The 42237-nt window shown below is 70.4% G+C and carries 44 protein-coding genes; 20 read left to right on the top strand and 24 right to left on the bottom strand.

Translation table 11 applies throughout. From position 1 onward, the window contains the following. Window positions 1-425: 425 nt before the first annotated feature. Complete coding sequence (locus ACFU5K_RS22075) at window positions 426-1037, bottom strand: DNA-3-methyladenine glycosylase (protein WP_384064327.1); 612 nt, start codon at window positions 1035-1037, stop codon at window positions 426-428. A 178-nt stretch (window positions 1038-1215) separates the two neighbouring features. Between ACFU5K_RS22075 and ACFU5K_RS22070 the strand changes: the two genes are divergently transcribed. The 3 genes from ACFU5K_RS22070 to ACFU5K_RS22060 all read left to right on the top strand — a co-directional run bounded on the left by ACFU5K_RS22070 (window position 1216) and on the right by ACFU5K_RS22060 (window position 3238). Then, window positions 1216-1998, top strand: a complete 783-nt coding sequence (locus ACFU5K_RS22070) for a sporulation protein (protein WP_384064325.1) — start codon at window positions 1216-1218, stop codon at window positions 1996-1998. 57 nt (window positions 1999-2055) lie between these two features. After that, window positions 2056-2589 carry a YbhB/YbcL family Raf kinase inhibitor-like protein gene (locus tag ACFU5K_RS22065; RefSeq protein WP_384064322.1) on the top strand — a complete coding sequence of 178 codons (534 nt, stop codon included), beginning with the start codon at window positions 2056-2058 and terminating at the stop codon, window positions 2587-2589. 142 nt (window positions 2590-2731) lie between these two features. Continuing rightward, window positions 2732-3238 carry an HNH endonuclease gene (locus ACFU5K_RS22060; RefSeq protein WP_384064319.1) on the top strand — a complete coding sequence of 169 codons (507 nt, stop codon included), beginning with the start codon at window positions 2732-2734 and terminating at the stop codon, window positions 3236-3238. Window positions 3239-3316: 78 nt separating this feature from the next. Here ACFU5K_RS22060 and ACFU5K_RS22055 read toward each other — a convergent pair whose 3' ends face one another. From ACFU5K_RS22055 to ACFU5K_RS22040, 4 genes are all read right to left on the bottom strand, one after another. Beyond that, window positions 3317-4090, bottom strand: coding sequence for a sulfite exporter TauE/SafE family protein (locus tag ACFU5K_RS22055; protein ID WP_384064316.1), 774 nt, complete (start codon window positions 4088-4090; stop codon window positions 3317-3319). A 78-nt stretch (window positions 4091-4168) separates the two neighbouring features. Further along, window positions 4169-5110 (bottom strand): SPFH domain-containing protein, encoded by a 942-nt coding sequence (locus ACFU5K_RS22050; RefSeq protein ID WP_327120010.1) that lies wholly within the window; start codon window positions 5108-5110, stop codon window positions 4169-4171. 128 nt (window positions 5111-5238) lie between these two features. Further along, a complete protein-coding gene (locus ACFU5K_RS22045) occupies window positions 5239-5667 on the bottom strand; it encodes an NfeD family protein (RefSeq protein ID WP_384064313.1) in 429 nt (142 codons plus the stop codon). Between the two features lie 65 nt (window positions 5668-5732). Continuing rightward, a complete protein-coding gene (locus ACFU5K_RS22040) occupies window positions 5733-6533 on the bottom strand; it encodes an ABC transporter ATP-binding protein (RefSeq protein WP_384064310.1) in 801 nt (266 codons plus the stop codon). A gap of 121 nt (window positions 6534-6654) precedes the next feature. Here ACFU5K_RS22040 and ACFU5K_RS22035 point away from each other — a divergent pair, with 121 nt between their 5' ends. Beyond that, entirely contained in the window at window positions 6655-7434 is a 780-nt protein-coding gene (locus ACFU5K_RS22035; protein ID WP_384064307.1) for a hypothetical protein, read from the top strand. A 61-nt stretch (window positions 7435-7495) separates the two neighbouring features. Here ACFU5K_RS22035 and ACFU5K_RS22030 read toward each other — a convergent pair whose 3' ends face one another. The 3 genes from ACFU5K_RS22030 to ACFU5K_RS22020 all read right to left on the bottom strand — a co-directional run bounded on the left by ACFU5K_RS22030 (window position 7496) and on the right by ACFU5K_RS22020 (window position 9958). Beyond that, a complete protein-coding gene (locus ACFU5K_RS22030) occupies window positions 7496-7753 on the bottom strand; it encodes a chaplin family protein (RefSeq protein WP_384064305.1) in 258 nt (85 codons plus the stop codon). A gap of 422 nt (window positions 7754-8175) precedes the next feature. Then, window positions 8176-8820 carry a response regulator gene (locus ACFU5K_RS22025; RefSeq protein ID WP_384064302.1) on the bottom strand — a complete coding sequence of 215 codons (645 nt, stop codon included), beginning with the start codon at window positions 8818-8820 and terminating at the stop codon, window positions 8176-8178. After that, window positions 8813-9958, bottom strand: coding sequence for a GAF domain-containing sensor histidine kinase (locus tag ACFU5K_RS22020; protein ID WP_384064299.1), 1146 nt, complete (start codon window positions 9956-9958; stop codon window positions 8813-8815). The genes ACFU5K_RS22025 and ACFU5K_RS22020 overlap by 8 nt, the downstream gene beginning before the upstream one ends. Before the next feature lie 181 nt (window positions 9959-10139). Here ACFU5K_RS22020 and ACFU5K_RS22015 point away from each other — a divergent pair, with 181 nt between their 5' ends. From ACFU5K_RS22015 to ACFU5K_RS22005, 3 genes are all read left to right on the top strand, one after another. Further along, complete coding sequence (locus ACFU5K_RS22015) at window positions 10140-10853, top strand: SDR family NAD(P)-dependent oxidoreductase (RefSeq protein ID WP_384064330.1); 714 nt, start codon at window positions 10140-10142, stop codon at window positions 10851-10853. Continuing rightward, a complete protein-coding gene (locus ACFU5K_RS22010) occupies window positions 10850-11950 on the top strand; it encodes an S-adenosylmethionine:tRNA ribosyltransferase-isomerase (protein WP_384064296.1) in 1101 nt (366 codons plus the stop codon). Before ACFU5K_RS22015 ends, ACFU5K_RS22010 begins: the two co-directional genes overlap by 4 nt. Window positions 11951-12220: 270 nt before the next feature. Continuing rightward, on the top strand, window positions 12221-13000 hold the full coding sequence (locus tag ACFU5K_RS22005; protein ID WP_384064293.1) for a transglycosylase SLT domain-containing protein: 780 nt from the start codon (window positions 12221-12223) through the stop codon (window positions 12998-13000). A 155-nt stretch (window positions 13001-13155) separates the two neighbouring features. Here ACFU5K_RS22005 and ACFU5K_RS22000 read toward each other — a convergent pair whose 3' ends face one another. After that, window positions 13156-15696, bottom strand: a complete 2541-nt coding sequence (locus ACFU5K_RS22000) for an FHA domain-containing protein (RefSeq protein WP_384064291.1) — start codon at window positions 15694-15696, stop codon at window positions 13156-13158. 274 nt (window positions 15697-15970) lie between these two features. On the opposite strand from ACFU5K_RS22000, the gene serB reads away from it, so the two are divergent. Beyond that, a complete protein-coding gene (gene serB / locus ACFU5K_RS21995; RefSeq protein ID WP_384064288.1) occupies window positions 15971-17230 on the top strand; it encodes a phosphoserine phosphatase SerB in 1260 nt (419 codons plus the stop codon). A 98-nt stretch (window positions 17231-17328) separates the two neighbouring features. Here the strand turns inward: serB and ACFU5K_RS21990 are convergent, their stop codons facing one another. The 4 genes from ACFU5K_RS21990 to ACFU5K_RS21975 all read right to left on the bottom strand — a co-directional run bounded on the left by ACFU5K_RS21990 (window position 17329) and on the right by ACFU5K_RS21975 (window position 19679). Next, window positions 17329-17847: a SixA phosphatase family protein gene (locus ACFU5K_RS21990; RefSeq protein ID WP_384064286.1), complete on the bottom strand. Its 519-nt coding sequence runs from the start codon at window positions 17845-17847 to the stop codon at window positions 17329-17331. Window positions 17848-17946: 99 nt separating this feature from the next. Next, window positions 17947-18153, bottom strand: a complete 207-nt coding sequence (locus ACFU5K_RS21985) for a hypothetical protein (RefSeq protein WP_384064283.1) — start codon at window positions 18151-18153, stop codon at window positions 17947-17949. A 138-nt stretch (window positions 18154-18291) separates the two neighbouring features. Continuing rightward, window positions 18292-18408 carry an SGM_5486 family transporter-associated protein gene (locus ACFU5K_RS21980; protein WP_384064281.1) on the bottom strand — a complete coding sequence of 39 codons (117 nt, stop codon included), beginning with the start codon at window positions 18406-18408 and terminating at the stop codon, window positions 18292-18294. 17 nt (window positions 18409-18425) lie between these two features. Beyond that, window positions 18426-19679 (bottom strand): CynX/NimT family MFS transporter, encoded by a 1254-nt coding sequence (locus tag ACFU5K_RS21975; protein WP_384064278.1) that lies wholly within the window; start codon window positions 19677-19679, stop codon window positions 18426-18428. A 190-nt stretch (window positions 19680-19869) separates the two neighbouring features. Here ACFU5K_RS21975 and ACFU5K_RS21970 point away from each other — a divergent pair, with 190 nt between their 5' ends. Next, the gene (locus ACFU5K_RS21970) at window positions 19870-20547 is read left to right on the top strand and encodes a FadR/GntR family transcriptional regulator (RefSeq protein ID WP_384064275.1); all 678 of its coding nucleotides are present in this window, start codon (window positions 19870-19872) and stop codon (window positions 20545-20547) included. Window positions 20548-20629: 82 nt separating this feature from the next. On the opposite strand, the gene ACFU5K_RS21965 is transcribed toward ACFU5K_RS21970, so the two are convergent. The 3 genes from ACFU5K_RS21965 to fabG all read right to left on the bottom strand — a co-directional run bounded on the left by ACFU5K_RS21965 (window position 20630) and on the right by fabG (window position 22700). Next, window positions 20630-21001 carry a hypothetical protein gene (locus tag ACFU5K_RS21965; RefSeq protein ID WP_384064273.1) on the bottom strand — a complete coding sequence of 124 codons (372 nt, stop codon included), beginning with the start codon at window positions 20999-21001 and terminating at the stop codon, window positions 20630-20632. Between the two features lie 206 nt (window positions 21002-21207). Beyond that, a complete protein-coding gene (gene fabI, locus ACFU5K_RS21960) occupies window positions 21208-21975 on the bottom strand; it encodes an enoyl-ACP reductase FabI (RefSeq protein ID WP_327119977.1) in 768 nt (255 codons plus the stop codon). Between the two features lie 5 nt (window positions 21976-21980). After that, window positions 21981-22700, bottom strand: a complete 720-nt coding sequence (fabG, locus tag ACFU5K_RS21955) for a 3-oxoacyl-[acyl-carrier-protein] reductase (RefSeq protein WP_384064270.1) — start codon at window positions 22698-22700, stop codon at window positions 21981-21983. A gap of 274 nt (window positions 22701-22974) precedes the next feature. On the opposite strand from fabG, the gene ACFU5K_RS21950 reads away from it, so the two are divergent. From ACFU5K_RS21950 to tyrS, 3 genes are all read left to right on the top strand, one after another. Continuing rightward, the gene (locus ACFU5K_RS21950; RefSeq protein WP_384064267.1) at window positions 22975-24498 is read left to right on the top strand and encodes a TldD/PmbA family protein; all 1524 of its coding nucleotides are present in this window, start codon (window positions 22975-22977) and stop codon (window positions 24496-24498) included. Then, window positions 24495-25889 carry a metallopeptidase TldD-related protein gene (locus ACFU5K_RS21945; protein WP_384064264.1) on the top strand — a complete coding sequence of 465 codons (1395 nt, stop codon included), beginning with the start codon at window positions 24495-24497 and terminating at the stop codon, window positions 25887-25889. The genes ACFU5K_RS21950 and ACFU5K_RS21945 overlap by 4 nt, the downstream gene beginning before the upstream one ends. A 77-nt stretch (window positions 25890-25966) precedes the next feature. Then, on the top strand, window positions 25967-27235 hold the full coding sequence (tyrS, locus tag ACFU5K_RS21940; RefSeq protein WP_384064261.1) for a tyrosine--tRNA ligase: 1269 nt from the start codon (window positions 25967-25969) through the stop codon (window positions 27233-27235). Window positions 27236-27242: 7 nt separating this feature from the next. Here tyrS and ACFU5K_RS21935 read toward each other — a convergent pair whose 3' ends face one another. Continuing rightward, on the bottom strand, window positions 27243-27527 hold the full coding sequence (locus tag ACFU5K_RS21935; protein ID WP_384064258.1) for a GlsB/YeaQ/YmgE family stress response membrane protein: 285 nt from the start codon (window positions 27525-27527) through the stop codon (window positions 27243-27245). A 210-nt stretch (window positions 27528-27737) separates the two neighbouring features. Between ACFU5K_RS21935 and ACFU5K_RS21930 the strand changes: the two genes are divergently transcribed. Further along, window positions 27738-28124, top strand: coding sequence for a DUF3099 domain-containing protein (locus tag ACFU5K_RS21930; protein WP_384064256.1), 387 nt, complete (start codon window positions 27738-27740; stop codon window positions 28122-28124). 231 nt (window positions 28125-28355) lie between these two features. Continuing rightward, window positions 28356-28604: a hypothetical protein gene (locus ACFU5K_RS21925; protein ID WP_384064254.1), complete on the top strand. Its 249-nt coding sequence runs from the start codon at window positions 28356-28358 to the stop codon at window positions 28602-28604. Here ACFU5K_RS21925 and moaA read toward each other — a convergent pair. The 3 genes from moaA to ACFU5K_RS21910 form a co-directional block, all read right to left on the bottom strand. After that, window positions 28587-29576, bottom strand: coding sequence for a GTP 3',8-cyclase MoaA (moaA, locus tag ACFU5K_RS21920; RefSeq protein WP_384064251.1), 990 nt, complete (start codon window positions 29574-29576; stop codon window positions 28587-28589). The two genes, ACFU5K_RS21925 and moaA, sit on opposite strands and share 18 nt — an antisense overlap. Window positions 29577-29732: 156 nt before the next feature. Further along, window positions 29733-31370, bottom strand: a complete 1638-nt coding sequence (locus ACFU5K_RS21915; protein WP_384064249.1) for a cation acetate symporter — start codon at window positions 31368-31370, stop codon at window positions 29733-29735. Continuing rightward, a complete protein-coding gene (locus ACFU5K_RS21910) occupies window positions 31367-31732 on the bottom strand; it encodes a DUF485 domain-containing protein (RefSeq protein WP_384064246.1) in 366 nt (121 codons plus the stop codon). Before ACFU5K_RS21910 ends, ACFU5K_RS21915 begins: the two co-directional genes overlap by 4 nt. Before the next feature lie 319 nt (window positions 31733-32051). Between ACFU5K_RS21910 and ACFU5K_RS21905 the strand changes: the two genes are divergently transcribed. After that, on the top strand, window positions 32052-33584 hold the full coding sequence (locus ACFU5K_RS21905) for a S8 family serine peptidase (RefSeq protein WP_384064243.1): 1533 nt from the start codon (window positions 32052-32054) through the stop codon (window positions 33582-33584). A gap of 70 nt (window positions 33585-33654) precedes the next feature. Here the strand turns inward: ACFU5K_RS21905 and ACFU5K_RS21900 are convergent, their stop codons facing one another. From ACFU5K_RS21900 to ACFU5K_RS21885, 4 genes are all read right to left on the bottom strand, one after another. Beyond that, the gene (locus tag ACFU5K_RS21900; RefSeq protein ID WP_384064240.1) at window positions 33655-34698 is read right to left on the bottom strand and encodes a zinc-dependent alcohol dehydrogenase family protein; all 1044 of its coding nucleotides are present in this window, start codon (window positions 34696-34698) and stop codon (window positions 33655-33657) included. A 21-nt stretch (window positions 34699-34719) separates the two neighbouring features. Next, the gene (locus ACFU5K_RS21895; RefSeq protein ID WP_384064237.1) at window positions 34720-35400 is read right to left on the bottom strand and encodes a lysoplasmalogenase; all 681 of its coding nucleotides are present in this window, start codon (window positions 35398-35400) and stop codon (window positions 34720-34722) included. Continuing rightward, on the bottom strand, window positions 35397-36293 hold the full coding sequence (locus ACFU5K_RS21890) for a sterol desaturase family protein (RefSeq protein WP_384064235.1): 897 nt from the start codon (window positions 36291-36293) through the stop codon (window positions 35397-35399). The genes ACFU5K_RS21895 and ACFU5K_RS21890 overlap by 4 nt, the downstream gene beginning before the upstream one ends. A 244-nt stretch (window positions 36294-36537) precedes the next feature. Continuing rightward, window positions 36538-37257 carry a VIT family protein gene (locus ACFU5K_RS21885; protein WP_384064233.1) on the bottom strand — a complete coding sequence of 240 codons (720 nt, stop codon included), beginning with the start codon at window positions 37255-37257 and terminating at the stop codon, window positions 36538-36540. Between the two features lie 141 nt (window positions 37258-37398). Between ACFU5K_RS21885 and ACFU5K_RS21880 the strand changes: the two genes are divergently transcribed. The 5 genes from ACFU5K_RS21880 (at window position 37399) to ACFU5K_RS21860 (ending at window position 42189) form a co-directional block, all read left to right on the top strand. Further along, window positions 37399-38403 (top strand): DEDDh family exonuclease, encoded by a 1005-nt coding sequence (locus ACFU5K_RS21880; protein ID WP_384064230.1) that lies wholly within the window; start codon window positions 37399-37401, stop codon window positions 38401-38403. A gap of 63 nt (window positions 38404-38466) precedes the next feature. Further along, on the top strand, window positions 38467-38700 hold the full coding sequence (locus tag ACFU5K_RS21875) for a hypothetical protein (protein WP_073747930.1): 234 nt from the start codon (window positions 38467-38469) through the stop codon (window positions 38698-38700). Between the two features lie 67 nt (window positions 38701-38767). Next, window positions 38768-39562, top strand: coding sequence for an SURF1 family protein (locus ACFU5K_RS21870; RefSeq protein ID WP_384064226.1), 795 nt, complete (start codon window positions 38768-38770; stop codon window positions 39560-39562). A 73-nt stretch (window positions 39563-39635) separates the two neighbouring features. Continuing rightward, on the top strand, window positions 39636-41429 hold the full coding sequence (locus ACFU5K_RS21865; RefSeq protein WP_384064224.1) for a glycoside hydrolase family 15 protein: 1794 nt from the start codon (window positions 39636-39638) through the stop codon (window positions 41427-41429). Between the two features lie 4 nt (window positions 41430-41433). Next, the gene (locus tag ACFU5K_RS21860) at window positions 41434-42189 is read left to right on the top strand and encodes an SDR family oxidoreductase (RefSeq protein ID WP_384064222.1); all 756 of its coding nucleotides are present in this window, start codon (window positions 41434-41436) and stop codon (window positions 42187-42189) included. The last annotated feature ends 48 nt before the right edge of the window (window positions 42190-42237 follow it).

The raw sequence follows: 42237 nt of genomic DNA, 5'->3' as shown, positions 1-42237 counted from the left end.
GTTTCACCGGGGCCCTCCGGGCGCTTCCCTTCGTTCTTGCGTTTCCGACTCTATCAGACTCTTTCGTGTCCGATTCCCGGTCGAAGCGGGTTACTGCTTGTTCCGCTTTCCAGTTCTTCGCTTTCGCGTTTCCCTTTCGGCGTGTTCACTACGTTAACCGATTTCCGCTGCGACTCATAATCGAGCCGATGGGCACATTTCGGCATGCCGAAATTACACCCGCCAGGGGCGAATCGTAGGTAGTGGTTGGCCCTCTCACGATGCCGCGACCCGGTCCGATGGACCGTGCCGACACCTGCATCCGTTCAAGCGGCTCGGACCACATTAGGGAAACAGCAGGGGCGAGTCAAGTTGCGCCACCCTTGCGGGCATCACACTTCGCGCCGGCTCACCGGCGCGAGCCTCCGGGCAAGACGCACAGGGGCTCAGGCTCCGCCGGACGGCTTGGCTCTCGGGCTCAGCCGGTAGGCCGAGACCGTCGGATCACCGTCCAGGTAGAAGCGGTGCTGCCAGTCGTGGGCCTTGCTCACACCGACCCGAGGACCGGACCGGATGAGCGCCGGGGATACCGGCTCGCCCTCGGACAGCGCGACCGGGGCGCCACTCAGGAGGTCTGCGCCGTCGTGCTCCGCCGTGATGCCCAGCGCCTGGCAGAAGTTCCCCGGACCCCGAGCGAGGCGTGGACTCTCGACCTTGTCCCCTCGGCGCTCGCGGGCAAGGTCCTCCCCTTCGATGACCTTGCCCGCCCGGATGAGGACAGCGGTGGCCGTCCCCTCCGTCCCGGTGACGACGTTGGCGCACCAGTGAAGTCCATGGGACCGGTACACGTACAGGTATCCCGCAGGTCCGAACATAACGGCGTTCCGGGGTGTCCTGCCCCGATAGGCGTGGGAGGCGGGGTCGGCCGAACCGGAGTACGCCTCGGTCTCCGTGATGGCGATACTCACGGTTCCTTCGGGTGTCTCGTGGGTCAGGACGGCACCGAGCAGCCGGGGGGCGACTTCCTCAGCGGGGTGAGCGAGCTTCCCGACGTTCATGCCGACCTGCCTGACGTGCCATGGACGAAGCAGACGTACGAATGCCCCGGGGTGGGGCCGGACATCCTGCTGTTGCGGGCGGTCCTGCCCGTGGCGTCCGAGGGTACTGGGGTAGTCGTCCCGGGAACCGGCTACGGTCGTGGCGCGTATGTAGGGGTCAGGACCAAGGAGGAAAAACATGGGCTTCAAGCGGCTGCTCGCGAGCATGGGCGCCGGCGGTGCTTCGGTGGAGACCGAACTCACCGAGGTCAACGTAGTGCCCGGCGGGGTCGTCCAGGGCGAGGTGCGGATCCAGGGCGGATCCGTGGACCAGCAGATCGAAGGCCTCTCGGTCGGCCTGCAGGCCCGGGTCGAGGTCGAGGGCGGGGACCAGGAGACCAAGCAGGACATCGAGTTCGCCAAGCTGCGCCTGGGCGGGGCCTTCGAGGCGAAGGCGGGCGCGGTGCACGTGGTGCCGTTCGGCCTGGAGATCCCCTGGGAGACCCCGGTCACCATGTTCGCCGGGCAGCAACTGCGCGGAATGAACATCGGTGTGACGACCGAGCTGGAGATCGCCCGGGCCCTGGACTCCGGTGACCTCGACCCGATCAACGTGCACCCGCTGCCCGCGCAGCAGGCCATCCTGGACGCTTTCGGGCAGCTGGGCTTCGGCTTCCGCAGCGCCGACATGGAGCGCGGACACATCCGCGGGACGCGCCAGCGCCTGCCGTTCTACCAGGAGATCGAGTTCTTCCCGCCGCAGCAGTACCGGGGCCTGAACCAGGTCGAGCTCACCTTCGTCGCGGACGACCGTGAGATGGACGTCGTGCTGGAGATGGACAAGAAGCCGGGGCTCTTCAGCGAGGGCAGTGACTCCTACCGCGCGTTCAAGGTCGGGCTCAACGACTACCAGGGCACCGACTGGGCGGCGTACCTCAACCAGTGGCTCGCGCAGGTCGGCGGACAGCGCAACTGGCTCTGACACCCCCTAGGGTCGAAGTGGGAAGACACCACACAGCAGATCAGGAGAGGTGCTGACGTGACCGAGCCGAAGAGGGCCCCGCTGCCGCACGACTTCCATCCCGAGGTGCCCTCGTTCACCGTGGTGAGCGAGGATCTGGCGTCCGGCGCGGTACTGGCGGACGCCCAGGTGTACGCGGCGGGGAACACATCGCCGCAGCTGCGGTGGGAGGGGTTCCCCGCCGGGACGAAGAGCTTCGCCGTGACGTGCTTCGACCCGGACGCCCCCACGGGCAGCGGGTTCTGGCACTGGGTGCTCTTCGACATCCCGGCGTCAGTCACGGAACTCCCGGCGGGCGCCGGAAGCGGTGCTTTCGAGGGGCTGCCGGACGGTGCCGTCCAGGCCCGTAACGACTACGGGTCGAAGGACTTCGGCGGTGCGGCCCCGCCGGCCGGCGAGAACCACCGCTATGTGTTCACCGTCTACGCGGTGGACACGGAAAAGCTCGGGCCGGACAGCGATACGCCGCCCGCGGCCGTCGGATTCAACCTGCGCTTCCACACGTTGGGACGCGCCCAGCTGATCGGGGAGTACGCCGCTCCCGCGAGCTGATGTTTCACCCGCTGTTTGCCCTGCCCTGGTCTTGGAGAGACCAGGGCAGGGCATTTTTTTATTGCGTTGTCCATCACGGCTCGCCCGGCCAGAGTTGATCCGGGCCCGCGGACAGGCGGGCGGCATACGGGAGGTGGGCAGGATGCGGGACACACTGGTGCTCAACGCGAGCTTCGAGCCGCTGTCGACGGTGACGCTCAACCGCGCGGTGGTCCTGATCCTGCAGGACAAGGCCGTCGTCGAGCAGTCTCACCCCGGACTCCGTATGCGAGGCGCCGCAGTCGACATCCCGGTCCCCCAGGTGATCAGGCTCTGCCGTTACGTGCGGGTGCCGTTCCGAAGACACGCCCCGTGGTCCAGACGGGGCGTGCTCATACGCGACCAGCACCGCTGCGCGTACTGCGGGCGGCGGGCGAGCACCGTGGACCACGTCGTGCCGCGGGCCCAGGGCGGTCAGGACACCTGGCTGAACACCGTGGCGTCGTGCGCGGAGGACAACCATCGCAAAGCGGCACGGACACCGGAGCAGGCGGGTATGCCGCTGCTGCGGGAGCCGTTCGTCCCGTCGCCCGCCGACGCCATGCTGCTGGCGCTGGGGTCCGGCGACCGGTCCGCGCTGCCGGACTGGCTGGCGCGGTCCGCGGCGTGACGCCCCGGCGGATCACGGGACACCTGAAGAACTGACCGCAGCCCGTCTCCTCGTACCGGAGGGACGGGCTGTCGTTGTTCAGCGGAGCAGCAGCTGGACGATGGCCGCGCAGCCCACGACGACGATGAGGGCCCGGAGGAATCCGGGGCTGAGGCGGCGTCCGACTTTGGCCCCTGTCTGGCCCCCGATCGCGGATCCGGCCGCGATGAGTACGACGGCCGTCCAGTCGAAGTCCGCGACGAAGAGGAAGAACAGTGCGGCGACGCTGTTGACGACCGCGGCGAGGACGTTCTTGACGGCGTTGAGGCGCTGCATCGTGTCGTCGAGCAGCATGCCCATCAGGGAGAGGTAGATGATGCCCTGCGCTGCGGTGAAGTAGCCCCCGTAGACGCTGGCGAGCATCAGCCCGACGAACAGCAGCGGCCCACCGTCGGGCCGGGCCGGGGTCCCGGACCTCTCGCGCCTGCGCTGGACGGCCTTGCTGATGCGGGGCTGCAGGATGACCAGGACGAGTGCGAGGCCCACCAGGACGGGGACGATGGTCTCGAACGCCGTGGAGGGCAGGGAGAGCAGGAGCGTGGCTCCGGTGAGTCCGCCGATCAGCGCGCCGACGCTCAGTCTGAGGATGCGGCGGCGCTGGCCGGTGAGTTCCCTGCGGTAACCGATGGCGCCGCTGATGGAACCGGGGATCAGGCCGAGCGCGTTGGAGACGGTCGCGGTGACCGGGGGCAGGCCCGTCGCGAGGAGTACGGGGAAGGTGATCAAGGTGCCGGATCCCACGATGGTGTTGATCGTGCCGGCGCTCACCCCGGCCGCGAAGACCGCGAGAATTTCCCAGATGGACAAGGCCATCTCCTTCGATGGTCAGTGACGCCTCCCCGCCATGAAGGTCGAGGGGCCTCACTGATCATGCATGAAGGTGTCGTCCGGTCAGTCGACCGGGGGCTGCTCCCGTCGCTGCTCCCGTCGCTGCTCGCCGATGTTGAAGCCGGGGGCGCCGCCCCCGAGGTTGCCGAACGCACCGCTGAGGCCCTTGAGTGCGTCGCCGATCTCGCTGGGGACGATCCACAGCTTGTTGGCGTCTCCCTCGGCGATCTTGGGAAGCATCTGGAGGTACTGGTACGAGAGGAGTTTCTGGTCCGGGTCCCCGGCGTGGATCGACTCGAAGACCGTTCGGATGGCCTGCGCCTCGCCCTCGGCGCGCAGTGCGGATGCCTTGGCCTCACCCTCGGCGCGCAGGATCGCGGACTGCTTCTCGCCCTCCGCGGTGAGGATCGCGGACTGGCGGATGCCCTCGGCCGTGAGGATCGCGGCGCGCTTGTCACGGTCGGCACGCATCTGCTTCTCCATCGAGTCCTGGATGGAGGTTGGCGGTTCGATCGCCTTGAGCTCGACGCGGTTGACGCGGATGCCCCACTTGCCGGTGGCCTCGTCGAGGACCCCGCGCAGCGCGGCGTTGATCTCCTCGCGGGAGGTCAGGGTCCGTTCGAGGTCCATGCCGCCGATGATGTTGCGGAGTGTGGTGACGGTGAGCTGCTCGATCGCCTGGATGTAGCTGGCGACTTCGTAGGTCGCGGCCCTGGCGTCGGTCACCTGGTAGTAGATGACGGTGTCGATGTTGACGACGAGGTTGTCCTGGGTGATCACCGGCTGCGGCGGGAAGGGGACGACCTGTTCGCGGAGGTCGATCCTGTTGCGGATCGAGTCGATGAACGGGACGACGATGTTCAGCCCGGCGTTGAGTGTGCGGGTGTAGCGGCCGAAGCGCTCCACGATGGCGGCACTGGCCTGCGGGATGACCTGGATCGTCTTGATCAGGGCGATGAAGACGAGCACCACCAGGATGATCAGGACGATGATGATCGGTTGCATCGTGTGCCTCGTGCCCTTCGGTTGCCGACGGATCGCGGTGATCGAGGTCGAACACTTATGACGGTCGCGTTCTCATGATGATCGACTTCGAGTTTGGCAGACTGCGGCCTGCCGTGTGACCGGTTCGCTCACATGACGACGGCCGTTGCACCGTCGATGTCCACGACGTCCACCTGCCGGCCCGGTTCGAAGATCTGCTCACCGTCGAGTGAGCGTGCCGACCAGACCTCGCCGGCGAGCTTGATGCGTCCGCCGCCGCCGTCCACCCGTTCCAGGACGAGGGCCTGACGGCCTTTCAGTGCGTCGATGCCGCTGGCGTGCGTGGAACGTCCCGCCCGCTGGCGCGCGGCCATCGAGCGTACGACCGCGATGAGCGCGACCGACACCGCGACGAACACGAGTACTTGGGCGACGATGCCGCCACCCAGCGCCGCGACCACGGACGCGGCCAAGGCCCCGACGGCGAACATCCCGAACTCGGGCATCGCGGTCAGGACGAGGGGGATGCCCAGTCCCACCGCGCCGATCAGCCACCACACCCACGCGTCGATGTCCACTTGGTCATCGTAGGACCGCGGATGCCCTCCCCGACAGGGCGCCGGGGAGGTTGGCTGTGGTGCGCCTACTGGCCGAGGGGCAGTCCGCGGGCGGTGTAGCGGTCGCCGTGGTGCTCGACGACGAGCGGCAGGCCGAAACAGAGGGAGAGGTTCCGGGAGCTGAGCTCGGTCTCCGTGGGGCCGGCGGCCAGCACCTTGCCCTGACGGATCATCAGGACGTGGGTGAAGCCGGGCGCGATCTCCTCGACGTGGTGGGTGACCATGATCATGGAGGGGGCGTACGGGTCACGCGCCAGCCGTCCGAGGCGGCGGACCAGGTCCTCGCGTCCGCCCAGGTCGAGTCCGGCCGCGGGTTCGTCGAGGAGGAGCAGCTCGGGGTCGGTCATCATGGCGCGGGCGATGAGGGTGCGCTTGCGCTCACCCTCGGAGAGCGTGCCGAACTTCCGGTCGAGGTAATCGGTCATGCCGAGGCGGTCGAGGAAGGCGCGGGCGCGCTCCTCGTCGACGGCTTCGTAGTCCTCGTGCCAGGTGGCCGTCATGCCGTACGCGGCGGTGAGCACCGTCTGCAGCACGGTCTGGCTCCTGGGGAGCTTTTCGGCCATGGCCACACCGGCGATGCCGATGCGGGGGCGGAGCTCGAAGACGTCGGTGCCGACCCCGCCGAGCCGCTCGCCGAGGATCCTGGCGGTGCCGGTGCTCGGAAAGAGGTAGCTGGAGGCGATGTTGAGGAGGGTGGTCTTGCCGGCGCCGTTCGGTCCGAGGATGACCCAGCGCTCACCCTCCTTGACCGACCACGAGACGTCGTCCACCAGAGCGCGCCCGTCGCGGACCACGGATACGTCCACCAGCTCCAGTACATCGCTCATGGCGCGTTGTCTCCCCATACAGTGTCGAGATCGTCGCGTGCCCTGCGGGCACAGCTCCCAGGGAAAACCTACGCCACCCCGGGAGTGCTCAGCCCCGGGGGCTGTTCCCTAGGCTGTTCCCATGCTTTCGGAACCACGCTCAGGGCGGCTCGCCGCATGGGGAAACGCGCTTCTGGCCGGGCTTGCGTCGCCTGACGACGCCGCGCTCGCGATCGTCGGCGAGGACGCGGTGCACCGCGTCGAGGGCCTGCCGGGTGAGGCGGGGCCCGTCGGCCTCACGCTGGCCCTCGGCCGGCTGAGAGGGCTGGGTGCGACCGGTTTCCGGGTCGCGCTGCCGGTGCCCGGGCACCCGCTGGGGCTCAGCGGGCCGCCGGACTTCAACGCGCGCGCGCTGGAGGCGGAGGAGGCGGTGGTCACCTTCGGGGCGCCGTACGGCCTCGTGCCGGAGGTGACCGAGGCCGGGCCGCCGGGGGATCTGCACATCGAGGTGGTCTGGCGCTGTCTGCCCGTGCGGGAGGCGCCGCCGGCCGACGTGCCGTCGCTGGGCGAGGCCGAACGGGAGCTCGCCGAGGCCCTGCGGGACGCGACCGCGGTGCTGTCCCGGCTGGACGTCGCGGGGTCCGGGCCGGTCGCGGATGCCGCGGTGGACGCCTACCGTGCGCGTGCGGAGCGCGGGCGCGAGGTGCTGGCGCCGGGGTATCCGCCGCGGGCGGTCAGGGTGCTGGAGCTGGCCCAACGGGTGGGGCTGCTGATCTCGGTGGCCCACGAGAACGGGCACGGAGGCGCGGTGAGCGCCTCGGAGATCGCGGCGCGCGGCGAGGCTCTGCGTCCTGTGGAACGGGTGGCCCGGCGGGCGCAGGTCGCGGCGTACAACGCGTACGTGGAGGAGCGGGGGCGGTGAGGGCGCCACCCGCCGTGCGGGCTCGGTCGAGCCGGCACGGCGGGCGGGTGCGAGGCGTCGGTCAGCGGTTCAGACCGGAGTTGCCGAAGGCCGGGTTGAGCAGGCCGACCACGTTGACCGTGTTGCCGACCACGTTCACCGGGACGCTCACCGGGACCTGGACGAGATTGCCCGACACGACACCCGGGGAGCCGACGGCCTGGCCGTGCGCACCGGCGCCTCCGTGGCCGTGGCCCGTGGCGGAGGCGGCTCCGGCACCGGCGGCGATGAGGCCGCCCGCGATCATGGTGACGGCGGCGGCCTTCTTCAGGTTCTTCACTTCAGGATCCTCCTCGCATCGCCGCGACCGATCGCCGCGGCACATACGGAGAACGCCGTCACGCCGCCGGGGATACGCCGTCCGGGTGACATACACCCGACAGTATGAATCTCCGACCGAAGCGGAACCATCCGCTTGTACGACCGCGGTGGGGCCCGCCACCTTCGTGGAGCCGTCCGGCGGTCCCGCTCCCTCATTCCGCGCCGGACGGCCGCCTCGGAGCTGCCGCCTGCCCGAGGCGCCCGGGGGAAGCGCCTCAGAGCCTGTCGGGTGGCCTTCGATCGGAAAGTGGGCGCGGTCCGGTGCGTGCGATTCCAAGGCGCCGGAGTGTCCTCGTAGCGGAGCTACTAGGGCATTTCGGCAACGCGGGAAGCGTGCGTGCCGGGGCGTGACCGCCCGATCAGAGGTCACCCGACAGGCTCTCAGCCCGCCGCCCCGTGCCGGACCGCCCACAGCGCGGCCTGCGTCCTGTCCGAGACGTCGAGCTTCATCAGGATGTTCGACACGTGGGTCTTGACCGTCTTCTCCGACAGGACGAGCACCCGGGCGATCTCCCGGTTGGACCTGCCGTCGGCGATAAGCCCCAGCACCTCCCGTTCCCGCTCGGTGAGGGTGCTCCCCCGGCCCGTGCCTCCCCCGCCGTCCTCCTGGGCCAGCAGCGCCCCGGCGACCTCCGGCTGGAGCAGGATGTGACCGGCGTGGACCGAGCGGATGGCACCGGCGAGGGCGTCCGGGTCCACGTCCTTGTACACATAGCCCGACGCCCCGGCCCGCAGGGCGGGCACGACCGTGCGCTGCTCGGTGAAGCTCGTGACGATCAGCACCTTGGCGGGGTTGTCCAGCTCCCTGAGCCTGCGCAGCGCGTCGATGCCGTCCGTGCCCGGCATCTTGATGTCCATCAGGACGACGTCGGGCCGCAGCTGCTCGATCCTGGCGACACCCTCCGCGCCGTCCGACGCCTCACCGACCACCTCTATGTCGTCCTGGATCTCCAGGAACGTGCGCAACCCCCGGCGGACCACCTGGTGGTCGTCCACCAGCAGCACCTTGATGATCTCGTCAGCCACTGGGGACCTCCATCTGGATCGTGGTGCCCTTGCCGGGCTCCGAGGCGACGGTGAGCCGGCCCCCCACGCTGCCGGCCCGGTGCCGCATGGAGACGAGACCGAGGTGCCGGCCCGCGCTCCTGGTCAGGTGGGGGTCGAAACCGCGGCCGTCGTCGGTGATCCGCAGCACCGTGGCGGAGTCGTGCCGACCGAGGCTGACGCCGACGTGGCCCGCGCCGGAGTGGCGAAGCGCGTTGTGCAGCGCTTCCTGCGCGACCCTGAGCATCGCCTCCTCCTGGGCGGAGGGCAGGGCGCGCACCCCGGCGCTCTCGAAGGAGACCCTGGCGCTGTGGGCTCGGTCCATGACCTGGATGTGGGTACGGAGCGTGGCGACGAGGCCGTCCTCGTCAAGCGCGGCGGGGCGCAGCTCGACGACGGCGGCGCGCAGTTCGTCCACGGCTTCCCCCGCCAGTGCGGCGACCTGCTGGAGTTCGCCCTTGGCGCGTGCCGGGTCGCGGTCGACCAGGGCGGCGGCGGCCTGGGCGGTGAGCCGTAGCGAGAAGAGCTTCTGGCTGACGGCGTCGTGCAGCTCGTGGGCGAGCCGGGAGCGTTCCTCGGCGATCGTGAGTTCGCGGCTGCGTTCGTAGAGCCGGGCGTTGGTGAGGGCGATCGCCGCGTGCTGGGCGAGGATACCGAGCAGTTCCTCGTCCTCCTCGGTGAAACCGCAGCCTCCGGTGGGCTTGGGGCAGCGCTTGTTGGCGAGGAAGAGCGCGCCGATGGTCTCGTCGCCGTCCTGGATGGGCAGTCCGAGGAAGTCGGACATGTCGGGGTGGGCGTCGGGCCATCCCTCGAACCTGGGGTCCTTTCGGACGTCGGCCAGGCGCTGGGGCTGTGTCTCGTGGAGCATCGCCGCGAGGATGCCGTGCTGCCGGGGCAGCGGCCCGATGTCCTTCCACTGTTCGTCGCTCACCCCGTCGACGACGAACTGGGCGAAGCCGCCGTGGTCGTCCGGCACACCCAGCGCGGCGTACTCGGCGTCGAGCAGTTCGCGGGCGGAGGCGACGATCGTCTTGAGGACGTCGCGCATGTCGAGGTGCCGGTTCATGGCGAGCAGCGCTGCACTGACCGCCGCGAGGCCCGACGGTGGGCGATGGCTCATGTGCTCACCGTACCGGCGGGGGCGAAGGGGCCGTATCGGTCTGTGGACCCCCTCGCCACTGGGCCTGGGTCCTAGGCCGAAGTGCCGTGCGGCGTTGCGGCCGATGGACGAGGCGGCGGGCAGTGGCGGATTCCTAGGTTGGTGGCGTCGGAGCACCACGGAATTCGAGGGGATGACTGTCATGCCGATCGCGATGATCACGGGTGGTTCCAGGGGGCTGGGGCGGGCGCTGGCCGCGGCTCTGGCGGGACGGGGCTGGGATCTGGTGCTGGACGCCAGGTCACCGCAGGCCCTCGGGGAGGCGGCGCGCGAGCTGAGCGGCCGGTACGGGACGAGGGTGGTGGCCGTGCCGGGGGATGTCACGGACGCGGCGCACCGCGAGGCCCTGGTGGCCGCCGCCGGGGAGCTGGGCGGGCTCGACGTGCTGGTGAGCAGCGCGAGCGCCCTGGGTTCCGCGCCTCTCGTACGGCTGGAGGCACTGCCGCTGGACGGGCTGCGGCAGGCTCTGGAGACGAACGTGGTGGCGGCGCTCGGGCTCGTGCAGGAGGCGTTGCCGCTGCTGCGGGCCTCGCGGACCGGGGCCGTGGTCGCCGTGAGTTCGGACGCGGCGGCCGAGCCGTACCCGACGTGGGGCGGGTACGGGGCCTCGAAGGCGGCGCTCGACCAGCTGGCGGCGGTACTCGGGGAGGAGGAGCCCGGGCTGCGGGTCTGGGCGGTGGACCCGGGAGACATGGCGACGGACCTCTATACGGCGGCCGTGCCCGGGGACACGGAGCCGAGGCCGTGTCCGGACGCTGTCGCTCCCGCCTTCCTCCGGCTGCTCGAACTGCGTCCGGCCAGTGGCCGGTATGCGGCGGCCGCGCTGCTGGACACGGACATACGGGAGGGGCGATGACCGCGCTGGAGGCACTGCGGGTGCCGCCCGAACTGTCGGCGCGGGTGCCGGCCGAGCGGCGGGGTGCCGGGCGCGACGACGTACGGCTGCTGGTCTCCCGCGGTACGGCCGTCACGCACCGCAGGTTCCGGGAGCTGCCCGGGGAGCTCCGGGCCGGGGACGTCCTGGTGGTGAACACGTCGATGACGCTCGCGGCCGCAGTGAACGGCCGTCTGGGCGGTGAGCCCGTCGTCGTGCACTTCTCGACCCGGGGCGAGGACGGCCGGTGGGCGGTGGAGCTGCGGCGGCCGGACGGTTCGGGGACCACCCTGCCGCGGCCCGGCGGCCCCGTGGGGGCGGAGGTGCGGCTGCCGGGCGGACAGGGACTGGTCCTGGAGGAGCCGCTGGGTCCGCCGGAGGGGGCCCGGCTCTGGTGGGCGCGGGCCCCCCGGGACGTGCCTGGCCTCCTGAACAGGTACGGGCGGCCGATCCGGTACGCGTACACGGAGCGGGACCAGCCGTTGTCGGCGTACCGGACGGTGTTCGCCGTGCCGTCGAAGGACGGGAGCGGCTCGGCGGAGATGCCGAGTGCGGCGAGGCCGTTCACCGCGTGCCTGGTGGCGGAGCTGGTGAGCCGGGGGGTGCAGTTCGCTCCGCTGACGCTTCACACGGGGGTTGCTTCGGCCGAGGCGCACGAGCCGCCCTATCCGGAACGCTTCGAGGTTCCCCTCACGACGGCGCGGCTCGTCGAGGCGGCGCGGGCGGGCGGGGGCCGGGTGATCGCGGTGGGGACGACGGCGGTGCGGGCGCTGGAGTCCGCGGTGGGGCCGGACGGCAGGCTGCGGGCCGCCGCCGGCTGGACGGACCTGGTGGTGACGCCCGAGCGGGGAGTGCGGGTGGTGGACGGGCTGATCACCGGGCTGCACGAGCCGGAGGCCTCGCACCTGCTGATGCTGGAGGCGATCGCGGGGCGCGAGGCGCTGCGCCACGGCTACGCCCAGGCCCTGGGGCGCCGCTACCTGTGGCACGAGTTCGGGGACGTCCACCTGCTCCTGCCGGCTGTTGGGGAGCCCGCGAAAACCCCTCACGCTCTGCATCACACAAGCAACGTTTCGTGAGTCCGAGGGGTGCCCCATGTGAGCCCAGGCATAGGACCCACGTCACTTACGAAGACGGATAGTTGTCGTAAATCGGGCAACTCGCTCGCACTCAAACCGGACAAGAAGGCACTAACGCGACCCTGACCCACTATCCAGCTTCGTACGTCACACCTTTGCCAGGGCATTTTGCTGGCGCTAAGAATTGCAGCTGTCCCCGACGGAGACGCGCCCCGGCGCATCCGTCCCGTCCTCGCCGAGGACCCCTGCTATTCGAAGAGGTACGACTGTATGTCCGTGTCCCGCATCTCCAGCCGTAACCGCCGCCTGAACAAGGCGCAGAAGCTCTCCGTCGCGGGGGTCTCGACCCTGGCCGCCGCCGCTGTCGCCATCTCGCTCGCCCCGAACGACGCTTCCGCAGCCCCCCAGCCGCAGCACAAGCCCGCTGCCACTGCCGCTCCGATCGTGTTCACCGGCGTGCAGACGAAGAGCATCCAGTCCAGCGTCATAGACCAGAACTCGACCGCCGCTCTCCTCGTGAAGGCCGCCGACAAGGCGAAGGACGCCGAGAAGGCGAAGGTCGAAGCGAAGGCCGAGGCGAAGGCGAAGGCCGAGGCAAAGGCCAAGGCGAAGGCCAAGGCCGTCGCCAAGGCCAAGAGCAAGGCCGCAGCGAAGAAGAAGGCCAAGGCCGACGCGAAGAAGCGCTCCGCCAAGAAGGCCAGCCGAGCCGCCCACCGCAAGCCGATCTACAAGAACAACCTGGACGGCTGGATCCGCGAGGCTCTCAACATCATGCACAAGAAGCACATCCCCGGTACGTACGAGGGCCTGCACCGCAACATCATGCGTGAGTCGAGCGGTAACCCCCGTGCGATCAACAACTGGGACATCAACGCGATCAACGGCATCCCCTCGAAGGGGCTGCTGCAGGTCATCAAGCCGACCTTCGACTTCTACCACGTCAAGGGCACCAAGCACGACCAGTACGACCCGGTCGCCAACATCACCGCCGCCGCCAACTACGCGGCCGACAAGTACGGCTCGATCGACAACGTCAACAGCGCGTACTGAGTCGACGGCACACACCGAGCCGAAGGAACGAGCACGGCCCGGCATGGCGACGACGGCCGACCGGAGCAACGGCGCTCCGGTCACCACATGCCGAAGGGCGGCACCCCACGGGGTGCCGCCCTCGGGCGTTTCCGGGACCGGCCGGTCCCGGCACGTCACTTGCGCATGACCTCCGGCTCGTGGCGCCGGAGCATCCGCGAGACCGCGACGAAGAGGATCGCGCTCATGAACAGCATGACCGTGATGTTGATCCCCCACTGGCCGGCCGAGTGCTCCCAGAGCGGGTCCAGGTCGGTCGGGTTCTCGGGATCCCACGGCGGCATGAGACGGGCGAGGTCCAGCGTGGTGCCGGCCGCCGCCACGGCCCAGCGCGACGGCATCAGCCAGGCGAACTGCTCCAGTCCCGGCGAACCGTAGACCTGGAAGAGCACACCGGTGAAGACGACCTGGACGATGGCGAACATCACGAGCAGCGGCATAGTCTTCTCGGCGGTCTTCACCAGTGCGGAGATCATCAGGCCGAACATCATCGAGGTGAAGCCGAGCACGATGATCGACAGGCAGATCTCCACGGCGGGGGACATGAAGAGCCCCTCCGCCGGCAGTTCACGGGTGGAGAAGCCGATCCCACAGATGATCACGCCCTGGAAGGCGGTGATCACGCCGAGGACGATGACCTTCGACAGGAGGTAGGCGGAGCGCGAGAGACCGGTGGCCCGTTCCCGCTCGTAGATCACCCGCTCCTTGATCAGTTCTCGTACGGAGTTGGCCGCGGCCGCGAAGCACATGCCGACCGCGAGGATCAGCATGATCGTGCCGGCCTTGCCGTTGAACCGTGAGGGCGGCTCGGGTTCCGCGAGGCCGAACTCGGCCGGGATGACCACGCTCACCACGCCGAGCACCGCCGGCAGGAGGACCATCAGGAGCAGGAAACCCTTGTCGGACGCGATCACCGACACGTAGCGGCGCATCAGCGTCCAGAGCTGGGCCGCCCAGCCCGAGGGCTTCGGCGGCCGGATCGACTGCGGCGGCGGCATGTGCACGGGCTGCGGGGCGACGGCGTCGATGTCCGCCGCGTACATCTGGTAGTGCTGCGAGCCGCGCCAGCGGCCCGCCCAGTCGTAGTCTCGGTAGTTCTCGAAGGCGGAGAAGACGTCGGCCCAGCTGGTGTAGCCGAAGAAGTTCAGGGCCTCCTCGGGCGGGCCGAAGTAGGCCACGGATCCGCCCGGGGCCATGACCAGCAGCTTGTCGCAGATGGCCAGCTCGGCCACGGAGTGCGTGACGACCAGGACCGTGCGCCCGTCGTCGGCGAGCCCGCGCAGCAGCTGCATCACGTCGCGGTCCATGCCCGGGTCGAGGCCCGAGGTCGGCTCGTCCAGGAAGATCAGCGACGGCTTGGTCAGCAGCTCCAGGGCGACCGAGACGCGCTTGCGCTGGCCGCCGGAGAGCGAAGTGATCTTCTTGTCCTTGTGGATGTCGAGCTTGAGCTCGGCGAGGACCTCGTGGATCCGGGCGGTGCGCTCGGCCTCGGTGGTGTCCGCGGGGAAGCGGAGCTTGGCCGCGTAGCGCAGGGCCCGGGTGACCGTGAGCTCCTTGTGCAGGATGTCGTCCTGCGGGACCAGACCGATGCGCTGCCGCAGCTCCGCGAACTGCTTGTAGAGGTTCCGGTTGTCGTAGAGGACGTCGCCCTGATTGGCGGGCCGGTAGCCGGTGAGTGCCTTGAGCAGGGTGGACTTGCCGGAGCCCGAGGGACCGATGACGGCGATCAGGGACTTCTCCGGGACGCCGAAGGAGACGTCCTTGAGGATGTCCTTGCCGCCGTCGACGGTCACCGTGAGGTGGCGGGCGGAGAAGGACACCTCGCCGGTGTCGACGAACTCCTCGAGCCGGTCCCCGACCAGCCGGAAGGTCGAGTGGCCGACACCGACGATGTCGTTCGGGCCGATGAGCGCGGACCCGGACTTGTGGAGCGGCTGGCCGTTGACGTACGTGCCGTTGTGGGATCCGAGGTCGCGGATCTCGAAGCGGCCGTCGGGCGTAGCCCGGAATTCGGCGTGCAGGCGCGAGACCTGCAGATCGGAGACGACCAGCTCGTTCTCCAGGGCACGGCCGATGCGCATGACCCGGCCGAGGTCCAGCTGGTGGAACGTGGTCGGACTCCGGCCCCCGTAGACCGGCGGCGCCCCCGCCGCGCCGCCGTGCCCACCCCCGGAGGGGCTTGCGTGGCCCTGCTGGTGCGGGACCTGAGGCTGGTGCGGCCCCGGCTGCTGCTGCGCGGGGGCGACCGGCCAGCCGGAGGCCCCCTGCTGGGGCTGCACCGGAGCCTGATGCGGCTGCTGCCCGGGAGCCTGCTGCGCCCCCGCGGCCTGCCCGCTGTGGACACCGGCCGCAGCGGCGGCGGTGAGGTTCAGCCTCGGCCCGTCGTTGGCGTTGCCGAGGTTCACCGAGGTTCCGGGGCCGATCTCCGTCTGCTGGATCCGGCGGCCCTGCGCATAGGTCCCGTTGGTGCTGCCGTGGTCCTCGATCTGCCAGCAGCGGCCGTTCCAGCTGATCGTGGCGTGCCGCCACGAGACCCTGGCGTCATCGATCATCACGTCGCCCTGCGGATCACGTCCGAGGGTGTACGGCCTGGACGGATCGAGCGTCCAGGTCCTGCCATTCAATTCCAGTACGAGTTCCGGCACTCCGCGCCCCACTTGTCGTCCCCCGATTCACCCCTGTTGCAAGGGGTTAGGGATGCTGAACATCGTGGGGAACTATTCCAGGAGCGGTCCCCCGACGGAAAGCCGGGCGGCGTGAAGACGGCGCGGAGGCTCCGCGTCCCCTCGGCCGAGCCGGGAGAAATGGGTAGGGCGCACCCAACCGAGGCGTCGCTGCCCGACCGAGCTCACCGCGTGTCCTGACGGCGTGCTGTCCGCCACTCGGGACGGGCTTCGGGGCCGTCGGGGGTCCCTATACGGTGGGAGCACCATGAGCGCACCTCAGCAGCCACCTCGGTCACCCCGGTCTCCTGAGTCACCCGAGCCTCCTCCGGGTACGGACACCCCCACCCTTCTCGTCAAGATCTTCGGCAAGGACCGACCGGGTATCACCGCCGGGCTTTTCGACACCCTGGCGGCGTACTCCGTGGATGTCGTGGACATCGAACAGGTCGTCACGCGGGGGCGCATCGTGCTGTGCGCCCTGGTGACCTCACCCACTTCCGACGGTACGTCGGAGGGTGATCTCCGGGCGACCGTGCACAGCTGGGCGGAGTCGCTGAAGCTCCAGGCCGAGATCATCTCGGGTACCGGCGACAACCGGCCCCGCGGTGACGGTCGTTCCCATGTGACGGTGCTGGGCCATCCGCTCACCGCGGAGTCCACGGCGGCCATAGCGGCCATGATCACTTCCACCGGCGGCAACATCGACCGGATCTTCCGTCTGGCGAAGTACCCCGTCACGGCTGTCGAGTTCGCGGTCTCCGGTGCCGGGACCGAGGAGCTGCGGACCGCGCTGGCGACGGAGGCGGCGGGGATCGGTGTGGACATCGCCGTCGTCTCGGCCGGGCTGAGCCGCCGGGCGCAGCGCCTGGTCGTCATGGACGTGGACTCGACCCTCATCCAGGACGAGGTCATCGAGCTCTTCGCGGCCCACGCCGGCTGCGAGGCCGAGGTCGCCGGCGTGACCGAGCAGGCGATGCGCGGCGAGCTCGACTTCGAGCAGTCCCTGCACGCCCGCGTGGCACTGCTGGCGGGGCTCGACGTGTCGGTGGTGGAGAAGGTCCGTGCGGAGGTACGCCTGACCCCGGGCGCCCGTACCCTGATCCGTACGCTGAAGCGGCTCGGCTACCAGGTGGGCGTGGTCTCGGGCGGTTTCACCCAGGTCACGGATGACCTCAAGGAGCGCCTCGGGCTCGACTTCGCCTCCGCCAACACGCTGGAGGTCGTCGACGGCAAGCTGACCGGGCGGGTCGTGGGAGACATCGTCGACCGGGCGGGCAAGGCCAGGCTGCTGCGCAGTTTCGCGGCGCAGGCCGGGGTTCCGCTGGCGCAGACGGTAGCGATCGGCGACGGCGCGAACGATCTGGACATGCTGAACACCGCAGGGCTGGGCGTCGCCTTCAACGCGAAGCCCGTCGTCCGTCAGGCCGCGCACACGGCCGTGAACGTCCCGTTCCTCGACACCGTCCTGTACCTGCTCGGGATCACCCGCGAGGAGGTCGAGGCCGCGGACGGCCTCGTCGACTGACGGCGCGGGGCGCACGTACGCACGAAGACGCAAGACCCCGTACGCGCGAAGAAGGGCGCCGGCGCATCGCTGGTGCCGGCGCCCTTACGCGTGCTCGCTCAGTCGTTCGGTGTCCAGTATTCGACGAGCTTGCCCACCCCGTGCTCGAGGTCCTTCCAGGAGCCGGCGAAGTCGACGACGGCGTACGCGGCGGTCGGGAAGCCGTCCTTGGTCATGCGGGCCAGAGTGTCGCCCTCCGCCCCGCCGGAGAGCGCGTCCGCGACACCGTGCATGCCGGGGTTGTGTCCGATGACCAGCAGGTTGTTCACGTCGTCGGGGGTCTCGCCGAACAGGGCGATCAGCTCTCCGACGGAGGCCTCGTAGAGCCTCTCCTCGTACACGGTCCTGGGTCGATGCGCGAACTCGTGGACCGCGAGCTTCCAGGTCTCACGGGTCCTGGTGGCGGTCGAGCACAGAGCCAGGTCGACGGGGGTCCCTGACTCGGCCAGTCTGAGGCCTGCGGCGGGGGCTTCCTTCCTGCCCCGTTCGGCCAGTGGCCGCTCATGGTCGGACTCCTGCGACCATTCCGCCTTTGCGTGTCTGAGAAGGACGATCCTGCGAGGTGTATCGGCGCTCATACACCTCAGCTTCGCACGAATCGCACGTCCAGGCGCAGGGAGTTGACGTGCTCGCCCGGGACGGGTGGATCGTGGCCCGGGGGGGCGCTCCGGCGCCTGTCAGAGGGCCAGGAACGCCAGGATGCGGCCGGTCAGACGCCCGAGTGCGGGGTCACCGGCCGCCGCATGCGCCTGGCCCGGTTCCAGGATCAGCAGGAGGAGCGCCGCGAAGGCCACGGCGGGCAGCGCGACGGCCCACCACGGCAGGGTGACCTCGATCGTGCCCGGTGCCGGGCGGGGTGTCCGGGTGTGCGTACGGGCCGGCACTGTCCGCCTCCGTGGGTCCTCGGCTGTGTCACCCGGAACCTACGGGCCGGCCGGTGGCCGGCCCATCCGGTGACCCACCCACTCGACCCTGAACCTGGCCCCCTAGGGGAGACGGGGGCTGGCCCCACCCCCGGGAGGTCAGGGGGAGGCAATCGTGGCGATCACCGCGATGACCAGGGAGATGAGCATCATCACCCCCAAGACGAGGAGGAGCTTCTTCTGACCGTTCTGGGGATTCGGATCGAGCACTGGCATGGGCACAGTCTCGCACCTCAGCATTCGTCCTCGATCGTCCGGGCCCTTCCGGCGAGCACCCCGGCCACCGTCTGCGGCACGAGGAGGCCTGCCATGAGGGCGATCGGCAGGCCCCAGCCGCCGCTGTGCTGGTAGAGCACGCCGACGAGCAGCGGGCCGGGAATCGACAGGAGGTAGCCGGTGGACTGCGCGAAGGCGGAGAGCCTGACCACGCCGGCACCGGTCCTCGACCGCATTCCGATCATGGTGAGGGCGAGCGGGAAGGCACAGTTCGCGATGCCCAGCAGCAGGGCCCACAGCCAGGCGCCGCCGGCCGGGGCGAGATAGAGGCCGGCGTAGCCGAGGAGGCCGCAGCCGCTCAGGAAGAGGACGATCGGGCCCTGGGTGCGCAGCCGTGCCGCGACCCGGGGGATGACGAAGGCGAGGGGCACGCCCATGGCCATGGTCACGGCCAGCAGCACACCCGCTGTGCCCGCCGGGATCCCCGCGTCGCGGAAGATCTGCGGCATCCAGCCCATGGTGATGTACGCGGCCGTGGCCTGGAGGCCGAAGAAGCAGGCGAGTGCCCAGGACGTCCGGCTCCGGGTGATCCGCAGCGCGGGGGGTGCCGGAGCGCCGGCACCAGGCCCGGTGGTGTTCCCGCGGTCCTTGAGGAACGGGACCCAGGGCACGACAGCGACGACGGCCGGCCCCGCCCACACGGCCAGCCCGGTCTTCCAGCTGCCGCCCAGGGCGTTGGTCATGGGCACGGTGAGGGCGGCCGCGAGGGCGGTGCCGAGCGCCAGGGCCATCGAGTAGAGGCCTGTCATGGTCCCGACCCGGTCGGGGAACCACCGCTTGACGATGACGGGCATGAGGACGTTACTGACGGCGATGCCCATCAGGGCGAGGGCACTGGCGGCGAGGAACCCGACGGTGCCTCCCACGAAGGGACGGATCAGCAGGCCTGCGGCGATGGCCGCCATGCCCGCGCAGACGACGGCGCTGGGGCCGAACCGGCGGGCGAGCCGGGGCGCGGTGAATCCGAAGACCGCGAAGCAGAGCGGCGGCACCGAGGTGAGGACACCGGCCACGCTGCCGCTCATGTGCAGACCGTCCCTGACCTCTTCGAGGAGAGGGCCGAGGCTGGTGATGGCGGGCCGGAGGTTGAGGGCGGTGAGGACGAGGCCGACGACGACGGTTCTCAGCACCCACGGCGACGGCCCGTCGACGAGCTGTGTCCGGACGGGGGCGGCGGCTTGGCTCAGTGTCGGAGTCTCGTCGTGACGCATGGGACCCATCATAGAATCATGGGATGATTGGGTATCCACTCGGTTCGGTCCTTTCCCTGCCTGAATCAATCCGGAGGGACGATCCCGGTCGCACCGATTCCACCGGCCGGCCGGCCGGCCGATCCGGCCCGGCCGGTCCGCGCCGGATCGCGAGCCCGGACCACCGCCCGTCACACGAGCAAGGAGCACCATGGCGCTGACGTCTCCCCGGCGTTCGGCACTCGCCGACCAGGTGATTGCCCAGCTGAGGAATCAGATCACCTCGGGCGAATGGCCCGTGGGCTCACGGATTCCCACCGAGCCGGAGCTGGTCGAGCAGCTGGGGGTGGCCCGGAACACGGTGCGCGAGGCGGTGCGCGCCTTGGCACACAACGGGCTGCTGGACATCCGCCAGGGCTCCGGTACGTACGTCGTGGCGACCAGCGAGCTGGCCGGGGTGATGCACCGGCGCTTCGCGGACGCCGACCCCCGGCACGTCGCCGAGCTGCGCTCCACGCTGGAGTCCTCGGCGGCCCGGCTGGCCGCCCTGCGGCGTACGGAGCGGGACGTGCGGCAGCTGGACACGCTGATGGAGCGGCGCGAGGCGGCCTGGGCGGCCGGTGACGCGGAGGCCTTCGTGGCAGCCGACGCGACCCTGCACCTCGCGGTGGTCGCCGCCTCGCACAACGACGTCCTGACGGAGCTCTACGCCGACCTGAACGACGTGCTGCGCGACTCTCTGCGGGATGACGTCGGTCCTGAGCTCGGCCCGGAAGAGCTCATGGACCACTCGCGGCTCGTCGAGGCGATCCGGGCGGGTGATGCGGACACGGCCGCCACGGAGGCGGCCGCCCACGCGCTGGACTGCCTGCGCGAGCGGGGCCGGTGAGCAGGGTGCCGGACGGGGTCCGCTGCCCCGTGAACGCCGTCGGGCCGCGACGGCGGCGCCGGCCGAAACACCGGAGAGGGCTCTAGGGGGTCACCGAATGGCTGACCCAGGCCGAGCCGACCTCTTTCCAGCAGCGGTCCTCGAGCTTGACCGTCCGGCCGGGCTGGACCGCGACCGTTTCGCCGTCCGCGTCGACGTCCCACCAGCGTGCGCATTCGATGTGGAGCCGGACGAGATCCGTGGAGGGGTACGGGTTGTGGCAGTAGGCGGTCACCCGGGACCCCTCGACCGACGTACGGCATTCTGAGCCCGACGGCTCGGGCTCCGGCGCCCGGGGGGCGGCCGACGCACTCCCGGCCCGGCCGGCCGCGTTCACCGCGACGGGGGCCAGGAGACCCAGGCCCACAGCGGCCGCGGCCATCAGGGACCAGGTCCTGCGACGTGTGGAGCGCACAGCGTTCTCCTCCCCGCAGCCTGACCAAAAGTCCGGTTCACCACATTCTGCGGTGGGACGGCCATCTTTTCGACTTGAGCGCCGGATAGCCCGGGGGCGCAGCGGTCCGCACGCTCACCCGGCCGCGTGACGCACGACGGCCGCGTGACGCCGCTGGGGTGGCGGGTACGCGGCCGTGGTCAGGCGTGTTCGCGGGACGTGCGGGGTCAGGCACCCATCATGTGCACGCCGCCGTCGACGTGGATGATCTCGCCCGTCGTCTTCGGGAAGAAGTCCGAGAGGAGGGCGACGACACCGCGGCCGGCGGGCTCCGGGTCGGCCATGTTCCACTCGAGCGGGGAACGGTGGTTCCAGACGTCCGCGAGCTCACCGAAGCCCGGGATGGACTTGGCGGCCATGGAGCCGATCGGTCCGGCCGAGATCAGGTTGCATCGGATGCTGTCCTTGCCCAGGTCACGGGCGAGGTAGCGGGAGGTGGCCTCCAGCGCGGCCTTGGCCGGGCCCATCCAGTCGTACTGGGGCCAGGCGAACTGCGCGTCGAAGGTGAGGCCGACGACGGAACCGCCCTCCGCCATCAGCGGCTTGCAGGCCATGGCGAGCGACTTCAGCGAGAAGGCCGAGACGTGCATGGCCGTGGCCACCGACTCGAAGGGCGTGTTCAGGAAGTTGCCGCCCAGGGCGTCCTGAGGCGCGAAGCCGATGGAGTGCACGACGCCGTCCAGCGAGCCGAGCTCGTCCTTGACGAGTCCGGCGAGCCGGCCCAGGTGCTCGTCGTTGGTCACGTCGAGCTCGATGACCTTGGCGGGCTTCGGGAGCTTCTTGGCGATGCGCTCGGTCAGCGTCGGCCGCGGGAAAGCGGTCAGGATGACCTCGGCGCCCTGTTCCTGTGCCACCTTCGCCGTGTGGAAAGCGATGGACGACTCCATCAGCACACCCGTGATGAGGATGCGCTTGCCGTCGAGGATTCCGCTCATGGTGATCAGTGACCCATGCCCAATCCGCCGTCAACGGGGATGACGGCTCCAGTGATGTACGACGCGTCGTCGGACGCGAGGAAGCGCACCGCGGCCGCGATCTCTGCGGGCTGCGCGTAGCGGCCGAGCGGTACCTGGGACACGATGCCCTTGCGCTGCTCGTCGGTGAGTACCTGGGTCATGTCGGTGTCGACGAACCCGGGCGCGACGACGTTGAACGTGATGTTCCGCGAGCCGAGCTCGCGGGACAGCGACCGGGCGAAGCCGACCAGGCCCGCCTTGGACGCCGCGTAGTTGGCCTGGCCGGCGGAGCCGAGGAGGCCGACGACGGAGGAGATCAGGACGACGCGGCCCTTCTTGGCGCGCAGCATCGCACGGTTGGCCCGCTTGACGACGCGGAAGGTGCCGGTGAGGTTGGTGTCGAGCACGGACGTGAAGTCCTCCTCGGACATCCGCATCAGCAACTGGTCTTTGGTGATACCGGCGTTGGCGACCAGCACCTCCACGGGACCGTGCTTCTCCTCGATCTCCTTGTAGGCCTGCTCCACCTGCTCGGTGTCGGTGATGTCGCACCGGACCGCGAGGACACCGGCGTCGGTGAGCTCTTGGGGCGGCTGCCCCGAGCGGTAGGTGACCGCGACCTTGTCGCCGTTGTCGGCGAATGCGCGGGCGATGGCGAGGCCGATGCCCCGGTTTCCTCCGGTGACGAGAACCGAGCGGCTCAACGGATCACCCTTTCCTTGGCGGTCTGGTACATCGAAAACCTATCGGTAGGACCCCTCGGACAGGGAATCGGCCTCCGACAGTGGCTCCGACGCGGCACTGTGGGATTCCTACAGTCCGGTGCCTCGGGGCCCCGACCGGTGCGGGTCCGCCCGGCCCCGCCCGGAGCGGGCGCCGGCGCGGGCCGGTCAGCACGCGCGAAACTCTCCCCTCCGGCGGGGTCCCCCGCGTGATTGACTTCGTTCCCGGACACGACCACAGCAGGGGAGGCCGTCCGTGGCCCATGACATCGCCCAGTCCTTTCTCGCGCTGCCGTTGCGCGCCCTCGCCGACGCGGCGCTCGCCCGGGCCCGCGCGCTGGGCGCCGTCCACGCGGACTTCCGGTTCGAGCGGGTACGGGGCGCCTCCTGGCGGCTTCGGGACGCCCGGCTCTCCGGGACGTCGGACAGCACCGACACGGGGTACGCGGTCCGGGTGGTGCACGGCGGGGCGTGGGGGTTCGCGTCCGGGGTGGACCTGACGATGGACGCGGCGGCGAAGGTGGCCTCGCAGGCAGTCGCCATGGCCAAGCTGTCGGCGAAGGTGATCGCGGCCGCCGGTTCGGACGAGAGGGTGGAGCTGGCCGACGAGCCGGTGCACGGCGAGCGGACGTGGATCTCGGCGTACGAGCGCGACCCCTTCGAGGTGCCGGACACGGAGAAGGCCGGGCTGCTCGCCGAATGGAGCTCCCGGCTGCTGGCGGCCGACGGGGTCGCGCACGTGGACGCCTCCCTGATGACGGTCCACGAGAACAAGTTCTACGCGGACACGGCCGGCACCGTCACCACCCAGCAGCGGGTGCGGGTGCATCCGCAGCTGACCGCGGTGGCCGTGGACGGCACGACGGGTGAGTTCGACTCGATGCGCACGATCGCGCCGCCGGCGGGCCGGGGCTGGGAGTACCTCACAGGCACCGGCTGGGACTGGGACTCCGAACTGGAGCGCATCCCGGGGCTGCTGGCCGAGAAGATGCGGGCACCGAGCGTCGAGGCAGGAACGTACGACCTGGTCGTCGACCCGTCCAACCTGTGGCTGACGATCCACGAGTCCATCGGCCACGCGACGGAACTGGACCGGGCACTGGGTTACGAGGCGGCGTACGCGGGGACGTCGTTCGCGACCTTCGACCAGCTGGGCAAGCTGACGTACGGCTCCCCCGTGATGAACGTGACCGGTGACCGCACCGCCGAGCACGGGCTCGCGACCATCGGTTACGACGACGAGGGCGTCGAGGCGCAGTCCTGGGACCTGGTGAAGGACGGGACGCTGGTCGGCTACCAGACGGACCGGCGCATCGCGAAGCTGACGGGCCTGGGCCGGTCCAACGGGTGCGCGTACGCGGATTCGCCTGGGCACGTGCCCGTGCAGCGCATGGCGAACGTGTCACTCAAGCCGGATCCGGGCGGGCTGTCGACGGAGGATCTGATCGGCGGGGTGGAGCGCGGGATCTACGTGGTCGGCGACCGGTCGTGGTCGATCGACATGCAGAGATATAACTTCCAGTTCACCGGGCAGCGGTTCTTCCGGATCGAGAACGGCAGGCTCGCGGGCCAGTTGCGGGACGTGGCCTACCAGGCGACGACCACGGACTTCTGGGGCTCGATGGAGAAGGTCGGCGGCCCGCAGACGTACGTGCTGGGGGGCGCGTTCAACTGCGGCAAGGCGCAGCCGGGTCAGGTCGCGGCCGTCTCCCACGGATGCCCCTCCGCGCTCTTTCGAGGCGTGAACATCCTCAACACGACGCAGGAGGGCGGGCGATGAGCCGCGTCAGCAAGCCGTACGAGATCGTCGAGCGCGCGCTGGAGCTGTCCACAGCCGACGGCTGCGTGGTCATCGCGGACGAGAGCTCATCCGCGAATCTGCGCTGGGCCGGCAACGCGCTCACCACCAACGGGGTGACGCGGGGGCGGAGCCTCACCGTGATCGCGACCGTCGACGGGGCCGAGGGGACCGCGTCCGGTGTGGTGTCGCGCTCCGCCGTCACCGCCGACGACCTCGAGCCGCTCGTGCGGGCCGCCGAGGCCGCCGCCCGCGGCGCTGGGCCCGCGGAGGACGCGCGGCAGCTGGTCTCCGGCGTCCCGGCGTCGGCGGACTTCACCGAGGCGCCGGCCGAGACCGGCTCCGACGTCTTCGCCGACTTCGCCCCGGCCCTCGGCGACGCCTTCGCCCGTGCCCGCGCGGGCGGCCGCGAGCTGTACGGCTTCGCCCACCATCAGCAGACGTCGACCTATCTCGGTACGTCGACGGGTCTGCGGCTGCGTCACGACCAGCCGAACGGGACGCTGGAGCTGAACGCCAAGTCACCGGACCGTACCCGGTCCGCCTGGGCGGGCAGGGCCACCCGCGACTTCAAGGACGTCGACCCGGCGGCCCTGGACGCGGAGCTCGCGAAGCGCCTGGGCTGGGCCGAGCGCCGTATCGAGCTGCCGGCGGGACGTTACGAGACGCTGTTGCCGCCGACCGCGGTGGCCGACCTGCTGATCTACCAGTACTGGTCGGCGGGGGCACGGGACGCCGTGGAGGGCCGGACGGTCTTCTCCCGGCCGGGCGGCGGTACGCGGCTGGGCGAAAAACTCTCCGAGCTTCCGCTGACGCTGCGCAGCGACCCGCACGCACCGGGGCTGGAGTCCGCGCCGTTCGTGATCGCGCACGCGTCGGGGGACGACTCCTCGGTCTTCGACAACGGGCTGCCGCTGGCGCCGACGGACTGGATCAGGGAGGGAAGGCTGGAGCGGCTGACCACGACCCGTCACTCCGCGGAACTCACCGGCCTGCCGTCCGCCCCCGCCGTCGACAACCTCGTCCTGGACGGTGGTGGCGAGCGGTCGCTGGACGAGATGGTGGCCGCGACGACCGGCCGGGCCCTGCTGCTGACCTGCCTCTGGTACATCCGGGAGGTGGATCCGGCCACGCTGCTGCTGACCGGGCTGACCCGTGACGGGGTCTATCTGGTGGAGGACGGCGAGGTCGTCGGCGAGGTCAACAACTTCCGGTTCAATGAGTCCCCCGTGGGGCTGCTGTCCCGGGCGTCGGAGGCCGGCCGTACGGAGAAGACGCTGCCGCGCGAGTGGGGCGACTACTTCACCCGGGCGGCGATGCCCGCGCTGCGTATCCCCGATTTCCATATGAGCTCGGTCAGCCGGGGCGTCTGACCGTCCGCCCGCCAGGGATTACGGGGCAGCCCTTAGACTGAACCGCATACTGTCGCCCCCCGAGGAGAGAAACGACCGTGACGGACATCGTCGACGAGCTGAAGTGGCGCGGGCTGTTCGCCCAGTCCACCGACGAGGACGCATTGCGCAAGGCTCTCGCGGACGGCCCGGTCACGTTCTATTGCGGGTTCGACCCGACCGCCGCGAGTCTTCACGTCGGCCACCTGGTGCAGGTGCTCACCATGCGCCGGCTCCAGCAGGCGGGGCTGAAGCCGCTCGCCCTGGTCGGCGGGGCGACGGGTCAGATCGGCGACCCGCGCCCGACCGCGGAGCGCACGCTGAACGACCCGGAGACCATCGCCGCGTGGGTCCAGCGGCTGCGCGGCCAGATCGAGCCCTTCCTCACCTTCGACGGCCCGAACGCCGCCACCATGGTGAACAACCTGGACTGGACGGCGGGTCTCTCCGCGATCGAGTTCCTCCGGGACATCGGCAAGCACTTCCGGGTGAACAAGATGCTCACCAAGGACTCGGTGGCCCGCCGGCTGGAGTCCCAGGAGGGCATCAGCTACACGGAGTTCAGCTACCAACTGCTCCAGGGCATGGACTACCTGGAGCTGTACCGGCGCTACGGCTGCACCCTCCAGCAGGGCGGCAGCGACCAGTGGGGCAACCTCACGGCGGGCATCGACCTGATCCACCGTCTCGAGCCGGGTGCCGCCGTGCACGCGCTGGCGACGCCGCTCATGGTGAAGGCCGACGGCACCAAGTTCGGGAAGTCCGAGAGCGGAGCCGTCTGGCTCGACCCGGAGATGACGACGCCGTACGCGTTCTACCAGTTCTGGCTGAACGTGGACGACCGGGACATCTCGACGTACATGCGCATCCTCAGCTTCAAGAGCCGCGAGGAGCTCGAGGAGCTGGAGAAGCTCACCGAGGAGCGTCCGCAGGCGCGCTCGGCCCAGCGGGCGCTGGCCGAGGAGCTGACCACGATGGTGCACGGCGGGGCACAGTGCGCGGCGGTCATCGCCGCGTCGAAGGCGCTGTTCGGCCAGGGCGACCTGGGTGAGCTGGATGAGGCGACGCTGGACGCCGCCCTGTCCGAGGTCCCGCACGCCAGGGTCGCCGAGCTCGGCCCGGTGGTGGACCTCCTGGTCGAGGTCGGGCTGTCCGCCAGCAAGTCGGCCGCCCGTCGCACCGTCAAGGAGGGCGGGGCCTACGTGAACAACGCGAAGGTCACGGACGGCGAGAGCGCCCCGGAGGTCTCCGAGCTGCTCCACGGACGGTGGCTGGTACTGCGCCGGGGCAAGAAGAATCTGGCGGCCGTCGAGGTCACCACCGGCTGACGTCGGGTCAGGTGCTCTGCTTCCTGCCGCGGTTGCCCTTGATGGACTGCCAGACCATGTCCCCCACGCCGACGACGGCCACGGCGCCGATCAGTTGCAGCACATGCCGCGTCCAGTCGATGCCCTTGGTGTCGTTGACGCCGATCCAGGTCGCTACGGCGTTGCCGAGAATGCTGCCCAGGACGCCGAACACGACTGTCAGCCAGAGCGGGATGTCCTGTTTGCCGGGCAGGATCGCGCGGGCGATCACCCCCAGTACCAGACCTACGATGATTGCCCACAGCCAGCCCATGTCGCCTCCTCGCGCGGCGCGGTGTGCGCACGCCACCCAGTCTCGGCTCGGCGGACGTACGCCGCATGCCGGACACAGCCGTACGTGAACCGGGGGGCCGGACACGCACACGCCGGGCGCGCCCCGGTCTCGGCCACCGTGGACGGCGGGCGTACCGTGGGAGCGGGTCGTCGGGGTAGGTCCGGCACGGAGACTGGTGGTGGGATCACGATGCGGAAGCAGAGCGGCGCGGAGGTCTTCCGTATCACGGGCGCCCGGCAGGGACTGGCCGATGACGTGCGCGGCAGACAGCGGCGCTACATCATCTCGATGTCCGTGCGCACCGTCTCCGTGGTGCTGGCCGCGACCCTGTGGAACGTCGAGAGGCATGTGGCCGTGGTGGCGCTCGCCCTGGGCGTTCTGCTGCCTTATGTCGCGGTCGTCATCGCCAACGCCGGCCGGGAGAACGCCCCTTCGCTCCCGCTGACCTTCGTGCCCGCGCCGCTGCGGCCCGCGATCGGCGACTCCCGTGCGGCGAGTGGCGCGGCGCCTTCCCCGGAGCCGGCGGCGGAGTCCGGAACGGCGGGACGCGCCGGGGACGCACGCACGGCGGACTGAGCGGGAACGGCTCGGGAAGCGCCGGAAAGCTCAAGAAAAGCTCAGATCAATCATGACGATCCGGTGCACCCGATCATGGTCGTCATGCCATACTTCGGATGCGCTCCGCATCCCCCGTCGGAGCGACGGACCGACGCCGGGCAGCTCCCCCCGTGGCTGCCCGGCGTCGCCCTTTTCTCCGGCGGGGATGCGCCGCTAAGGGCCCGTGAGCCAGGGCCTAGGGTTGAGGCCGTGAACCTCCCCGACACCTCCACCGACAGCGCCGCGGGCGCACCGGTCTGTTCCGCCAAGGGCTGCCGCGCCGACGCCGTATGGGTGCTGGCCTGGAACAATCCGAAGCTGCACACCCCGGAGCGGCGCAAGACCTGGCTGGCCTGCGACGAGCACCGGGAGCACCTGTCCTCGTTCCTGGGGGTGCGCGGCTTCCTCAAGGACGTCGTGACGCTGGCAGAGTGGGAGTCCTCAGCCGCCGATGGCTGACATCGGGCGGTCGGGCTGCAGGAACGTGGGGTCGTCGAGCCCGGAGCCCGCCTTCTTGCCCCACATCGCGAGCCGCCAGATCCTGGCGATCTCCTCGTCCGGGGCGTCGGAGCGCAGCGCGCCACGCAGGTCCGTCTCCTCGCGGGCGAAGAGACAGGTGCGCACCTGCCCGTCGGCGGTGAGCCGCGTGCGGTCGCAGGCCCCGCAGAACGGCCTGGTCACGGAGGCGATCACACCGACGCGGTGAGGGCCGCCGTCGACGGTCCAGCGCTCGGCGGGGGCGGAGCCGCGCTCGTCGTCGCCCTCGGCGGTAAGGGTGAAGCGCGTGCGCAGCGAGGCGAGGATGTCACCGGCGGTGATCATCCCGTCGCGCTTCCAGCCGTGCTGGGCGTCCAGCGGCATCTGCTCGATGAAGCGCAGTTCGTAGGCGTTCTCCACGGCCCAGGCGAGCATCTCGGGGGCCTCGTCGTCGTTGAGCCCCGGCATGAGGACGGAGTTGACCTTGACGGGGGTGAGACCCGCGTCCCGGGCGGCCCGGAGCCCGTCGAGCACGTCCTGGTGACGGTCGCGGCGGGTCAGCGTCTTGAAGACGTCGGGCCGCAGGGTGTCCAGGGATACGTTGACCCGGTCGAGGCCCGCCGCCTTCAGGGCGGCAGCGGTGCGCTTCAGCCCGATGCCGTTGGTCGTGAGGGACATCCTGGGGCGGGGCTCCAGCGCGGCGCACTGCTCGACGATGGAGACGAGTCCGGGGCGCAGCAGGGGCTCACCGCCGGTGAATCGGACCTCGGTGATCCCGAGAGCGGTGACGGCGATACGGACGAGCCGGACGATCTCGTCGTCGCCGAGCAGCTCCGTCTTGGCCAGCCACTGCAGGCCCTCTTCGGGCATGCAGTAGGTGCAGCGCAGGTTGCACTTGTCGGTCAGTGAGACACGCAGGTCGGTGGCTACCCTGCCGTAGGTGTCGACGAGCACTGTGGGCCCCCTCCCGCTGGTGTCCGCGGTTGCGGTTCTGACTCTTCCGAGAGTACGCGAGACCGGTGACATCCATGGTGCTCGGTTGGCACGAGGTATGACGGGCCCCGTCGTAGGACTCTACGACGGGGCCCTGCGGTGGTGGCGGCGGACGGGTCAGTGGGCGCCCGTACCGGTGAGGGACTTGACCTCGAGTTCCGCGTACTTGCCCTTGTCCGGCTCCTCCTTGGAGAGGACGGAGCCCACCCAGCCGAGCAGGAAGCCCAGCGGGATGGAGATGAGGCCCGGGTTCTCCAGCGGGAACCAGGCGAAGTCGGCGTCCGGGAACATCGACGTGACCTTGCCGGAGACGACCGGCGAGAAGAGCACCAGCAGGACGGACGAGGCGAGACCGCCGTAGATCGACCAGAGGGCCCCCTGCGTGGTGAAGCGCTTCCAGAAGAGGCTGTAGAGGATGGTCGGCAGGTTGGCCGAGGCCGCGACGGCGAAGGCCAGCGCGACGAGTCCCGCGACGTTCAGGTCGCGGGCGAGCGCGCCGAGCGCGATGGAGACGATGCCGATCGCGACGGTGGCCCACTTGGCGGCGCGCATCTCCTCCTTCTCCGTGGCGGTCCCCTTGCGGATGACGTTGGCGTAGATGTCGTGGGCGAACGACGACGAGGAGGCGAGGGTGAGTCCCGCGACCACGGCCAGGATCGTGGCGAAGGCGACGGCCGAGATGACCGCCAGCAGGACCGCGCCCCCGGTGGTTCCCACCCCGCCGAGGTATTCGGCCAGTTGGGGTGCCGCGGCGTTGCCCGCCGGGTTCTTCGCCTTGATCTCGTCCGGCCCGATCAGCGCCGCCGCGCCGAAGCCGAGGGCGATGGTCATCAGGTAGAAGGAACCGATGATCCCGATGGCCCAGTTCACGGACTTGCGGGCGGCCTTGGCGGTCGGCACGGTGTAGAAGCGGATGAGGATGTGCGGCAGGCCCGCGGTGCCGAGGACCAGTGCGAGGCCGAGCGAGATGAAGTCCAGCTTCGAGACGTCGGTGCTGCCGTACTTCAGGCCCGGCTCCAGGAACGCGGCCCCGTGGCCGCTCTTCTCCGCGGCGGTGCCGAGCAGGTCGGAGACGTTGAAGTCGAACTTCCACAGCACCAGGAAGGTCATGAGCAGCGCGCCCGCGATGAGCAGCACGGCCTTGACCATCTGGACCCAGGTGGTCCCCTTCATACCGCCGATGGTGACGTAGAGGATCATCAGCACGCCGACCAGCGCGACGATGAGGACCTTGCCCGCGTCGCTCGTGATGCCGAGCAGCAGGGACACCAGGACGCCCGCGCCGGCCATCTGGGCGAGCAGGTAGAAGATCGAGACGACGATGGTGGAGGTGCCCGCGGCGGTGCGCACCGGCCGCTGGCGCATGCGGTAGGCGAGGACGTCACCCATGGTGTAGCGGCCCGAGTTCCGCAGCGGCTCGGCGACCAGCAGCAGGGCGACGAGCCAGGCCACGAGGAAGCCGATGGAGTAGAGGAAGCCGTCGTACCCGAAGAGCGCGATGGCCCCGGCGATGCCGAGGAAGCTGGCGGCCGACATGTAGTCGCCGGATACCGCGAGGCCGTTCTGGAAGGCCGTGAACTGGCGCCCGCCCGCGTAGAAGTCGGACGCGCTCCTGGTCTGCCGGCCGGCCCAGACGGTGATGGCGAGGGTCGCGACGACGAAGACCGCGAAGAGGGTGATGATCAGCGGCCGGTGCTCGGCCGTCGACGAGGCGGCGAGCTGGATCACGGCGTGCGATTCGTACGCGGCGCTCATGCGTCGGCCTCCATACGGGACTTGATGGCCGCCGCCTGCGGGTCGAGCTTGTTCGTGGCGTGGCGCGAGTAGAACCAGGCGATCAGGAACGTGGTGGCGAACTGGGCGAGGCCGAAGACGAAGGCCACGTTGAAGTTGGCGAAGACGATAGTGCCCATGAAGTCGCCCGCGTAGCTGGAAAGCAGCACGTACAGCAGGTACCAGGCGATGAAGCCGACGGTGAGCGGGAAGGCGAAGGAGCGGTGGGAGCGGCGCAGGGCGGTGAACTCCGCACTGTTCTGCGCCTCGAGGAACGCCTCGGTCGTGGGCTGGACGGGGCCGTCGTCCTTACGGCTCTGGGGCGGCGGTGCTTCGGTGGCCACGGATTCTCCTCGCGACGCGGATGCGGTGGTCGGGACGGTGGGTTTCACGGGGAGTCCTCTGCGGGTGGGGGATGGTGCACGACTCCCTGTGCAACGGCACGGGGGCCGCGGCGAAGCGGTTCACCGGAGGTTCGGCTTGTTTCCGGACTTGCGCCCTCCGGCGCGGAAAGCCTGTAAACCTGACTCCCAGAGGTCACACCTCGAACTCACTTGCCCGTATTCGTTGATGCGCCGGGAAGATCAGCGGTAGCTTCCTTGGTCATGTACCGGCCGGACACATCTGTGTCCGGCCCACTGGCACGGATGATGTGGAGAACCCATGGCTCATCTGGCATCCAGACGGACACGCGTGCTCACGCTGCCCGTCGGACTCGCGCTCACGGCCTCGCTCGGCTTCCTCCCGACGGGCACCGCGGCCGCGGCACCCGCGGACGAGCCGGCGGCGGCGGTTCCGGCAGACGGCCCCGAGCTGTCGTACGTCGTGAACACACGAGCGGGTCACGGCACCGTCAAGCAGGTACGCAAGGCGATATCCAAGGCCGGCGGAACGGTCGTGACGTCGTACGACCGCATAGGCGTCATCGTCGTCCACTCGAAGAACCCGGACTTCGGCGCGACGATCCGCAAGGCCAGGGGCGTCCAGTCCGCGGGCGCCACGCGCACCAACCCGATCGTCCCGCAGGCGACGAAGGACATCGGGGTCGAGCAGCCCCTCACCGCCGCACAGGCGCGCGCCGCCGCCGGGGAGGCGGCCGCCGGCCAGGACCCGCTCGAGCCGCTGCAGTGGGACCTGCCCGCCATCAAGGCGGACAAGGCGCACCAGAAGTCGCTCGGCAGCAGCAAGGTCACGGTCGCCGTCATCGACACGGGTGTGGACGACACGCACCCCGACCTGGCCCCGAACTTCGACCGCAAGGCCTCGGTCAACTGTGTGTCCGGCGCCCCGGACACCACGGACGGCGCCTGGCGGCCCGCGGCCGGCGAGAGCGACCACGGTACGCACGTCGCGGGCACGATAGCCGCGGCGAAGAACGGCGTCGGCGTCACCGGCGTGGCGCCCGGCGTGAAGGTGTCCGGCATCAAGGTGTCGACCCCGGCGGGCTTCTTCTACACCGAGGCCGTCGTGTGCGGCTTCGTGTGGGCCGCCGAGCACGGCGTGGACGTGACCAACAACAGCTATTACACGGACCCGTGGCTGTTCAACTGCAAGAACGACCCGGACCAGGGCGCCCTGGTCGAGGCGGTCACCCGCGCGACCCGTTACGCGGAAGGCAAGGGCGTCGTCAACGTCGCCGCGGCCGGCAACTCCGATCACGACCTGGCCCTCGACGCCATCGAGGACGCCACCAGCCCCAACGACACCACGACTGTCACCCGTACGGTCGACCCGAGCGAGTGCCCGGACATCCCGACCATGCTCCCCGGTGTGGTGACCGTCTCCGCGACCGGTGCGAAGGGCCTCAAGGCCTCGTACTCGAACTACGGTCTCGGAGTCATCGACGTCGCGGCCCCCGGCGGCGACTCGACCGTCTACCAGACCCCGGCACCGCCGGCCACCAGCGGCCTGATCCTCTCGACGCTGCCCGGCGGCAAGTTCGGCTACAAGGCCGGGACGTCCATGGCCTCCCCGCACGTGGCAGGCGTCGCGGCGCTGATCAAGTCGACGCACCCGCACGCCTCGGCGGGCGTGGTGAAGGCGCTGCTGACGCACCAGGCCGACGCCACCGCCTGTGGCGCGCCGTACGACATCAACGGTGACGGCACCGTCGACGCCGTCTGCGAGGGCGGTACGCGCTACAACGGCTTCTACGGAGCCGGTGTCGTGGACGCGCTGGACGCGGTCCGCAGGTAGCACTGCATGAGGGAGGGGCGGTGGCCCGAGGTCCCCCGCCCCTCCCGTGCCGGTGGCCCGGCGTACCGCGCTACGACTTGATGAGGACCTTGAGCGCCGTGCGCTCGTCCATGGCCTTGTAGCCGCCCGGCACCCCGTCCAGCCCGACGGTCAGGTCGAAGACGGGCGAGGGGTCGATCGTGCCGTCGAGCACGTCGGGCAGCAGTTCCGGGATGTAGGTGCGCACGGGGGCGACGCCGCCGCGCAGGGCGATGTTCCGGTCGAACATGGCGCCGAGGTCGACACCGGTACCACTGCCGTGCGGGACTCCGACGTAGCCGATGGAGCCGCCGTCACGGATGATGCCGATGGCCGTACGCATGGACTGCTCGGTCCCGACGGCCTCGATCACCCCGTGGGCGCCCTCGCCGCGGGTCAGCTCCCGTACGGCCGCGAGGGCCGCCTCGCCGCGTTCGGCGACGACGTCCGTGGCACCGAACGCGCGGGCGATGTCGGTGCGGGCGCTGTGACGGCCGAGGGCGATGATCCGCTCCGCGCCGAGCCGCTTGGCGGCCATGACGCCGCACAGGCCGACCGCGCCGTCACCGACGACCGCGACGGTGCTGCCGGGCGCGACACCCGCGCCGAGCGCGGCGTGGTGTCCGGTTCCGAGAACGTCCGAGAGCGCGAGGAGCGCGGTGAGCAGCCGGTCGTCGGACGCGGCGTCGGCCGGGAGCCGCACCAGGGTACCGTCGGCGAACGGGACCCGGACGGCCTCGCCCTGGCCGCCGTCGGAGCCCACCGATCCCCAGAAACCGCCCTGCGGGCAGGAGGTCGTGAGCCCCTCGGCGCAGTAGGTGCACGTGCCGTCCGACCAGACGAACGGGACGACGGCGAGATCACCGACGGCGAAGCCGTTGACCTCGGAGCCGGCCTCCTCGATTACGCCGAGGAACTCGTGTCCGATGCGCTGGCCGGGCTGCCGGGCGGATTCTCCGCGATAGGCCCAGAGGTCACTGCCGCAGATGCAGGCCCGCAGGACCCGGAGCACCACGTCGGTGGGCTGCTGGATCGTGGGGTCGGGTACGTCCTCGACGCGTATGTCGTGGGCGGCATGGATCACGGTGGCGCGCATGCGTCGAAGTCCTCGCTCGTCTCAGATTCTGATATCTCCCTCACGGTACGCCCCGGGGGCGGCGCCGGTGGAATCCTCGTCCGGACCGAGCGCTCCCCGGGTGAGCAGGTACTGCGCCGCGATGTAGGTCAGCATGATCCAGAAGTTGTGGGAGGGGAGTTGCGGCAGGTCCGCGAGGCCGGTGGCGATGAGCGCGTCGGAGAACAGGAAGAGGGCCCCGCCGAGTGCGGCGTACCGGCCGAGGACGCCGGCCCGCCAGGCCATGGTCGTGAGCAGGAGGCTGTAACCGGTCAGTGGGATCCGCAGCGCTTCCGGCAGTCCGGGCCACAGGATCACGACGAAGACCACGAGGACGACGGCGTAGGCGAGGCCGGTGACCGGGCGCAGGGGGGCGCGTCCGAAGAGTACGAGATAGCAGACGTGGCCCACGGCGAAGAAGCCCATCCCGGCGAGGAACGCAGGATCGGCGTCGGACATCAGCAGCACGTCCCCCGCCCAGCCGCACAGCAGCGCGGCGATCAGCGGGCGGGGTCCGCCGCGGGCGGCGGCGCAGGCGGCGAGCAGGAGCACCAGCAGCGGTTTGGTGGCCACGTGGGCGCCCTGGATCCCGGCGAGGAGCCCGACGAGGTGGACCGCCGCCGCGGCCACGAAGGCGATGAGCAGCGGACGTACGAGCCGGGGCGCACCGGCGCCGTGGGTCATCCGGTCTGCTCGGTGGCGGCGCGGGGCTGCACGGGGGCGGGCGCGGGGGCGGAGACGGCCCGCGACGGCTGCCAGCCCGGTCCCCGGAAGACCCGGCCGGCCCGCTCGCTCCAGGTGTCGGCCGCACGCACGTCGCGGGCGATCGCGGCGTACTCGTGGGTGGCGACGCGGAACGGGTTGTGTGTGGCGATGTTCTTGGTGAGGCCGAAGACGGGCCGCTCCGTCTCCGCGGCGAAGGAGCCGAAGAGGCGGTCCCAGACGATGAGGATCCCGCCGAAGTTGCGGTCGAGGTAGCCGCCCTGCGAGGCGTGGTGCACCCGGTGGTGGGAGGGGGTGTTGAGCACGTACTCGAAGGGCCGGGGCAGCTTGTCGATCCGCTCGGTGTGCACCCAGAACTGGTAGACGAGGTTCGCCGAGGAGCAGAAGGCGAGCGCGGCCGGGTGGACGCCGAGGGCGATGAGGGGGAGGTAGAAGGGCCAGGAGGTGAGCGAGGTCCAGGGCTGGCGCAGGGCCGTGCTGAGGTTGAACTTCCGGCTGGAGTGGTGGACCACGTGGCAGGCCCAGAGGAGCCGGATGACGTGGTGGCCCCGGTGGGACCAGTAGTAGAAGAAGTCCTGGGCGAGCAGCATCAGCAGGACCGTCCACCACAGCACGGGGACGCGCAGCGGCGTCAGTTCGTACAGGGCCGCGTAGATCGCGACGACGGGTATCTTCCACAGCAGGTCGAAGACCAGACTGCCCAGCCCCATGGTGATGCTGGTGGCGGCGTCCCTGGCGTCGTACCCGGCGGCGTCGTCGTCCGGGTGCAGCCGGTAGGAGACCATTTCGAGGACGGTGAGCAGGACGAAGGCCGGGATGGACCACAGCACGACATCGGGCAGGTTCGGCTCCATGCGAGCACCGTAGGGCCGCCGGGCGACGGGCGGTAGATGTTGTTACCCACAAGTATGCGAGACGTGATGTCATCAGCGCTTGGCGGGTTCCGCCAATACGCCCGTCGCAGGATCTCCGGCACGCACCTGCGCGAGAAGGACGAACTCCCTCTCCCTCGGCTGCGGTTGCGCCGATTCACTCGTACGGCACGGCCGGAGCGCCGTACGGGGCGGCCGTTGTGGCCCGCTCCCGTACGCGGCGTTTCTACGCCCCCGCCGCGCCGAGCAGCGCCCCCGCCGCGTAGGTGACGGCCATGGCCACGGCTCCCCCGGCCATGTTGCGCAGCACCGCGCGTCCGGGAGCCGCCTCGCCGAGCCGGGCGCTCCACCAGCCGGTGAGGGCCAGCGCGGCGAGCACGGACAGCACGGTGATGGGGAGCCGCGCCGGAGCCGGCGGCAGCACGATCGCCAGGAGCGGCAGCATCGCGCCCACCGTGAAGGCGAGGAAGCTCGCTCCCGCCGCGTGCCACGCATTCGTCAGCGCGTCCGGATCGATGCCGAGCTCGACCTCGGCGTGGGCGCGCAGCGCGTCGCGCTGCGTGAGCTGGACTGCGGCCTCCCGGGCGAGCCGCGCGCTCAGCCCCTTCTCCTCCAGCAGCCCGGCCAGTTCGGCGAGCTCGGCCGCCGGAGTCTCCTCGAGCTCCCGCTTCTCGGTCGCCAGCGCCGCCTCCTCCGAGTCACGCTGGGTGGACACCGACACGTATTCGCCGGCGGCCATCGACATGGAACCCGCGAGCAGTCCGGCGAGCCCGGCCGTCAGCAGCGTGGAGCGGTTCCCGGTCGCGCCGGCGACACCGACGACGAGACCGGCGGTCGAGACCACACCGTCGTTGGCGCCGAGCACCGCGGCTCGCAGCCAGTTGAGCCGGGTGCCGAGCCCGCGCCCGTGGGGTTCGTCGTGGGGCCGCGCCCGCGTGTCCGTCATCCCGGAAGCCTCTCACCGCATCCGCCGCGAGCGCATCCAGAAGTGCTCTTCCGGGGGCGCGGCCAACTGCTCGGCGGCGTCTTCGGGTTCACGGCCGGGGCCGCCCGGATAGGTCACTGTCGGTCCCGGCCCGTATTCTCTGTGACCATGCTCGACGACCGTCAGACCGCAGCGCCGTGGCCGGCCGCGTATCCCCAGGGGTACGCGGTCGTCGACGTGGAGACCACCGGACTCGCCCGCGACGACCGGATAGTGTCCGCTGCCGTGTTCCGACTCGACGCCCGGGGCGAGGTCGAGGACCACTGGTACACCCTGGTGAATCCCGAACGGGATCCCGGTCCCGTCTGGATCCACGGGTTGACGAGCGATGTCCTGGAGGGGGCTCCGCTCTTCCCCGAGGTGGCCGCGCAGCTGTCCGAGCGGCTCGCGGGCCGCGTGCTGGTCGCCCACAACGCCGCGTTCGACTGGTCGATGATCGCCCGTGAGTACGCCCGCGCGGCGGTGACGGCGCCCGTCGAGCAGCGCCTGTGCACCATCGCGCTCTCCAAGGAACTGCGGCTCCCCCTGCCCAACCACAAGCTGGAGTCGCTGGCCGCGCACTTCGGCGTGGTGCAGCAGCGCGCACACCACGCGCTGGACGACGCACGGGTGCTGGCGGAGGCCTTCCGGCCGAGCCTGCTGGCCGCGGCCAGGGACGGGGTGCGGCTGCCCCTGCTGGAGTGCCGCCCGTTGACCGAGTGGTACGACTCACCGGTCACCCCGCGCGCCGGCTACCGGCCGTCGCAGGCCCAGAGCTGGCGCCCCTCGCGCAAGCGCCCCGCGTGCCCGTACCCCAACCCGGGACGCTACGAGTCCGACAAGCCACTGATGCAGGGCATGCGTGTGGCGTTCTCCGGCGACACCTCCGTCGACCGGGAGCTCCTGGAGGACCGTGCCGTCGAGGCGGGCCTGCATGTCGCGACCAGCGTGTCCCGGCTGACGAGCCTGCTCGTCACCAACGACCCGGACTCGGCGACGTCCAAGACGGTGAAGGCCAAGTCCTTCGGCACGCCGGTCCTGGAGGAGAGCGCGTTCACCCATCTGCTGAGGGATGTGGCGCCGGCCGCGACGGTCGCCGTGCCGAAGCCGTCACCGTCATCGGAGTGAACCGGGGGCGACTCGCCCCGCGTCGGCTCGCCCGTCGCCCCGCGGCGTCCCACCCTGTGGCGCATGGCACGTTGTGAGGTCTGCGGAAACGACTACGGGATGTCCTTCGAGGTGCACGCGCAGGGCGCTGTGCACGTCTTCGACTGCTTCTCCTGCGCCATCCACCGCATGGCGCCCATCTGCGAGCACTGCCGGGTCCAGGTCATCGGCCAGGGCGTCGAGGTCGACGGCCACTGGTACTGCGGCGGCCACTGCGCCCGGGCCGAGGGAAGGGCGGGCATCGTGGACAAAGTGTGACGGGCCGCCCCGCCCGCACGGGACCCCTCCGTGCCGCACCCCATGACCCCGGCTGTACGGTCATGGGGTGTACCGCTTCCTGTTCACCCGGCAGTGGGTGATCGTCACCCTCATCGTCCTCGCCATGATTCCCACGATGATCGAGCTCGGTTTCTGGCAGCTGCACCGGCATGAACACCGGGTCGCGCAGAACGCGCTGATCTCCCGGAACCTCGAGTCGGACCCGGTCCCCGTCGACCGCCTGACCTCGGCAGGGCACACGGTTCCCCGCTCCGACTACTGGCGTGCGGTGACGGCCACCGGGACGTTCGACACCGGACACGAGGTGGTCGTGCGACGGCGTACCTCGCAGGACGAGCGGATCGGCGTCCTGGTGCTGACCCCGTTCGACCTCAAGGGCGGTGGCACCGTTCTGGTCAACCGCGGCTGGGTCGAGGCCGCGACCGACCAGCGGGCGTTCCCCGAGGTCCCGGCTCCGCCGCGCGGCGAGGTCACCGTCACCGGGCGGCTCAAGGCGGACGAGACGACGGGCACGAGCGGGATCAAGGACCTGAAGGGCCTGCCGGACCGCCAGGTGATGCTGATCAACAGCGCCCAGCAGGCGCACCTCCTCGGCCGCCCGGTACTCGGCGGGTATCTGGAGCTGACAGCTCCGGCTCCCGCCGACGGCAGCCCCGAGGTGATCGCGGCCCCGGACGACGACTCCATCGGCCCCCACATGGCCTACGCGGTCCAGTGGTGGCTCTTCGCCGCCGGGGTACCCGTCGGCTGGGTCATCCTCGTACGCCGTGAGAAGCGCGACCTCGACCAGGCCGCCAGGGACCGCGAAGCCGCGGAGCAGCCGGAGCCCGCGACCGCCTGACCGGTGGTACGCCCTGCCTGTTCACACCGGTTTCGCTGCTTAACGGGGCTCAGGTTCGGGAAGACGCCAGAGCGTGACTCCACCTATCGAGGACTACGCCCTCATCGGCGATCTCCAGACGGCGGCCCTGGTGGGCAGGAACGGTTCTGTCGACTGGCTGTGCCTGCCCCGCTTCGATTCCGGCGCATGCTTCGCGGCGCTGCTCGGGGACGAGGACAACGGCCACTGGCGGATCGCTCCGCAGGGCACGGACAGCACCGAGACCTGCACCCGGCGCGCCTACGTGGAGGACTCACTGGTCCTGGAGACCTACTGGGAGACCAGGACCGGGACCGTGAAGGTCATCGACTTCATGCCCCAGCGCGACAAGGCGCCCGACGTGATGCGCATCGTCGAGGGCGTCAGCGGCAGCGTCGACATGAGCTCGGTCCTGCGTCTGCGTTTCGACTTCGGCTCCGTCGTGCCGTGGATGCGGCGCTCCCACGGCCACCGGGTGGCCGTGGCCGGGCCCGACTCGGTCTGGCTGCGCAGCGAACCGAAGGTCAAGACCTGGGGGCAGCAGTTCAGCACCTGCTCGTCCTTCACGGTCTCCGAGGGCGAGTCCGTGGCGTTCGTCCTGACGTGGCACCCCTCGCATTCCCCCCGTCCCAAGCTGATCGATCCTCGCAAGGCGCTGAAGCACACTCTCGCCGACTGGGCGAAGTGGTCCTCGCAGTGCACGTACCAGGGCAGACACCGGCAGGCGGTGCTGCGCTCGCTGATCACCCTCAAGGCGCTCACCTACGCACCGACCGGCGGGATCGTGGCGGCCCTCACCACCTCGCTGCCGGAGGAGATCGGCGGCGTGCGCAACTGGGACTACCGCTTCTGCTGGCTGCGGGACTCCACCCTCACCCTCGGCGCCATGATCGCGTGCGGGTACCTGGAGGAGGCGGCGGCATGGCGGGACTGGCTGCTGCGGGCCGTCGCCGGTGACCCGTCGGACCTGCAGATCATGTACGGGCTCGCGGGCGAGCGCAGGCTTCCCGAGACGGAGCTGCCCTGGCTGGCCGGTTACGAGGGATCGCAGCCGGTCCGCGCGGGCAACGCGGCCGTGCGGCAGAGACAGCTCGACGTCTACGGGGAGGTCATCGACTCGCTCAGGGTGGCCCGCGAGGCCGGGCTCGACAACAAGTCGCACGCCTGGAACCTGCAGCTCAGCCTGCTGGGCTTCCTGGAGTCCACCTGGCGCGAGCCGGACGAGGGCCTGTGGGAGGTCCGCGGGAAGCGCCGCCACTTCGTGCACTCCAAGGTGATGGCGTGGGTCGCGGCCGACCGTGCGGTACGGACCCTGGAGGAGAGCCCGGAACTGCCCGGCGACGCCGACCGCTGGCGTGCGATGCGGGACGCCGTGCACGCGGAGGTCTGCGAGAAGGGCTACGACCCCGTACGCAACACCTTCACCCAGTCCTACGGCTCCGAGGAGCTGGACGCCGCGACCCTGCTCATCGTGCGCACGGGATTCCTGCCGCCCGAGGACCCGCGGGTGGCCGGGACGGTCGACGCGGTACGCAACGAGCTCGCCCACGACGGCCTGATCCGTCGCTACAGCACCCAGGGCGCCTCCGTCGACGGGCTTCCCGGAGACGAGGGGGCGTTCCTGGCCTGTTCGTTCTGGCTGGTCGACGCCCTGGTCAGGACGGGCCGCAGGAAGGAAGGCGAGGCACTGTTCGAGCGGCTGCTGGACCTCCGGAACGACGTGGGACTGCTGGCCGAGGAGTACGACCCCGCGGCGGGGCGGCAGCTCGGCAACTACCCGCAGGCGTTCAGTCACATCGGCCTGGTGAACAGCGCGGTCGACCTCGCGCGCGCGGACGCGGCAGGATAGGGCCATGGATCTTGGACTGAGGGACCGTGTGTACATCGTCACCGGCGCGACGCGCGGGCTGGGCAACGCCACCGCGAAAGCACTCGCCGCCGACGGCGCGAAGGTGGTCATCTCCGGCCGGGAGGACAAGACCGTCGCCGAGGCGGCGGCCGCTCTGGGCCCCGACGCGGTCGGGATCGTCGCCGACAACGCCGAACCGGACGCGGCACGGCGCCTGGTGGACACCGCGAAGGAACGATTCGGCCGACTGGACGGCATCCTCATCAGCGTCGGCGGTCCGCCGCCCGGCTTCGTCGCCGACAACACGGACGACCAGTGGCAGACCGCCTTCGAGTCCGTCTTCCTCGGAGCCGTACGCCTCGCGCGTACCGCGTCGGAGGCGCTCGGCGAAGGCGGTGTCATCGGCTTCGTCCTGTCCGGATCGGTGCACGAGCCGATCGCCGGTCTGACCATCTCGAACGGACTGCGCCCCGGCCTCGCGGGCTTCGCCAAGTCCCTCGCCGACGAGCTGGGTCCGCGCGGCATCCGGGTCTTCGGCGTGCTGCCTTCCCGGATAGACACGGACCGGGTGCGCGAACTCGACGCCCTGTCGGGTGACGCGGAGGCCGCCCGTACGGCCAACGAGGCCCGCATCCCGCTGCGCCGCTACGGCACCCCGGAGGAGTTCGGCAGGACCTCGGCCTTCCTGCTCTCCCCCGCGGCCTCCTACCTGACGGGCATCATGGTGCCGGTCGACGGCGGCGCCCGGCACGGCTTCTGACGCGAGCCGCCCGGCGTACGGCAGCTTCGCGCGGGCCCGGCGTTTGCC

The organism is Streptomyces sp. NPDC057428 (assembly GCF_042803195.1).
In the GTDB taxonomy this organism is placed as follows: domain Bacteria; phylum Actinomycetota; class Actinomycetes; order Streptomycetales; family Streptomycetaceae; genus Streptomyces.
The sequence above is the reverse complement of the archived record's forward strand: the minus strand, read 5'-3'. Positions and strand labels throughout refer to the sequence as shown.

What these genes read in the sequence shown, in the direction of transcription:
- ACFU5K_RS22075 (WP_384064327.1), bottom strand. Translation starts at nt 1,037, where the DNA reads ATGAACGTCGGGAAGCTCGCTCACCCCGCTGAGGAAGTCGCCCCCCGG.
- ACFU5K_RS22070 (WP_384064325.1), top strand. Translation starts at nt 1,216, where the DNA reads ATGGGCTTCAAGCGGCTGCTCGCGAGCATGGGCGCCGGCGGTGCTTCG.
- ACFU5K_RS22060 (WP_384064319.1), top strand. Translation starts at nt 2,732, where the DNA reads ATGCGGGACACACTGGTGCTCAACGCGAGCTTCGAGCCGCTGTCGACG.
- ACFU5K_RS22055 (WP_384064316.1), bottom strand. Translation starts at nt 4,090, where the DNA reads ATGGCCTTGTCCATCTGGGAAATTCTCGCGGTCTTCGCGGCCGGGGTG.
- ACFU5K_RS22050 (WP_327120010.1), bottom strand. Translation starts at nt 5,110, where the DNA reads ATGCAACCGATCATCATCGTCCTGATCATCCTGGTGGTGCTCGTCTTC.
- ACFU5K_RS22040 (WP_384064310.1), bottom strand. Translation starts at nt 6,533, where the DNA reads ATGAGCGATGTACTGGAGCTGGTGGACGTATCCGTGGTCCGCGACGGG.
- ACFU5K_RS22035 (WP_384064307.1), top strand. Translation starts at nt 6,655, where the DNA reads ATGCTTTCGGAACCACGCTCAGGGCGGCTCGCCGCATGGGGAAACGCG.
- ACFU5K_RS22020 (WP_384064299.1), bottom strand. Translation starts at nt 9,958, where the DNA reads ATGAGCCATCGCCCACCGTCGGGCCTCGCGGCGGTCAGTGCAGCGCTG.
- ACFU5K_RS22015 (WP_384064330.1), top strand. Translation starts at nt 10,140, where the DNA reads ATGCCGATCGCGATGATCACGGGTGGTTCCAGGGGGCTGGGGCGGGCG.
- ACFU5K_RS22010 (WP_384064296.1), top strand. Translation starts at nt 10,850, where the DNA reads ATGACCGCGCTGGAGGCACTGCGGGTGCCGCCCGAACTGTCGGCGCGG.
- ACFU5K_RS22005 (WP_384064293.1), top strand. Translation starts at nt 12,221, where the DNA reads ATGTCCGTGTCCCGCATCTCCAGCCGTAACCGCCGCCTGAACAAGGCG.
- serB (WP_384064288.1), top strand. Translation starts at nt 15,971, where the DNA reads ATGAGCGCACCTCAGCAGCCACCTCGGTCACCCCGGTCTCCTGAGTCA.
- ACFU5K_RS21990 (WP_384064286.1), bottom strand. Translation starts at nt 17,847, where the DNA reads ATGAGCGCCGATACACCTCGCAGGATCGTCCTTCTCAGACACGCAAAG.
- ACFU5K_RS21980 (WP_384064281.1), bottom strand. Translation starts at nt 18,408, where the DNA reads ATGCCAGTGCTCGATCCGAATCCCCAGAACGGTCAGAAGAAGCTCCTC.
- ACFU5K_RS21975 (WP_384064278.1), bottom strand. Translation starts at nt 19,679, where the DNA reads ATGCGTCACGACGAGACTCCGACACTGAGCCAAGCCGCCGCCCCCGTC.
- ACFU5K_RS21970 (WP_384064275.1), top strand. Translation starts at nt 19,870, where the DNA reads ATGGCGCTGACGTCTCCCCGGCGTTCGGCACTCGCCGACCAGGTGATT.
- fabI (WP_327119977.1), bottom strand. Translation starts at nt 21,975, where the DNA reads ATGAGCGGAATCCTCGACGGCAAGCGCATCCTCATCACGGGTGTGCTG.
- ACFU5K_RS21945 (WP_384064264.1), top strand. Translation starts at nt 24,495, where the DNA reads ATGAGCCGCGTCAGCAAGCCGTACGAGATCGTCGAGCGCGCGCTGGAG.
- ACFU5K_RS21935 (WP_384064258.1), bottom strand. Translation starts at nt 27,527, where the DNA reads ATGGGCTGGCTGTGGGCAATCATCGTAGGTCTGGTACTGGGGGTGATC.
- ACFU5K_RS21930 (WP_384064256.1), top strand. Translation starts at nt 27,738, where the DNA reads ATGCGGAAGCAGAGCGGCGCGGAGGTCTTCCGTATCACGGGCGCCCGG.
- ACFU5K_RS21915 (WP_384064249.1), bottom strand. Translation starts at nt 31,370, where the DNA reads ATGAGCGCCGCGTACGAATCGCACGCCGTGATCCAGCTCGCCGCCTCG.
- ACFU5K_RS21905 (WP_384064243.1), top strand. Translation starts at nt 32,052, where the DNA reads ATGGCTCATCTGGCATCCAGACGGACACGCGTGCTCACGCTGCCCGTC.
- ACFU5K_RS21900 (WP_384064240.1), bottom strand. Translation starts at nt 34,698, where the DNA reads ATGCGCGCCACCGTGATCCATGCCGCCCACGACATACGCGTCGAGGAC.
- ACFU5K_RS21895 (WP_384064237.1), bottom strand. Translation starts at nt 35,400, where the DNA reads ATGACCCACGGCGCCGGTGCGCCCCGGCTCGTACGTCCGCTGCTCATC.
- ACFU5K_RS21890 (WP_384064235.1), bottom strand. Translation starts at nt 36,293, where the DNA reads ATGGAGCCGAACCTGCCCGATGTCGTGCTGTGGTCCATCCCGGCCTTC.
- ACFU5K_RS21885 (WP_384064233.1), bottom strand. Translation starts at nt 37,257, where the DNA reads ATGACGGACACGCGGGCGCGGCCCCACGACGAACCCCACGGGCGCGGG.
- ACFU5K_RS21875 (WP_073747930.1), top strand. Translation starts at nt 38,467, where the DNA reads ATGGCACGTTGTGAGGTCTGCGGAAACGACTACGGGATGTCCTTCGAG.
- ACFU5K_RS21860 (WP_384064222.1), top strand. Translation starts at nt 41,434, where the DNA reads ATGGATCTTGGACTGAGGGACCGTGTGTACATCGTCACCGGCGCGACG.